45 protein-coding genes are annotated in these 57,671 nt (G+C 39.3%); 34 read left to right on the top strand and 11 right to left on the bottom strand.

Annotation, left to right across the window (positions count from 1 at the left end):
* The first annotated feature begins 818 nt into the window (after window positions 1–818).
* Complete coding sequence (locus D5R40_RS04100; protein WP_124154270.1) at window positions 819–1,826, top strand: RNA polymerase sigma factor, RpoD/SigA family; 1,008 nt, start codon at window positions 819–821, stop codon at window positions 1,824–1,826.
* A 249-nt stretch (window positions 1,827–2,075) separates the two neighbouring features.
* Complete coding sequence (locus D5R40_RS04095; protein WP_124145294.1) at window positions 2,076–2,534, top strand: hypothetical protein; 459 nt, start codon at window positions 2,076–2,078, stop codon at window positions 2,532–2,534.
* Between the two features lie 321 nt (window positions 2,535–2,855).
* On the opposite strand, the gene cobO is transcribed toward D5R40_RS04095, so the two are convergent.
* Window positions 2,856–3,464, bottom strand: coding sequence for a cob(I)yrinic acid a,c-diamide adenosyltransferase (cobO, locus tag D5R40_RS04090; protein WP_124145293.1), 609 nt, complete (start codon window positions 3,462–3,464; stop codon window positions 2,856–2,858).
* A gap of 617 nt (window positions 3,465–4,081) precedes the next feature.
* Here cobO and D5R40_RS41850 point away from each other — a divergent pair.
* Window positions 4,082–4,696 carry a transposase gene (locus D5R40_RS41850; RefSeq protein ID WP_124154269.1) on the top strand — a complete coding sequence of 205 codons (615 nt, stop codon included), beginning with the start codon at window positions 4,082–4,084 and terminating at the stop codon, window positions 4,694–4,696.
* Between the two features lie 58 nt (window positions 4,697–4,754).
* On the opposite strand, the gene D5R40_RS04075 is transcribed toward D5R40_RS41850, so the two are convergent.
* Window positions 4,755–5,123: a hypothetical protein gene (locus tag D5R40_RS04075; RefSeq protein WP_124145292.1), complete on the bottom strand. Its 369-nt coding sequence runs from the start codon at window positions 5,121–5,123 to the stop codon at window positions 4,755–4,757.
* Window positions 5,124–5,848: 725 nt separating this feature from the next.
* On the opposite strand from D5R40_RS04075, the gene D5R40_RS40750 reads away from it, so the two are divergent.
* Together D5R40_RS40750 and D5R40_RS40745 are read left to right on the top strand one after the other, a co-directional pair.
* Window positions 5,849–6,070 (top strand): transposase, encoded by a 222-nt coding sequence (locus D5R40_RS40750; protein ID WP_124145291.1) that lies wholly within the window; start codon window positions 5,849–5,851, stop codon window positions 6,068–6,070.
* A gap of 62 nt (window positions 6,071–6,132) precedes the next feature.
* On the top strand, window positions 6,133–6,360 hold the full coding sequence (locus D5R40_RS40745; RefSeq protein WP_124145290.1) for a transposase: 228 nt from the start codon (window positions 6,133–6,135) through the stop codon (window positions 6,358–6,360).
* On the opposite strand, the gene D5R40_RS04055 is transcribed toward D5R40_RS40745, so the two are convergent.
* From D5R40_RS04055 to D5R40_RS04040, 4 genes are all read right to left on the bottom strand, one after another.
* On the bottom strand, window positions 6,341–6,643 hold the full coding sequence (locus D5R40_RS04055) for a hypothetical protein (protein ID WP_124145289.1): 303 nt from the start codon (window positions 6,641–6,643) through the stop codon (window positions 6,341–6,343). The genes D5R40_RS40745 and D5R40_RS04055 overlap by 20 nt on opposite strands.
* Window positions 6,644–7,433: 790 nt before the next feature.
* A complete protein-coding gene (locus tag D5R40_RS04050; protein ID WP_124145288.1) occupies window positions 7,434–9,263 on the bottom strand; it encodes a vanadium-dependent haloperoxidase in 1,830 nt (609 codons plus the stop codon).
* Window positions 9,264–11,118: 1,855 nt separating this feature from the next.
* A complete protein-coding gene (locus D5R40_RS04045) occupies window positions 11,119–11,334 on the bottom strand; it encodes a hypothetical protein (RefSeq protein ID WP_124145287.1) in 216 nt (71 codons plus the stop codon).
* A 108-nt stretch (window positions 11,335–11,442) separates the two neighbouring features.
* Complete coding sequence (locus D5R40_RS04040) at window positions 11,443–12,840, bottom strand: AAA-like domain-containing protein (RefSeq protein ID WP_240038970.1); 1,398 nt, start codon at window positions 12,838–12,840, stop codon at window positions 11,443–11,445.
* 639 nt (window positions 12,841–13,479) lie between these two features.
* On the opposite strand from D5R40_RS04040, the gene D5R40_RS04035 reads away from it, so the two are divergent.
* The 4 genes from D5R40_RS04035 (at window position 13,480) to D5R40_RS04020 (ending at window position 16,878) form a co-directional block, all read left to right on the top strand.
* Window positions 13,480–14,196: a zinc metalloprotease gene (locus D5R40_RS04035; RefSeq protein WP_124154268.1), complete on the top strand. Its 717-nt coding sequence runs from the start codon at window positions 13,480–13,482 to the stop codon at window positions 14,194–14,196.
* Window positions 14,197–14,770: 574 nt separating this feature from the next.
* Window positions 14,771–14,995, top strand: coding sequence for a hypothetical protein (locus D5R40_RS04030; RefSeq protein ID WP_124154267.1), 225 nt, complete (start codon window positions 14,771–14,773; stop codon window positions 14,993–14,995).
* 121 nt (window positions 14,996–15,116) lie between these two features.
* Window positions 15,117–15,500 (top strand): PH domain-containing protein, encoded by a 384-nt coding sequence (locus tag D5R40_RS04025; RefSeq protein ID WP_124145285.1) that lies wholly within the window; start codon window positions 15,117–15,119, stop codon window positions 15,498–15,500.
* A gap of 748 nt (window positions 15,501–16,248) precedes the next feature.
* Window positions 16,249–16,878 carry a CatB-related O-acetyltransferase gene (locus tag D5R40_RS04020; protein ID WP_124145284.1) on the top strand — a complete coding sequence of 210 codons (630 nt, stop codon included), beginning with the start codon at window positions 16,249–16,251 and terminating at the stop codon, window positions 16,876–16,878.
* A 1,273-nt stretch (window positions 16,879–18,151) separates the two neighbouring features.
* Here D5R40_RS04020 and D5R40_RS04015 read toward each other — a convergent pair.
* A complete protein-coding gene (locus D5R40_RS04015; protein WP_124145283.1) occupies window positions 18,152–20,158 on the bottom strand; it encodes an ATP-binding protein in 2,007 nt (668 codons plus the stop codon).
* 1,190 nt (window positions 20,159–21,348) lie between these two features.
* Entirely contained in the window at window positions 21,349–22,383 is a 1,035-nt protein-coding gene (locus D5R40_RS04010) for a cyanophycinase (RefSeq protein WP_124145282.1), read from the bottom strand.
* Window positions 22,384–22,551: 168 nt separating this feature from the next.
* On the opposite strand from D5R40_RS04010, the gene phnC reads away from it, so the two are divergent.
* Together phnC and phnE are read left to right on the top strand one after the other, a co-directional pair.
* Entirely contained in the window at window positions 22,552–23,346 is a 795-nt protein-coding gene (gene phnC / locus D5R40_RS04005) for a phosphonate ABC transporter ATP-binding protein (protein ID WP_124145281.1), read from the top strand.
* Between the two features lie 369 nt (window positions 23,347–23,715).
* Entirely contained in the window at window positions 23,716–24,558 is an 843-nt protein-coding gene (gene phnE, locus D5R40_RS04000; RefSeq protein WP_205127384.1) for a phosphonate ABC transporter, permease protein PhnE, read from the top strand.
* Between the two features lie 219 nt (window positions 24,559–24,777).
* Here the strand turns inward: phnE and D5R40_RS03995 are convergent, their stop codons facing one another.
* A complete protein-coding gene (locus D5R40_RS03995) occupies window positions 24,778–25,044 on the bottom strand; it encodes a hypothetical protein (RefSeq protein WP_124145280.1) in 267 nt (88 codons plus the stop codon).
* Between the two features lie 243 nt (window positions 25,045–25,287).
* Here D5R40_RS03995 and D5R40_RS40740 point away from each other — a divergent pair, with 243 nt between their 5' ends.
* Window positions 25,288–25,413, top strand: a complete 126-nt coding sequence (locus D5R40_RS40740; protein WP_275670383.1) for a hypothetical protein — start codon at window positions 25,288–25,290, stop codon at window positions 25,411–25,413.
* Between the two features lie 344 nt (window positions 25,414–25,757).
* On the opposite strand, the gene D5R40_RS34545 is transcribed toward D5R40_RS40740, so the two are convergent.
* Window positions 25,758–25,898, bottom strand: coding sequence for a hypothetical protein (locus tag D5R40_RS34545; protein WP_161564557.1), 141 nt, complete (start codon window positions 25,896–25,898; stop codon window positions 25,758–25,760).
* Between the two features lie 496 nt (window positions 25,899–26,394).
* Here D5R40_RS34545 and D5R40_RS03990 point away from each other — a divergent pair, with 496 nt between their 5' ends.
* The 21 genes from D5R40_RS03990 to D5R40_RS03895 all read left to right on the top strand — a co-directional run bounded on the left by D5R40_RS03990 (window position 26,395) and on the right by D5R40_RS03895 (window position 54,893).
* On the top strand, window positions 26,395–27,261 hold the full coding sequence (locus D5R40_RS03990; RefSeq protein ID WP_124154266.1) for a Pvc16 family protein: 867 nt from the start codon (window positions 26,395–26,397) through the stop codon (window positions 27,259–27,261).
* Between the two features lie 52 nt (window positions 27,262–27,313).
* The gene (locus D5R40_RS03985) at window positions 27,314–28,573 is read left to right on the top strand and encodes a phage tail sheath family protein (protein ID WP_124154265.1); all 1,260 of its coding nucleotides are present in this window, start codon (window positions 27,314–27,316) and stop codon (window positions 28,571–28,573) included.
* Between the two features lie 35 nt (window positions 28,574–28,608).
* Window positions 28,609–29,034 carry a phage tail protein gene (locus D5R40_RS03980; protein ID WP_124154264.1) on the top strand — a complete coding sequence of 142 codons (426 nt, stop codon included), beginning with the start codon at window positions 28,609–28,611 and terminating at the stop codon, window positions 29,032–29,034.
* A gap of 406 nt (window positions 29,035–29,440) precedes the next feature.
* Window positions 29,441–29,830, top strand: a complete 390-nt coding sequence (locus D5R40_RS03975; RefSeq protein ID WP_339379410.1) for a phage tail assembly protein — start codon at window positions 29,441–29,443, stop codon at window positions 29,828–29,830.
* Window positions 29,815–30,003: a DUF6760 family protein gene (locus D5R40_RS41845; RefSeq protein ID WP_338043194.1), complete on the top strand. Its 189-nt coding sequence runs from the start codon at window positions 29,815–29,817 to the stop codon at window positions 30,001–30,003. Before D5R40_RS03975 ends, D5R40_RS41845 begins: the two co-directional genes overlap by 16 nt.
* A gap of 54 nt (window positions 30,004–30,057) precedes the next feature.
* Window positions 30,058–31,953: a hypothetical protein gene (locus D5R40_RS03965; RefSeq protein ID WP_124154263.1), complete on the top strand. Its 1,896-nt coding sequence runs from the start codon at window positions 30,058–30,060 to the stop codon at window positions 31,951–31,953.
* Complete coding sequence (locus D5R40_RS03960; protein ID WP_124154262.1) at window positions 31,947–32,654, top strand: CIS tube protein; 708 nt, start codon at window positions 31,947–31,949, stop codon at window positions 32,652–32,654. Before D5R40_RS03965 ends, D5R40_RS03960 begins: the two co-directional genes overlap by 7 nt.
* A 360-nt stretch (window positions 32,655–33,014) precedes the next feature.
* A complete protein-coding gene (locus D5R40_RS03955; RefSeq protein WP_124154261.1) occupies window positions 33,015–34,088 on the top strand; it encodes a phage late control D family protein in 1,074 nt (357 codons plus the stop codon).
* Window positions 34,085–34,732 carry a phage baseplate assembly protein V gene (locus tag D5R40_RS03950; protein WP_124154260.1) on the top strand — a complete coding sequence of 216 codons (648 nt, stop codon included), beginning with the start codon at window positions 34,085–34,087 and terminating at the stop codon, window positions 34,730–34,732. Before D5R40_RS03955 ends, D5R40_RS03950 begins: the two co-directional genes overlap by 4 nt.
* 126 nt (window positions 34,733–34,858) lie before the next feature.
* Window positions 34,859–35,257 carry a PAAR domain-containing protein gene (locus D5R40_RS03945; RefSeq protein ID WP_124154259.1) on the top strand — a complete coding sequence of 133 codons (399 nt, stop codon included), beginning with the start codon at window positions 34,859–34,861 and terminating at the stop codon, window positions 35,255–35,257.
* Window positions 35,258–35,270: 13 nt separating this feature from the next.
* Complete coding sequence (locus D5R40_RS03940; RefSeq protein WP_124154258.1) at window positions 35,271–35,672, top strand: gp25 family contractile injection system sheath assembly initiator; 402 nt, start codon at window positions 35,271–35,273, stop codon at window positions 35,670–35,672.
* Window positions 35,672–39,109 (top strand): putative baseplate assembly protein, encoded by a 3,438-nt coding sequence (locus tag D5R40_RS03935; RefSeq protein ID WP_124154257.1) that lies wholly within the window; start codon window positions 35,672–35,674, stop codon window positions 39,107–39,109. Before D5R40_RS03940 ends, D5R40_RS03935 begins: the two co-directional genes overlap by 1 nt.
* 16 nt (window positions 39,110–39,125) lie before the next feature.
* Entirely contained in the window at window positions 39,126–40,469 is a 1,344-nt protein-coding gene (locus tag D5R40_RS36975; protein WP_192901267.1) for a hypothetical protein, read from the top strand.
* A 230-nt stretch (window positions 40,470–40,699) separates the two neighbouring features.
* Window positions 40,700–41,389: a phage tail protein gene (locus D5R40_RS03925; protein WP_124145272.1), complete on the top strand. Its 690-nt coding sequence runs from the start codon at window positions 40,700–40,702 to the stop codon at window positions 41,387–41,389.
* Window positions 41,390–41,565: 176 nt separating this feature from the next.
* Window positions 41,566–43,392 (top strand): bactofilin family protein, encoded by a 1,827-nt coding sequence (locus D5R40_RS03920; RefSeq protein WP_124145271.1) that lies wholly within the window; start codon window positions 41,566–41,568, stop codon window positions 43,390–43,392.
* Window positions 43,393–43,586: 194 nt separating this feature from the next.
* The gene (locus tag D5R40_RS03915) at window positions 43,587–43,814 is read left to right on the top strand and encodes a hypothetical protein (protein WP_124145270.1); all 228 of its coding nucleotides are present in this window, start codon (window positions 43,587–43,589) and stop codon (window positions 43,812–43,814) included.
* A 14-nt stretch (window positions 43,815–43,828) separates the two neighbouring features.
* Entirely contained in the window at window positions 43,829–49,297 is a 5,469-nt protein-coding gene (locus tag D5R40_RS03910; protein WP_124154256.1) for an eCIS core domain-containing protein, read from the top strand.
* Window positions 49,298–49,299: 2 nt separating this feature from the next.
* Window positions 49,300–50,481 carry a type III secretion system chaperone family protein gene (locus D5R40_RS03905; RefSeq protein WP_124154255.1) on the top strand — a complete coding sequence of 394 codons (1,182 nt, stop codon included), beginning with the start codon at window positions 49,300–49,302 and terminating at the stop codon, window positions 50,479–50,481.
* A 55-nt stretch (window positions 50,482–50,536) separates the two neighbouring features.
* The gene (locus D5R40_RS39090) at window positions 50,537–51,928 is read left to right on the top strand and encodes a hypothetical protein (protein WP_240041540.1); all 1,392 of its coding nucleotides are present in this window, start codon (window positions 50,537–50,539) and stop codon (window positions 51,926–51,928) included.
* On the top strand, window positions 51,904–52,722 hold the full coding sequence (locus tag D5R40_RS39085) for an ATP-binding protein (protein WP_240041539.1): 819 nt from the start codon (window positions 51,904–51,906) through the stop codon (window positions 52,720–52,722). The genes D5R40_RS39090 and D5R40_RS39085 overlap by 25 nt, the downstream gene beginning before the upstream one ends.
* Before the next feature lie 500 nt (window positions 52,723–53,222).
* Window positions 53,223–54,893 (top strand): DUF3352 domain-containing protein, encoded by a 1,671-nt coding sequence (locus D5R40_RS03895; protein WP_124145267.1) that lies wholly within the window; start codon window positions 53,223–53,225, stop codon window positions 54,891–54,893.
* A gap of 890 nt (window positions 54,894–55,783) precedes the next feature.
* On the opposite strand, the gene D5R40_RS37340 is transcribed toward D5R40_RS03895, so the two are convergent.
* On the bottom strand, window positions 55,784–55,963 hold the full coding sequence (locus D5R40_RS37340) for a hypothetical protein (RefSeq protein ID WP_205127600.1): 180 nt from the start codon (window positions 55,961–55,963) through the stop codon (window positions 55,784–55,786).
* A 593-nt stretch (window positions 55,964–56,556) separates the two neighbouring features.
* Between D5R40_RS37340 and D5R40_RS03885 the strand changes: the two genes are divergently transcribed.
* Window positions 56,557–57,258, top strand: a complete 702-nt coding sequence (locus D5R40_RS03885; RefSeq protein ID WP_124145266.1) for a response regulator transcription factor — start codon at window positions 56,557–56,559, stop codon at window positions 57,256–57,258.
* Window positions 57,259–57,671 lie beyond the last annotated feature (413 nt).

The following is a 57,671-nucleotide window of genomic DNA, read 5'->3' as shown; positions in this document are numbered from 1 at the left end:
GGCGACCAAGAGAGGGAGTAGAAAAATGCTTTGGCCACTATAGTCTATCTATGTGAAAACCGCCATAACTCAATCAAAGCTAAGTTATCTTTTTTGATTGATGCAAAAATCAGCTTTTTGTGCTATAATGTAATACATAATTAGAGAATAATTATAGTTAAAAAATCTATAGTTTTTAGGTGGTATTTCTCAAGAGATGCTAATAAAAGGTACAAACAGACGAATTATGATTGCCTTTTGTCAAATGCGGAGAATAGTTCGGTTATCTCTATGTTCTGAGAGTTGCCTGTTAGGAGCTGGTTGAGCCATTATCGATGTATGAGAAATAACTTAAATAATAATATTACCAAAGTTTTGCGGAAATGGTTAAGGATAGATTGCAGTTAATCTAATCTACTAGTAGTTTTAAGGACAAATTAAAATTTCTACTTATTAAGATGAACATTTCGCCTTTAAATTTACTCTAGATTTGTATTACAAAGAAGAAAAGCGGACTCATACTGAGTTTACTTTAATAGAGGAAATAAAGTATAATTATTGTCAATGTAAATAATGTAAAAATAAAATTTCCCTTATAAGTCCATTCAGCGAATCGACCAAGAGAAAAGAGAATATTCCCGATCTCAAGCCTCCTGATTGTAGAGGTACTGAAGTCCGCAGCTCCGACCCAGGAAGCTAACTGATAACTGAAATGACCACTTGATGGCATATGTGTAGGGATGGGAAAGCCTATTCTCATGTAGTTGTATCTCAAATTCTTCCCATTGTAGGAACACACAATAACTACTGCGATATTTAAAATAAGGAGTTTATGAAAAATGTCAACACTAAATCAAGAAAAGAAGAAAACTCAAAAGACAAGCAAATCAAGTCCTCGCTCCTACTCCTCAATGGATACAGTTCGTACTTATCTACATGAGATTGGCCGTGTACCACTTCTGACTCGTGAGGAAGAAATTGTGTATGGCAAGAAAGTTAAGTACATGATGCAACTTTTGGAGTCAAAGGAAAAATTAGAGGAGAAGCTAGACAGAGCAGCAACTCAGGAAGAATGGGCAGAATTTTTACAGTTAAGTGAAGAAGCACTAAACCAAACAATAAAGCATGGTCGCCGTGCCAAGCAAAAAATGATTGAAGCTAACCTTCGCTTAGTAGTAGCGATCGCTAAAAAGTACCAAAAACGAAATATGGAATTCTTGGATCTTATTCAAGAAGGTACTTTAGGTTTAGAGCGAGGAGTCGAAAAATTTGACCCCATGCGAGGTTACAAATTTTCTACTTATGCTTACTGGTGGATACGTCAAGCAATTACCAGAGCGATCGCACAACAAGCTCGTACTATTCGCTTACCTATTCACATTACTGAAAAGCTCAACAAAATCAAAAGAGTTCAGAGAGAACTAATTCAAAGTTTGGGTCGTACCCCAACTCCTTCTGAAATTGCTGAAGCTTTAGACCTAGAACCTTCTCAAATTAGAGAATATCTCTTGATGGCCCGCCATCCCATATCGTTGGATTTACGAGTAGGAGATAATCAGGACACTGAACTGCAAGAACTTTTAGAGGACGAAGCATCTTCTCCAGATGACTATATTACTCGTGAGTTGTTGCGCCAAGACTTAAATACTCTACTAGGAGAATTGACCGATCAACAACGTCGTGTATTAATATTACGTTTTGGTCTTGAGGATGGTAGAGAAATGTCCTTGGCTAAAGTGGGAGAGAGACTACAACTTAGTCGCGAGCGAGTCCGTCAACTAGAACATCAAGCTCTGGCCCATTTGCGTCGTCGTCAAGCTAAGGTGCGGGAATATGTCGCTAGTTAGGTATTAAAATCTGCCTAAAATCGATCCCTCTATTGTCAATATCAAATTTTGATCGTTCCTTGTAGAGATAGTTATTTTTAATGATTATCTCTACAAGGATTTTTTTTGATTTATTATCTACCTTTAGTAACTATTGGAAGAAATAACTTTTGTTAACAGTTGAGAAATTAACACAAATTGTTAAAACAATAGATTTTTACCTTTTTCTACGGATATGATAATGGTGTAGATAACAATTAAGTAATATTCGTGATTTTTAGGTTAGTGGCGATCGCCACCTACTTAATATTGACCTATAGTACAGCAAATAGGCCAATAGTACAGTATAAAACTATTTCTCTTAAATTCAAGGAAGAAAGACCAAAGTTTTCCTCACAAACAAATGAAGATCGTACATTGCTCAGTGATGGAATTTACCTTTTTGGTCAGTCTTCTCAACCAGAGAAAATTCAGAATGAGTATTTTGTATTTCAGTTAGAAAATGGTAAGGTAATAGGCGCTCTTTATCTACCCCATTCAGCTTTTTATTGCTTTTATGGATTTTATAAGCAAAATAGCTTAGATGTAAAAGTTGTAGATAGTTATGATAATACTGCTTCTGACTACATAGTAGATTTAGAGAAATATTACCCCATAAATCAAGTTAGTGAGAATGATGCCAGGATATTAAATACTTGCCAAACTAACTATCAAAATTTGGCTTGGTAATACTTGTTGTTAAAACTCAAAGCTCAAAAGTTAGATTTTATGGACTTAAAACTTGGAAGCTATATTCAATAACTAATAATTAATAATTAATAATTAGTAATTACCTCTTTTTGAAAGGAAGAGGATTGACGTTTAAGGAAAATTTTTTCTTTTTTCTCCTTTATAAGAAGGAGAGGGTTTAAACCTTAATTATTTGGTAATAATTCAGCAATTATTCAGCAATTATTTCACATTATCGGGAACAAAACTAATTTATGCTGATTAAGATTTTAATCGAATCTAAAGTTTGCCATTTTAACTAATTCTTTGTTCCTACTAATATTAATACTCAATACCAGGTTGCGCCCTCACACCTTGCTCTCTAAAAGGATGCTTAATCATTTTCATTTCTGTAACTAAATCCGCCCTTTCAATTAATTCTGGAGGGGCACCCCTACCTGTAAGAATAACATGAGAATCTTCAGGTTTCTCTTCTAACCCAGTTAACAAATCTTCTAACTTTAAATAACCCAATTTCAAACTAACATTCACCTCATCAAGTAATACTAATTTAAACTCTGGGTTGCGGATATAAGACAAAGCCAAATTCCAAGCTTCATAAACTTTTTGAATATCGCGATCGCGGTCTTGAGTCTCCCAAGTAAACCCTTCACCTAAAGCATGAAAAGATATTTGTTCGCCCCATTTAGTAAACACTGCTTTTTCTGCGGGTTCCCAAGCACCTTTAATAAATTGAACTATTGCCACTCGATAACCATGACCCAAGGAGCGCATCACCATACCCAATGCTGCTGTAGTTTTGCCTTTACCGTTACCAGTATTGACAATAACTAAGCCTTTTTCCAGAGCAGCTTGAGATACTCGTTGTTCTTGTACTTCTTTGCGGCGCTGCATTTTCTGTTTGTATTGCTCAGGAGTTAGGGATGTCATTTCAGTTAACAGTTATCAGTTATCAGTGTACAAAATAGTTTTTTATCACAATTAGTATTAATTTGTCAATTTAGTAATTTTTCCTGATTTTGGTAGATAATTGTATGATAGACATCTCCAGAAAATAAACTTGCCCTTTATTTACTATAAACTAGAGTGTAATAACTCAAAAAATCATTTTCCGTGTTTTTCTCCTAAAAATATCTTCCCTGTTCCCTCCATACCTATTCCCTACTTTTACAAAAAGTCTATATCTTTTTCGGGTAGTAATGCATAGTAATGATCTAAGTGATTAAACTAGCATTATAGTGATCAACAAAATACCAAATTGCACCAATATGATTGTCGAGAGATTTTGAGAATGATCAAGTTTTACTTACTCAGCTGGAAACTCTTTGACGTCAAGTATGATTGAATCGTTCAATATAACTTGTATCACCAGTTTCTTGGCCAACCCCACGGTGACGCTTACTGGGTAATACTTGATTTACCGCCAACCTCCACAGTATTTTGGCGTGATCAACAGTGGAGGGAAGAAGGACTAATTGAGAAGATTAGGGATATCCTGTACGCTCAAATAGGTCAACAGGTAAAAAAAAGGCAAATGGACAACTTTAATGATCATTGATTCCCAAGCCGTGAAAAATACTTGTAATGACAGTTTAGAGTCCAAGGGGTGTTGTTTTGAATTAGCCACCAATGGAATTAAACGGCATCTAGCCGTCGATACTCTCGGTTTTCCTTCTTGCTCCGTCCTTACTCTGAGGTTTCCTCAGAGCGGGCGGTGCGCTTTTTTTGTCCATTGCACCAAAGCATCGGTCTGTGATCATGTCGGATTAATTGAGATGTTCTCAAATAATATCGACTACTTTAAATCCCAGCCAGTTAACATTCCGAAAATCACCATTCTACTGGATAATGGATATCATCCTCAAAAAATTATGGAGGAGTTGAAAAAAGTTGCTCCGGCAATTCTGACGAATATTCCCTTGAAACTGTCGCCTAAACCATTAAAAGCTCAAAAGAATCAACAAGGCAAAACAGGATTTGTACCCGTCACAGCTAGGTGGGTGATAGAAAGAACCAATTCCTGGATGGAAAGATGTAAAAGTTTAGTAAAAAATGTTGTTTGCGCAGCATTCGGCAGGAAAACAACTCTTGCTCATGGTGCCACCAAAATTAATGTTTGTTTTGTCAGGCTGATGTTGAAGAGATTAGTGGCGATCGCCTAATTTCTTCGAGAACCTAAATGGTTTCTATAAGGACTTTTTGGAAATATCATACCCTAATTTACCAACGCCAATATTTTTTACCATCAATGATGATATAACTCCTATCTTTCTCAATTTTGTACTTTGAGGCTATTTCGTCAATTTGTTGTTCGCTTTGAACTTCCGCCAAAGTTATCGTATTAAGAATCTCAGCCTTACTCAGGTAAAAGTTGAAATCTTGATTGTCGATTACCATATCCATAGCCCAAATTGTATCCCCATCAGGCTGCTGAACTTCCTGTAAAGCATCAAAGCCTATTTTTGAGAACTCCCGCATAAATTTGCCCAGGTGATAGTTTTGAATATTCAGGTTTTGTGTGGTTCCAGTTACTTTAACATCCACATCATCGGTAATTTTCTTACAGCACTTTTCATATGGGTGAACCACGTTAATTGTAAAATATAACTAAACACAAATATAGTTATCTAGAGCGATGTAGCTGTCGCACTTGCTCCGCCAACGCCAATCCTGAAAAATGGCCAGACCATATTCACGCTTATTTACGTCTTCGTGTGATTAGAGCCGATCAAAATCAAGAAGGTTCTCAACGTCAAATAGCGCAAAGATTTCAAGTTAGCTTGAGTTTTGTCCGTAATTTATGAAGGCATTATAGAACCACAGGAACTGTAAATCCAAAGCAACATGGAGGAGGACCAAAGATTAAAATTGATGGCAATTTTGATTCTTTAATGAGCGCAGCAAATCCAACAAAAACCGGATATTTTACTTTGTGAGTTATGGGAATATTTAGAAATTAGAACCGGAGTCAAAGTGAGTGTATCAACAATGTATCAAATTTTCAAAAAATTCAATATAAGTAGAAAAAAAAAGTCTTTATGCTTCAGAACAAGAGAGAGAAGATATTAAACAAAAACGCTATGAGTATGGAAAATGGCGCTGATTTAGTAGACATAAATAATTTGGTTTTTGTTGACGAATCAGGGGTTAATTTAGGGATGATATCATGTTCCCCTCCGGGGGAGCTACGAATTGCGGATAATCAGTTATAATAAACCTTCTGCCTTCTAACCTTGCTCTTTCCCTTCAGCATAGCTGCCCTCTGCCTTCTGCTTTTAGTCCACAGATATTATAAGTATTCAACCGAACATGATATGACTCGTCTTGATGGTCCAGCAAAAGTAGGAGAGAGAGTAGTTACCAATGCCCCTAGAAATCAAGGTAAGAATACAAGTGTTTTAGGAGCTTTAAGTCTAGATGGTCTAATTGCATCAATGACAGTAATTGGTAGTACAAATAGAAATGTATTTGAAACATATATAAAGCAGATTTTAGTACCTCAACTATGGCGCTTGGGCAATTGTACTGATGGATAATTTAAGTGTCCACAAAGGTTCTAGAATTCAAGAGTTAATTTCCGTATAGAGGAGCCAAGTTAATGTTCTTACCTGCATACTCACCAGATTTGTCACCCATTGAACTATGTTGGTCAAAATTTAAAGAGTTTCTCGGTTCTCGTCAAGCTCTTTCCTCAGGAACAATTAGATCGAGTTATCAGCGAAGCGTTGGCGGAGCAAGTGCGGCAGCTACATCGCTCAAATTACTGAAGATGATGCCATGGGGAATGTTTGAACATTGTGGTTTATTCATCTCAAAAGCGCTGTAATCAAATCCCCCAATTCCCCGGGTATATTGGCCACACTGGTATTGGGAAGCGGATCTGCCACAAGCACCTGCTGGGGTAACAGGTTCTCAGGAAGATGTTCTTGTTCAATATAATAAGCCCAACTCAGAGCAAACAACCCACCTAAAGAATGACCAAAGAGATAAGTATCCACCGGAACGTTAGCCAAATTAGCTTTTTGGTAGGCGGAGCTAACGCTTTTTAGTGCATTTTTCAGCCATTTCTCTTGGGAGTCAATCAAACATAAGCAGGCAGAGTAGCCCAAAATGCACCTTCCACAGTCAAGCGCGTATCTGGAAGGAGGTCAATATCAGGAACGCGATACATTGATTGGGTCTGCAATCTGACAGACTGCATTCAGAGCTGAAGCAACTGCACCCTCTTGCCAACCCGTTAGGTGAGAAAGCTAGTCCCCAACAATATAAAAATTTTGGTCGCCCTTAACCAGAGTGTTAAAGTGAATTTCTCTATTCTCAACTGTATTTCATTGTGCCCATCCACCTTTTTGGTGAGGTATATTTTGCCAGGCAATAGCCAGACCATGCTTCAACCCATCAGCAAACTCATCACCTCCCAGGTTTCTCGCTCCCTGACGAGCAAGTTCTCCAAGTTGCCCCAGTCTTTGGCAACAGCACTAAAATTGTAAGCTCCAGTAAGCACGCCTAACTCTGCGTGCTATTCCTCGGAAGGATACCAGACAGGCTTTGACATCCTCCCGACGCTGACCTGACGGTACAGCGCGGGATTCCCATCTAATAAAACAGACTGTCTTGATAGAGTGCGATCGCTGCCCTATCTTTAGCTGTGCCTTTTTCCAATAGGGTTCTAGGGCGTTGGTGATTTTGGCTATGACTGCGCATTAATGCCAATCACCTAACTATTAACTGAAAAGCATTTTCTATTTGGCCAAATTTAGGTTTCATAGCTTGGTTCATCAACGCCGGTTCTAGAATAATTATTGGAGATATCTAGCGGGTATGAGTGAGAGATTAATTCTCTCAAACCAAGCTCAGGATGCCGGCGAAGAGTAACCTTTGCATCTCTATACCCAACGTTTATCGCCGACCAATTCTCACAACGTCGCCATCAAAGGTTGGTACAGACAAGACAAAGGGATCTGTAGGAAAAGTCAATGCCTGTTCTTCAAGAATACCAATGGCAATTTCCTCGCCCATGCGAACGCTATCGTAATAGTCGGTGAAGTAGTGAACTCCTGCCATGTTTCGACCAATGGAAATATTGGCTGCTAGTTTATTCAGTTCACCTTCAAGAGTGAGAGCCTCAGAAATATTATTAATCGTTCTTTCTTTCAAGGCAGTCCGATTGCAACCATTAACTCGGAAAGCAACCAACTTATCGCCTTCCTCCATACGTTTGAACCTATATTCCTTACTACTATCCTTTACAAGCACTGTACTGGTGTCAAAAAATGCCTTGAGAATGGTTACACAAGCACCAGCAACGGTAGCGTGTCCTGCACCATAAGCAGGGTGCATGGGAGATCCTTCAGGAAATGCCATTGGTAGCAGATAACTACCTTCAGCTATTGCGGAAATATTTCCGAGAGTACTTGTGTTCAAACCGCAAGTTCCATTGCCTTCCAACTTATCTATGAACCCCTGAACGTTTTTTTTCAAGGCTTCTGGGAGCAAATCTCTATCTATGCTATTGCCAGAACGCAACAGCTCAATTCGTGCTGCTAGAGCCTCTGGTCGCAAGCGAATATGATTGTTAAACTTCTGGAAACGAACAGCCTTAAGTGCTCGTGTTGCCACCTCAGTCACCAAGGTCAAAATGTGGGGACCACCATAAAGAGCAAAACCATTAGCGTGACGGCGAGTTTTTGGATCTTGTGCTGCTACACCACCTCCAGAGAGATGATCGAAACTAGGATTGAAAGGAGTTCCCATTCCCAACAGAATCAGACAAGCATTGAGATAAGCTTCATAAAGAGCATCGTAGTGGACATAGGTTGCCAGATCACGAGGTGTATAAATAAAGCGACGTCCAGTATCATAGCTTTCTCGTTCCTGTCTAATACCCCGCTGAACTTCAACATACTTTGTCAAATCGGTCATATAGTTTGTTCCTGGCGTGGCTATGGGAACTTGTTGGTTGATTTCCAGAACACCATAGGCGATTTTTCCCTTAGTGACACCATTATCTCCGTTGACGCCTTTGTTACCAATCAGCAAAAATTGAGACAGGTAAGGTCCCACCTCTACCCCCGGAGAAGACCCACGAAATACTGTATTTTTGTCGAGACAGTTATTTCCATTGACTTTTCGAGGTCGTCCATTTTGGTCTTTGATGTAATCAAGGCAATTGAGGCGAGCAATTGATTTGTTGACCTTTTCATTGGTTGCATTGCACTCAAAATCATTAAGAGGACAATCGCGAAGAATGGCCAGTTCATATACCTCAGCCATCTCAAAAATCAGTTCCGGGTTCGTGTTACCAGTGGCATCTAACAATGGTGGTGCGGGAGGCATGGTGACTGCTTGAGCATCAGGTCCTTCTAAATCATGCACAACCCCTGCAGTTGGGGCTTCCCACTGTCTAAAACCATCAAGGAAATTCGGATTTTCCTCTTCTACAATGTTGCCATTAACAACCTTATATTTTGCACCATGACGAACTCTATCAGTAAAAGGATCGATGAAGCCATCATCGATCGCTCGGCGAAATTCTACAAAGTCTCTTGGATCTTGTAGCAATCCTGTGTTGGGGTTATGGATTAAACCTTTGGTAAAGGACATGAAATACCGATCGCCTGCGTAGCGCTCTTCGTCCCCATTAGCTTGATGGGTTGGATGTTGGCGGCTTCTTGCTAATTCAGCGGCCTCAATGCGAACGGAATAAGATTTTTGACGACGCTCGTTCATAAAATTCTCCTATTTTTGATTAATTTTAGGATTGTGTGCAAAACTGGGACGAGACTTGATAAGTTATCATCATAATTAAGTGGTATACTCGTCTATTATGTAGACGATGGAAAGCAAAATTTATGACTTTTTTGAGTTAGATACCCTTAATTTCTAGCTTGATCGAGTAAGGTAGTGATCGCTCCTCGTCTTACAATGGATGACTATTGCAATGCACCTGCACCTATTATATTTTACTCGATATAATTTTTTGGTACTTCTTTACAAAAAGAAACAAAAATTGCCCAACTTCTTACTTCTATTAAGTCGGCGTTGGCGGAGCAAGTGCGGCAGCTATATCGCTCCCCCACTAACCTTAGTTTTAAACATAAAGTAGGGATATTGCATACAACGTCCCTACTGTGAATGTCTGATTAATTTATGAATTGCATATCTATGATGCAATTGAGAAGTAAATAAATTATTTATGTTGGCTGCTCAAGAACTTTAAAATATTCTAGTTCAAACCCTTAAGTCGGCGTTGGCGGAGCAAGTGCGGCAGCTATATCGCTCTCCCACTAACCTTAGTATTAAACATAAAGTAGGGATATTACATACAACGTCCCTACTCTGAATGTCTTCTTAATTTATCAGGACTTACGCAAAGACACTATATATAATAGCGCATGGTAAATAGAGCGATTGCTGACGCCAAGCTCCGCTAACGCTGAAAAAAAATCAAGCGCGATCGCGTCAAGACAATTTCCATAGTTAAAACAAAGGTAAAAAACCTCTATCAAATCAAAATAGCCCTGAATTTTATTGTAGGCTTATTCAGCTCTTGGAGCAGGTAATCTGAGAGTAATTAATGTTTGACTTGAGCAATAGTTTTTCCTATTTTCACTGCTAATCTTTTGACAAAATTCCAGACTAACATTCCACAAGCAATATGATTTATTTGAATTTTTCTCAGACGACATTCACAGGTATTGGCTCCTGTGAATTGCTTAATTCCTCTCTGACATTCCTCAATTTTTCATCTCATTTTAACTTCAAATTAGACATCATCTTTACTGCATTTGCTGAGGTCATTAGTAGCAATATATTCTGTTGGTGTTGGTAGAAGCATTTACCCAGAATCCCTTGACTTTTTTACCCCTTTGAAACCCTTTCTTTTTAATGATTTTACCTGATTTTTTTCTGATTCATTCCAGTTTAATTCAGCAAGATTTTTCGATTTTCATACACCACCTGTGTCATCTACGTGCGCGATTTATTTTTAAGTGCCAATAATAATTTTTTCCTAAGTTATCTATCAATGCCATTCATCTTTGTCTTCCATACCAACTCTCCATTAATACAGTTTTCAATGGTTATTTCTTCTTATTTATCACATTAAATATCATTTTTTCAACATGATATATTTGAGTTTTGCTGTCATTATCTGGATCATAAATACGATCATCTATTATCCAAAATTATTCAGTTTGGGGGTGAAAATAGATATAGCAATGTGCCCTGGCATATTTACAAATTACAGGAGGTGTCCAATAGCTAAAAGTTTTATCTTATCAGCTTTTTATTCCCCCTTCCGGAGCTGTTGCCTATTGCCTGTTGCCTGCGCACAGCGCTATACAATTAACTCTCTCCCGCTCCTGTTGTGATGGGGTGATGAGAAGATGAGGTGATTTGGCGATCTAACTCCTAACAGATATCGTATTATTATTTTTTTATTATTTTCTTTGTGGGTTTAATACCCCACCGTCAACGGGGGTGTTCAAAATTACTTGGGGTGAGAATCCCCATGTAATTTTCCTCCTGTCTCCTGTCTCCTGTCTCCTGTCTCCTTCTTCAATATATTTTTTTATTATTTCCCTTATGGGTTTAATACCCCACCGTCTACACGGTGCTCAAAATTGTTTGGGGGAGCGTAGACGCGGAGCGGCCCTTCGTTGACTATCCCCATGCAATTTTCCCTCCTGACTCCTGACTCCTGACTCCTGACTCCTTCTTCAATATTTAGACTTGTACTTTCCAACTCCGAAGCTCGAAAATAGTCACTCAACTTCTGTTTAAGCTGTTTGCGCGCCAAAGATATCCGCTTGCAGACATTATCATACAGCGCTTTTCATATTGATGAACCACATCGTCACAATCAGGCACCCAGTAAGGAGGTTCCATGAAACGTCCCTACTGTGCTCTACCGAAATGAAAACGCCTGTAATGTTTGTTGGAAGTAGTCTCGGTACAACTGATGACTGATAACTGCTTTATTTCCATCTAACTTCACTAACCCCATACTGTTTAACTTGTAAGCATAGATAGGTTCTAGTAATATAGGTTCAGTGGTATGTATCGCTGTACTCAAAGCGATCGCTAATTCCGGCTCATCTTGCAATTTTGCTTGATGACGCTGCAAGTGACTCGAATAAATTCCCGTCGATGTAGGAGCCGTTTTTAATAGCTCCGTGAGTGTTACATCTCCCTGACTAAGATGATAAATAGCAAGATGTACTAAAGCAGGATGTCCTCCTGTCATAGCCATCAAAAGATTTGCTTGCTCTCCATCTGTCCAATTAAGTCTGTAACATTTAGCTAATTTTACCACTTCTTTCAAGGAAAAATTGTGTAGCTGGATTGGCAACCCTACATTGAAAGGTGACTGTTTCAGGTTTAGAGGCACATAAATTTCAGTTGAGTGAACTACTACTAAACGCAATTTCTGCCACAGGGGGAGTCTTTTGGCATCCTCATACCACGAACGTAACAAGGGAAAAAAGTCCTTTGCTATTTCCAGATGCTCAAAAATCTGGTTCACTTCATCCAAAGCTAGAAGTATGGGCGAATCAATTGAATCTAGTAAATAGTCCTGGAAGTAGAGAGAGCAGCTAATTTTACACCCAATGTCTTCATCCCAATAATCATCTAACCTTGATTCTATGTTTAGTTGGCGACTGATATTAACACAAAACCAGCGTAAAAACCTATTAATATTACTAAAAATATCTTGGTCTACCTGTTGTAAGTCCAAGTTAACAACGTGATAATCTAAAAAATGTTTTGCATAGTCCATAACACGCAGCAGCAGGGAGGTTTTGCCCATTTCTTGTGGCGCTTTTATCCTTACCAAAGCCCCCGGATTCTCAATTTCTGCATATACTTGCTTCTCAATATCAGATCGTTGTATATAAAATGGGGAATCTAGAGATATGCCTCCACTAGGAAATCTTGGTGACATCACTTGCCTAATATTAGTAGACAGTGTTGTAGCATTTTGGTTGGCAATGGTTTTTTTTGATGTTGCTTTTGAGGTAAAATATGTTTCAAGCTTTGCCCGACAATTTTTTTTGGTTACCTTCTGGCCTACAACATCAGAAATTCGTCTCAATAGCTGAGGAGCTATAACATTGCTCAGATAACCTGGACTATAACCAGCCTCTTGAGCTACTAGATTATAGGTTTTATAATTCCAGATGCCTTGGATAATTATCCTTTCTATATTATTTAGAGGAGGATAATCAATTTCGAGTAGCTTGCGGTTTATAGCTTTGAGAACAAAATTTAAGTTGATAGGGTATGAATTTTCCTCTTTCTCCATATATTAGCTATTATTAAGTATAAATATAAATAGTATTTTATGCAATCATATCCTTTTTTTTTTGGCAATAGAAAATAAATCATACCAATTTTATCAAATATTGCTACATTTATGGAAGAGTGGTGCGACCCCGCGTCGGCATCTGTAGAGGTATAGCGCTACGGGCAAGTTAGAAGTTATATCATGTCCGGATAAAAGCGTGATCAAAAAAAAATTCTCCTTCTCATCCTCTTCAGTCTGCAACTTAATCTTCTCCACAGGCTTAAATTCGCTTGAAACTCAAGCTACTGATACGGCTTTGTTGCATCGTGGTTATAACTAAATCTCAAACCGCTTCTGTTTCTCAGGAAGTTTTGAGCGTCTTCATAAAGACATCAGAAGTCTGATTTGAAGAGGTTGATGCTCCCACAGATGCAGAAGTTCGCATTGGTTTCCAACAAGGTGATGGGTCTTGGTCTTATCTGGGAACTGATGTGCTGAATATTCCTTTATATCATGTCCGGATAATTAGTTATAAAAAAACTTTCTCCTTCAACTCCAGTTGTTCTTCTTTCTTCCCTCTTTCCTCCTGACTCCTGACTCCTGACTCCTGACTCCTGAGGACTCCCTAGTTATTTATTTATCACTGTTTAACCGGACATGATATTAAACCAAAGAACTATGAATTTTGGTTGGCCTTTAGCTAATGATGGCTATGGTAAGGAAACTGCACTTCACGAAGTGGGACATACACTAGCATTACCACACGAGCATCAAAATCCTAAAGCAGGTATTCAGTGGAATGAAGATGCAGTCAGAGCTTCTTTAAGTGGACTTCCGAACAATTGGTCGTTAGAAACGATAGAATATAATATTTTGCGTAAAGTAGCAACAAATGAAGTTGCAGGGTCTGACTGGAACCCAAACTCAATTATGCACTATCAGTTTCAAGCAGAACTGATCAATAGTCCTGCTCCCTATAATCAGCAAGGAATTTTTCCAGAACCTGGTTTGTCACAAAAGGATAAGGATTGGATGCAAAAGTTTTATCCTGTGCTGGAATCAAACGATTACATTGAGCTTAAACCTTTTATTTCAGTGCCATTGGTTTTATCCCCTGGAGAACAGGTTAATTTTATTGTGAAGCCAAAAAATTCGCGAGATTACAAGTTTCAAACTTTTGGTGAAGCAGACACTGTAATGGTTTTGTTTGAGGAAGAGAATGGCGACCCAAGGTATTTGAATGGAGATGATGATAGTGGTACTGAATATAATGCTTTCATTACTCACAAATTGTTGAGAGGTCGTACTTATATTCTCAGAGTTCGTTTGTATTTTCCTGGTTTAAGTGGTGAAACTGCTGTAATGATGTGGTAGAAATGAAATAGTGTAGTATTGCGCGATCAATTTAACTTCTGTAGTAACTTAAGTTAGTTAGAAGCGATGGATCTACTTGAGTCAAAAAACTCTCATCAAAATAATGGCGACCGCTTCAGATCAAATCCGGTAGGATTGGTGTCATTAGACTTATAGTGTGGGAACCCACCCCTAATATCAAATTAAGAAATATTTGCTACAAATAGCTAGGATATTTCGTAAGGAGTCAACCCACCCGCGCTCCCCTCCCAGGAGGGTAACTCAGGAGGACTGAGTCACACGGGAATAGCTTCAATACCATTTTTCAGGTCGCAAATCATTCTTTTGTCTTGGTGCGCTACCAGGTGCGACTAGCGTCGTCGCGGGGTCGCACCGCTCTCTTGGTCGATGGTCGGTCAGCTCCGAGACCCGAAGAGTGCAGACCCGCTCCGAAGTACGCCATCCCACCCTACGGGAAGCTCCGAAGATCGACCACTTTGTCAAAGGACATATCCTGCATTTGTCTTTTTATTCCTGTTACTATTCGAACACATTCTTTTTTCACCCTTGGTATAACCCCTCCCAGGAGGGGAAGATGGGGAGATGGGGAGATCAAGAAAGATTTGGCAATGGCGCTGTGATGGAACATTTTTTTAGACCGAAACTGAGGGGATTTGATATCACTCCAGATTTTGTTAAGATAGAAAAGAAAAATGATATTCTGCTAATAGATATCTCCGAAAAAGAATGTAGGGACATTCCATGTAACGCCCCGACAAGGATTTCAGAAAAGGTTGATGTAATTTATGGAGATTTCTAATGATTTGATAGTTAATTACAGTATTAATAAGCTATCAGCTTTCAGCCTTGAGTATCAATCCTATAACTTAAGTTTACTGGTTTAAAGATGACTACTGAAAATTATTTAAAAGGAGTAAAATATGGGTTTAATTAGTGGTCTACTCGGAAATGCTGCCGAAGTTAATATTGATTCCAAAAAACTAGATAAGTTATTCAACGATATTTTAGTAGATGGAGAACAAATTGAAAAAGCTTACCAAATTATTCGCGATATGTTTGTGTTTACTAATAAGCGTTTAATTTTGGTAGATAAACAAGGAGTAACAGGACATAAAATTGAGTTTCTTTCTATTCCCTATTCAAAAATTACCAAGTTTTCTAAAGAAAGTGCAGGACATTTTGACTTAGATGCAGAGTTAAAGATTTGGGTAGGTAGTGAATCAGAACCAATTAGTCATGAATTTAATCGTTCCGTGAATATTAACGAAGTCTATTCTGTATTAAGTAAGTATGTTTTGAAGTAAATTCTTGAAGAAGGTGGTAGGTTTTTAGTTCAATTTTATAGCAGAAGGAAGAAGTAAGAAGGAAGAAGGCGTTTAGTGATCTAGGACAAAGGGTTGATTATTAATATTCTGTTGTTTTAGATATTCTATAGCAATCCTATTTTATTCGTGTCAAAAATCTTACTGCTTTTTAGGGAACACTTAACTGGGAACAGGGAACAGGTAAGAGTTTCAGTTTTTTTATTTACTTTTTGATTTGTCACGACCTATTTAGGATTGCTATATAATACCAATTTCATAAAATATTGCTACAGTCTCGACTTGAATACTTATACTTTGGTGGAAGGAAAGCAGAGGGCAGTTATGCTACTATGCTAAAGGATTTCTTTCAATTGAAACTTAATTCTATACACGCTCCGATGCTACCGGACATGATATCAAGAGCACTAATGGCAGTTACTATATTGGATATTCAAGCTCAATCAATTGTGGAAACCTCTCGTGATGGTAGAGTTTTCAAGCCAATTTAGGAGAATGGTGCTGGGAAAAATCGCCTTCTTACACCGCTCCACCCACTATCTTTGAAACATAGTGAAGATAATTAGTTTAGACAAGAGTCGCTCCACTTATGAACTACTCTTTTTTTCATACTATTTATCAAAAGTCACCATCAAAATAACAAAAGTTATTCAATACTTATACCATTTCAACAATTGCTATAAAAACTTTTATTGCTAAACTTTGAAGAAGATTATAACTATCAAAAAATATGAATAACGGTCCTGACCCTAACCTTAAATATCCAATACCTAATCAAACTCGATTAGTCTATTTAAAGAACATTATTAAAAATCCCAACATCATTGTCGGAGACTATACTTACTACGACGATTTTGAGAATCCAGAGAATTTTGAGCGTAATGTTCTCTATAATTTTGATTTTATTGAAGATCAATTAATTATTGGTAAATTCTGCTCTATTGCCTCTGATGTAAAGTTTATTATGAATGGAGGAAATCATCGTACTGACTGGTTGACAAATTATCCTTTTCCTGTGTTTGGAGAAGGTTGGGAAAAAGCAATGCCGGACTCGTGGCCAGACAAAGGAAATACTGTTATTAGTAACGATGTTTGGATTGGTTATGGAGCGATAATTATGCCTGGTATTCAAGTAGGAGATGGGGCAATTATAGCGACAAATTCTGTGGTGACAAAGAATGTTGAACCATACAGTATTGTTGGTGGAAATCCTGCTAAAGAAATTCGTAAAAGATTTGAGGAAGCTATTATTAAAGAATTGCTAGAGATTAAATGGTGGGATTGGGAAATTGAGAAAATTACTCGTAATTTACAGGCGATTTGTGGATCGGATATTAATGAATTGCGTGAGACTGTTTGAGTTTTATTTTGTAGCTATTTAAAAAGCCAAATATGTGAATAACTAAAAATTTTGGCGTTGGTAAAGCGCGTGTATAATATTAATCTTAATTACTTAGGAGTCAAGAGTCAGGAGAGAATAAAGAAGAAGAAAAAGGATTAGAAGGAGTAGAAAGAGAAAGTTTTTTGGTGGCGTAAAGGGAACGGAATTCTATAAAGCTCTTATCCGGACATGATATCATACCTCAAATTACCAACGCCAAAATTTTATATGATCAGCTTTTTATCCTCAGCGTAATATTTTATAGGTACTAGCGATCGCTTTTACTTATATTTATACTTTTATTAGTAGCGATCGCTCATAAAATTGATTGTCACTATGCTCCGAAAGTGCTAAGTCATATCAAATCCCCTCGGTTTCGGTCTAAAAAAATGTTCCATCACAGCGCCATTGCCAAATCTTTCTTGATCTCCCCATCTCCCCATCTTCCCCTCCTGGGAGGGGTTATACCAAGGGTGAAAAAAGAATGTGTTCGAATAGTAACAGGAATAAAAAGACAAATGCAGGATATGTCCTTTGACAAAGTGGTCGATCTTCGGAGCTTCCCGTAGGGTGGGATGGCGTACTTCGGAGCGGGTCTGCACTCTTCGGGTCTCGGAGCTGACCGACCATCGACCAAGAGAGCGGTGCGACCCCGCGACGACGCTAGTCGCACCTGGTAGCGCACCAAGACAAAAGAATGATTTGCGACCTGAAAAATGGTATTGAAGCTATTCCCATGTGACTCAGTCCTCCTGAGTTACCCTCCTGGGAGGGGCGGGGGTTGGTTGGGCACGCGGGTGGGTTGACTCCTCAGAAATATCCTAGCTATTTGTAGCAAATATTTATTATAGCGGTTTTCACAAAGGTAGACTACAAACAAAATATAAGTATGTTTGAAGTTTAATAATTACAGACCTAATAGCTGTATTCTATGTTAATGAAAACCGCTATAATTTGGTATTATATAAAATCCGGATAATTACTATATCCAAGTCATTGCGACTGGAACGGAGTGGAAGGAAGCAATCTCCACGCACCCCTGAGATTGCTTCCTATCGTCGCAATGACGACTATTCAACCGGATTCTATATTAGGGGTGGGTTCCCACACTATGAATCTAATTACAACAATGCTACCGGATTTGATATCATAGGTGGTATATGAAAAAAAGTTTACCTAATACCTAAAGACCTCAGAAATTGGATTTAAAACTCTACTTTGTTCAGGGGATCTAAAATCTTCTTTAATCAAGCTAGACTTCAAAAGTTCCGATCGCTTCTATGGCTATTTTTAATAACGAGTGATGTGAGTATCTTTTTAAAAGAATTAATAATGCTTCATCCAACTTAGCTTCCAAATCTTGATTTTGAATATCCACAATTATTTGATAGAGAAGTTCAAAAGTAATACGTTCATCTTTGATCAAAACAATATATTCGCCATTATCTGTATTTTTAAATTTATCTAATTCTGCGATACTTTTTTCACCACTAACTTGATACCCTCTAGCATCTCGATATAGATAAAACTTGAGGTGAGAATTTTTGGCTACTAATTCATTCCAGTTAGTCATCCGAGAAAAAAAGGCGTTACCTCCATCATATAAAAAACCTATAGCATAACCTTGAGTTTCTGTTTGAATAACCAGGTGGTCTGGAATTTTTTTAGGTCTATCAAAGGTCAGAAAATCTAACTTGAGAGATGGTTGAATTATTTTCAACGATTCAAAAATTTTCTCCAATTTTCCCCGGTCATCACTACTTGTAATAACTTGAGACTCACTATATTCTTCTTCTATTTGCTGATATTTTTGATTCAGGTAATCTCCGATAATTTTATTTGTATCAGTTTGAGTCTCCTGATGAATATATGTTTCACTATTTTGCTCAATTTTTGTTTCTAGATTCGATTCAATATTCAGTTTTTCAGCTATCTTCAGAACAACTTCTTTAATTTGTTTAATATCTGAGACCAAATTTTGTAAATTGGAATTATTCTGTAGTGCTATTTGACTATTTGTCTCAACTTTCAGATAATCGGGCAGGGGAATATTATGAATTTTATAATTATAGAAATCTGCAGCAGAATTAATAATTGAGCGTATAGAATTTTTACTTAATATCTTCTGAATTTCGTGTGGCGTGAAAAGTTGTTCAATCGTCATATTAATAGACTTAGATTTTTCATTAAGAATTGTTATTAGCTGTTCTTCAGATGGCTTATTTAAGAATACTTGACACTGAGAAATTCTATCGACAATAGAATCATCAAATTCTTGTTTAAACTGCTCCCATCGGTCTGGGAATAAATTTAGGATAATCAAGCTATTAGGAATATGAGTAAAAATTTCTTTAATTGCTTCTCCAAAACTGTGCAAAAGATTCTGATTATATTCCCTACCTAAACCTTCTAACTGGTCAAAGACAATAATTAAAGGTTCGTCTAAAAGTGATAAATAACCTAATACTTTTAACGCTTCTAAAGATACTTCTTCTCGATTGATGCTTTTATTCCAAGATGCTATTTTAACTTTATCTAATAATTTTTGAGGTACATCATTCATTGCCAACCATTCTCGAATTATGCGACGATAATCTATAGCTCTATATCCACAAAACTTGATAATTCCTTTGAATATTTCTGGTGCATATCCTGCCGTTGAATAATTTGTACTCCACCACATATAAGACCGATTTTCTATATGTTCCCAAAACTCTCGTTTAGCTTGAGTATCTGATGATAAAAAAGAGAGTAATTCCAGATTTCCATTTTTGACTAATTCTATAATTGTCTGGTCTTTTTTACTTTCTTTTTTTGGGTACAAATCTGGATTTTCTATAATAATTTCTTGAAAAATTTTGGCACAACTATTAGCAATCAAATATTCTAGTTGAGTATAGTTAATTTTTGGTATACATCTAATGAGCGATTCAAGTATACGACTATAAATATGATAAATAATAGCATCAGGATTATTCGGTTGACGGATAAATAAGAGTCGATTAGTTTTTAATCTGCTATTTGCCAGTCGCATCATCAGGTGAGTTTTGCCAAACCCTGGTTCCCCTACAACAACAACCCCTTTGCTTTGATGATTAATATCTTGTTTAATATCTTTGAGAGTAGATTGTATTCTGTGAAATTCTTTACTAAAAACATTATCCGCATCGCTATGTGTCTGAAAAGGATGATCGACTCGACTACTTCCAAATGGATTTTTTCTTTTTTGTAGTTGGACTTGAAGATGTAAATCGATCATAGGTACTTATAAGCAAAGTTTTAATAATATAGATTACTATACCTTATAATATTGATACCTAAAAGAAATTTTTTGGGCTAAACATAATGCGTCAGTTCTGATAATTTGACAATCAAAGAATGAATTAAGAACGGAAAATTTTGAGTTGCCTGAATTTTAGGCGTTGCTGAATTAGGGGATGAAATTTTTGGCAGAAGGTAAATCCCATTTTTTGTTTTTTATCAAAATAATTGGGTCCCATAACCCCGCCTTTTAAGGGGAAATATTTTTGTTTTTGCAGCGAAGCTCAAATCCTACTTCCCCTCCTGGGAGGGGGAGGGGCGAGGGGTGGGTTAACTTCTGACTTCTGTACGGGGGAATGGCTATTCGCCCCTACTGACTTCTGACTTCGTTAAACTTCCTGTGTTTGAGAGCCTAAAATTCATCCCGCACTCTATGCAACGCCATATATTTACTCATGTAGAAGCGATGTAGCTACCGCAGTTGCTCCGAATGGCGCTATATTCACAACCAAATTAAATCATCATCCTGTGAAGCTCCAAAAAACGGCAAGGTATTTCCCCCTTGCATCCCCAAAAAAATCGTGATAGTATTTTATTATTGGGGTTTACTCGCCCATACACATGACTTTTTATTCAACCCAAAAACAGCATTTCGTCACTGAATACATATAGAAGGGATACTCACACCATCAAAGCACTAGAAAAGTTATCATCCTGTGCAGCACTCCAAAAAGAAGTAGTGACACCGAAAAATTTTCACCTCATCAACACATCCATATATTTACTCATGTAGAAGCGATGTAGCTACCGCTAGGCTCCGCCAACGCTATATTAACTTTTCAATCCAATTATCATCCTGTGAAGCTCCAAAAAAAACGACAAGGTATTTCCCCTTGCATCCCCAAAAAAATCGTGGTAGTATTTTATTATTGGGTTTCACTTGCCCCTAAGCATGACTTTTTATTCAACCCAAGAACAGTATTTCGCCACAGAATACATATAGAACCCTCGATCATATTTTTGTCGGCGATTCAGTTTTTTTGCCAGGAGTCAGGAGTCAGGAGTCAGGAGGTAGAGGGAAGGTATAAGGGAAAAAGGTTGAAAAATACTTCCCATCTCCCCATCTCTTTTCCAGAAATTATCAATTGTTCCTCCCTACTCCCTACTGCCTACTCCCTACTCCCTCTTCTAATAAGGACTAGAATCAAGTTCTCCATTCTCGACACTAACTTGATAATCAGCAATTGATGGTCTATGATTCAAATCAAAAGTTTCACCATTTCCTTTTTTCCAGATTTTGAACCCACTAAAAGTTAATGGAATTTGAGGGTTACATTCCTCTGGTAAATGGTCTCCCAAGACAAAATAAACAAACCCATTTCCAACTACTTCAGCTAAACCACTTTTATCCACAATTAACGAAGTATCTTCATCAATACCAATACCTAAAGCAGTATCAGATATTCCATCTCTGAGCAAACGAGCAACAAATGTCATTAACCGACCCATGCGATCGCGCTCATAGAAGTGAGTATCAATAACAGTTCCCTGAAATTTTTGTCTGTAAAACAAACCTTCGTCAAGAGAAATATCTTCATAAGGGTCATTTAGTGCAGTTTTACTGGTGACTGTCTCAGAACAAGCATTAAAAACAAAATTACTTTGAATCATTGCACCAGCACTGGTTCCGCCAACTGCCCCACCTTTTGCAATAACAGAATTAACAGCTTTATCAACTTCCGTATTTCGATAATTCCGTAGGTATTGACACTGGTCGCCACCTGCAAAAAAAATTACTTCGGCATTCTCAATTGCGTCTACTATATTATGTTTTTGAGCATCTCTTCGATCAGAAATTATCAGAGTTTCCACTGAGTCTACCCCATCCATAGCTAGAATTGGTCGATTATAGGCATCGCTACCTGAGTCACGAATGACAATCACATCTACTTTCTCGCGACAAGAATTGCATCCTCGGACTTGATTAATCATCCACTGAATTGCAGAGTCTATATCAAGGCCACCACCACCAAAGTTATAAACTGGGCCACTGTACATTAAACTTAGATTAATAGAATTTTCTAAATAACTGTCGCTTTTTGCTTGGGTAGGAAAAATCAATGCAATGGTAATTATTAAGCAGAACATTACTATGACTTTGAGTAATTTTCTGGATAGGGAAGTTAGCAACAAAAACAAATAAGATAAAGAAATAAACTTCATAGATTTAGATAATTGTCTGACATAGTATTGTATAGCAATGCAAGCATTCAGCATTCAGCATTCAGCATTCAGCTGAATAGTTACAATAATTTTTTTTACTGAAAGATAACCTAAAATTAACCTACAAGCTCTAATATATATTAGTTTTGTTAATAATTTATAATATAAATGTCTAAATACAGCGCTATAGAAGTTAAGAATCTTGATAAAAAATTTAAAGGAAAACCTGCTTTGCAGCAAGTTAATATCTGTGTTGAAGCAGGAGAAATGGTAGGTTTAGTTGGTGCTTCTGGTTCGGGAAAATCTACTTTACTACGACTGATAAATGGTTTAGAGCATGGAGATCAAGGTACCATTTACATATTTGGTACAGCTTTACAAACAGATGGCATTTTTCACTCACATATTAGAAAATTACGTTGCCAAATAGGTTGTATTTTTCAGCAATTTAATTTGGTCAAGCGACTAACAGTAATAGACAACGTTTTAGTGGGAAACTTGGGGCAAATGTCTCTTGTAAATTCGGCACTACGTCTATTTACAAAAGAGCAAAAAATACAGGCACTTGCTGCATTGGAAAGAGTAGGAATTTTAGAACAAGCTTATAAAAAAGCTGCCCAACTTTCTGGAGGACAACAACAACGGGTAGCGATCGCTCGTTGTTTAGTACAGGGAGCTAAAATTATTCTAGCAGATGAACCCATAGCTTCTCTAGACCCGGAGTCTGCTCGGAAGATAATGGAATTATTATGCAAACTCAACCGAGAAAATAATATTACTATTGTTACTTCTCTACATCAAGTTCAAATGGTACGTCGGTATTTTGAACGTACTATTGCTCTGAGAGATGGAGAAGTTGTATTTGACGATCCAACAGTTAATCTGAGCGATCGTAAACTAGACGAACTTTATGGTGCAGCGGCAGAAGAATTAATATTGAAAGGTCATGGAGAATTAGTATAGTTAATTTATCAAATATTCAAGGGTGTGAAAATAAGTCAAAAGTAAGAATTAAGAATTAAGAAGTTAAAAGCCATGTGAAGTCAAAAGCAAGAATTAAGAATAAAGAATTAAGAATAAAGAATTAAGAAGTTAAAAGGGAGAAAGTTTTTGATCGCTAATTATCTGAACATGGTATTAAACCCAAAAGAAACAAAATTAGAACTTAATTTTCTGTGTAGAAATATATATAGCAATCCTAAATGAGTTGTGACAAATCAAAAAGTAGATAAAAAAACTGAAACTCCTACCTGTTCCCTGTTCCCTGTTCCCTGTTCCCTAAAAGCGGTAAGATTGTTATACACAAATAAAATAGGATTGCTATAAATAAAAATGAACAAAATAACTAATAATTTTAACCGTATTGATAAAACTATTATAGCTACTCCAGCAGTTATAGAAATGTTAGCCCAAGAAAAGAAACGAGTTACTAATACTCGCATAATGTTTGTATTGGGTGCTGCGACTGTTCTAGTTTTTTCTGCTCTACAAAGTGAAATAAATTTTTTAACTTTATTCCAAAAAAGCGGTAATATGGTTGAGTATATTCAGTCATATTTTCCCCCTGATTTTTCCGATTGGAAAATTTATTTAGAAGACACAATAATTACTATTTCAATGGGTCTTTGGGGAACTATTTTAGCCGCGATTTTCGCCGTTCCATTTTCGATTTTGGCATCAGAAAATATGAGTCCAATTTGGATTGTACAGCCTATACGTCGAATTTTAGACGCCATGCGGGCAATTAATGAAGTGGTATTTGCTCTAATATTTGTAGTAGCTGTTGGTTTAGGTCCCTTTGCTGGTGTTTTAGCTTTATTTGTACATACAGCAGGTACTTTAGGAAAACTTTTTTCTGAAGCAGTGGAGTCTATTGAACCTGGTCCCGTTGAGGGTATTCGTGCTACGGGTGCTAGTAAAATTCAAGAGATTATCTTTGGAGTAATTCCTCAAGTAATGCCTTTATGGACTTCCTTCGTCTTGTATCGTTTTGAATCAAATGTTCGTTCTGCCTCCGTGTTAGGAATAGTAGGTGCAGGTGGTATAGGAGTTTCTCTTTATCAAAGTTTTGGTTCGTTTTTGTATCAAAAAGTTTGTGCAATTTTAATTATTTTAATCTTGGCAACTTCAATAATTGATTTATTATCAGCAAAATTAAGAAATTGGTTAGTGTAGATAACGAGGGAGGAGTCGGGCCGTAGGGGCGATTCGCGAATCGCCCCTACAGGATTTTGGTTATGACAATATGGTTCATCAATTGGAAAAGCGCTGTAATTTGTTGGGTTTCGGGTTCCTCAACCCAACCTACGACTAGCCTGTGTTTGCAATTTTCCTCTTAATCCGTATATCCGTGGCATAATCCGTGTGAGCAACCCAACCTACGACTAGCTTGTTTTATTTTGAACCGATACCTCCATGAATTGTGACTCCGCTGCTGCCAGAAAGATCGATATCTATTTTATCTCCCCTATCTATATCACGCCCAGCAGTATTAGTCTTAATATTAACATCGCGCCCCGCTTGAATTTTCGCTTGCGCTTCTTGTCTAACTTCTTCCCAACCCCCTTCCGGTAAACCTTTACCCCCACGCAATAACGCTACGGGAAAATCTTCTGTTTGGGAAAATAAGTTAATTAAAATATAATAGTGGCTTTGTTGCATGAAAGTGCTAGAAGCATTATAAAACAAGGGTTAATCAAGAAAATCTATAAATGAGAAAGTGCTGCCCTGTAAGAGTTTCAGGATATTAGTGCAACAAAACCTATAACAGTCAAGAAAACTATAGAGCGATCGCGGTTTCTATTTATAGCTCGTCCCTTAAAAGTTAAAATTAATCAAACAGTTTCCGAACTTGAAAAGCATTTAGGTAAATCAATAACAGCTAGAGAACGAGAACGAATACAGATGATTTACTGGCTAAAAACCAGTCTAGTATCGACTCGCCCAGAACTGTCCAAGCTACTAGGTCGCCATGAATCAACTATTACACCTTGGATCACACTTGATCGGGGTTTGCACATTATGGAATGATTAGGCCAAAAATTAGTTTAGACTTTGAGTAAAAATCTCCAAAAAGAGGCAGTAGGCAGCTTTGCTGTAGGCAGTAGGGAACCCACCCCTCGCCCCTCCCAGGAGGGGGAGGGGAAATAATTGATAATTTATGTGTGAGAATTGATTTTATTTTGGATTTTTATCAGATGTCTATTTTAGCAATTGATTAATCCAAAATCCTGTTCATCAAAAATCTAAAATCATTTGTCACTGTGCAACGCCCTTGATCGAGTGGGAAAACTAGAAAAGCTGTTAGAAGTAAAAAATACACCATGGGAGCACCCACATTTAAGTTAAGATCCTAAGAGGTTGTTTGTAAAGAATTATGGGTAGTCCTGCATGGGTTTTGGTGAAGATATATATTTTTTAATTTCTCCCATACTCCCCATCCCCCCATCTCCCCATACTCCCCTCCTGGGAGGGGTTAGGGGTGGGTCCCCATCTCCCCACACTCTCTCTACCATTACTATGCACCACCACCGAATTATGAAGTGTTTTTACCCCTGGCAAATTGGGTATTTCAGCCTATAAATCTGGGATAAATAACCAAGTTGTTACAGTTTAAAGGTCAATCATTGTATATTAGACTTGTCGCTTTATAACTTAAAAATCCCCCAAAAACCTTGTTCTGTAAGGATTGTAGCTATTGGAGGGCAAAAATGCTGGGAATTATTGCTCTGTCTAGGTTAGAGTGATTTTTTCCCTTTATTTAGCGACAACTCTATTACAAAACTTTACAAACAGTCTCTAATATTTAAGTTAAGATGTTAATATTATACATATCAGGGTTAAAAACTAAAAAATTTATTCTATTCTTACAGTATTTGGGACTACTCATTAAAACTGTGAGTAAAAGTTAACCTCAAAACTACAAAAGATGTAGTTGGCAGAAAGCTTCTAGGCTATGAAAGTCACATTATGGTGCATGGCTGCTCATAAAGTCTAACGAGGTAAGTCAAAATGATTCGCGATCTGAGTCAAGTTTTGAGAAGGATTTTGGAAGATTCGAGACTATCGTCCAGGTTTCCAGAATTGGCGGAAGCCCAGATTTCCTTTGAGCGTCCGTCGGAAACTTTTAGTCCTGGGCAAACCACTGTTAATTTATTTCTGTACGACATTCGGGAACACCTAGAACTACGCAGTAATGAACCAAGTATCGAAATGCGAGGTGGACAGGCAATTATTCATAATCCACCAAAGCGCATAGCCTGTTCTTATTTGGTTACAGCTTGGCCTGTTGGCGGGGAAGAATTACCCCTGCAAGAACACCGATTACTTAGCCAAGTGCTGCAAGTATTCTCAGCGTATCCAACTATTCCAGAAATACCTTTTTTACAAAATACCGGACTGGCAGGGCAAGAACCACCCTTACCATTGGTAGCAGCTCAAGTCGATGGAGTGCAAAGTGTGGCTGAACTTTGGACGGCGTTAGGTAATCAATTACGTCCTTCAATCACAGTTACAGCAACTCTTTCTATTAAGGAACTGTTTGAGCCAGAACCAACCCCCATTGTCATTACTCAAGATTTACAATTAGGCCAGCAACTCTCACCATCCTCAGAACAACTTGTGCCAGGCACTGAACAAAGATTTTTCCGCATTGGTGGACAAGTTACAGATGTTAACAATCAACCTGTTGTGGGTGCAACAGTTATTTTGGTTGAGCGTAATCTTACTGCAGCCACTGATGGAAATGGACAGTACAGTATAGGAGCAATTCCTGCTGGTGCTTATACTTTGAGGGTGCAGTTAGAAGATTTATTACAGGAGGTTAATATTACTATTCCAGTAGAAAACACAACAAATAATTACAACCTACAACTATAAACAGTCCCACAACTATAAACACTAAATTCTGTTTAATCAAGGAGAAAACAGCATGCCACAATATCTCTCTCCCGGAGTCTATGTTGAAGAAGTTCCTCCCTCATCTCGACCTATTGCCGGAGTCGCTACCAGTATAGCTGGATTTATCGGGATTGTACCCCAAAGTATCCAACTTCCTGCCGAGCGTGTTGAAACTACTACAAATGGCACTACCACTATTACCTTCAAAGTAGAAGAAAAGACTCTTCCCGATGCCGGAATAGCTAAGTTAGTGACTAATTGGAGTCAGTTTGTTAGCACATTTGCTGACTTAGCTGGGGATAAGACTCTTGGGAATCTCACAGATGTAGATGAACCTAGTTTTGATACTGCTTCACTTAATAGCTGGAGTCTTTTTGCCCAAGCAGTTTACGGTTTCTTCAATAATGGTGGAACTAGGTGCTATGTCATCCGTATTGATAGTAATACAGAGTTAGCTGCTGCCCTCAATACTTTTGCCTCCATTGACGAAATTACCATGGTGGCTATTCCTGGCATCATTAGCCAAGCAGAACAAGAAGCTGTCATAGGACACTGTGAAAACCTCAAAGACCGATTTGCTATTCTTGATGGCCAACAAAATCCTGATCCTATTGACCGAGACAGTATTAAAGGTAATACCAGAGATAGTAACTATGCTGCTCTTTACTTCCCCTGGATCAAGGTTTTTGACCCTGCCAAACAAATTTTAGATCCATCAAGTAATGGTAGTATAATCCTGCCTCCTAGTGGACACTTGGCTGGGGTTTACTCACGAGTAGATGGAGAAAGGGGTGTCTTTAAAGCACCAGCTAATGAAGTCATTCGAGGTGCTTTAGATTTAGAATACAACCTCACGAAAGCAGACCAAGATGGTTTAAATCCTCTAGGAATTAATATCATTCGCTCTTTTAAAGGCAATATCAAAGTCTGGGGAGCGCGCACTCTAGGAGGCGAAGACAATGGAGAATATAAGTACATTAGCACCCGCCGCTATTTCAACTACTTACGGGAATCTATTGATGAGGGGACGCAGTTTGCTGTCTTTGAACCCAATAATCTAGCACTGTGGCAACGAATTAAACGAACAGTAGGGGACTTTCTGTTAAATGAATGGCGCAATGGGGCGTTGTTTGGGGAAACACCAGAGAAAGCTTTCTTCGTTAAATGTGACGCAGAAACTAATCCCAAAGAAGTCAGGGAGTTAGGACAAGTTGTAACCCTGATTGGGGTAGCAATTGTCAAGCCAGCGGAATTTGTGATCTTCCGCATCCAGCAAACGGCTGGCGAGTAGTAATCTGTTGAACCAACTAAAAAGGAGATTTAGTCATGGCAAGAGTTGATCCGTATAAAAACTATCGTTTCCTCGTGGAGATTGATGGAATTGTTCAGGCAGGCTTTTCAGAATGTAGTGGTTTTGGTTCTGAGGTAGAAATCGTTGAATATCGTGAAGGTGGAGACGATGCTACAGTGCGTAAACTACGAGGAAAAGCTAGTTATCCTGACATTTCTCTCAAATGGGGACTAAGTGATTCCCGTGAACTCTATGATTGGCACTTAGCTGCTGTCAATGGACAGATTGAACGTAAAAATGGTTCTATCATTCTGCTTGATGATACAGGACAAGAAAAAGTACGCTGGAACTTTTTCCAGGCTTGGGCTAGTAAGTATGAAGCACCTGGTTTAGATGCTAAGGGAAGTGATGTTGCGATTGATACCCTCACCGTGACTTGTGAACGTCTGGAGCGAGCTTAACGAAGTCAGAAGTCAACCCACCCCTAACCCCTCCTGGGAGGGGAAGTCAACCCACCCCTAATATAGAATCCGGTTGAATAGTTATTGTATAGTTGAGTGTAGGGGAGTAGGGGAGTGGGGGAGTAGGGGAGATTAAAGGCTTGAAGTAATTATAGAATTATCAACATATACTATATAAACGGATTCTATATAACCCCTCCTGGGAGGGGAAGTGATTTTGGTAACGGGGATTTGAGCCCCGCTCCAAAAATATTTCGCCGATCTTGGCGGGGTTTTAGACCCATACTTCCTGTTCCCTGTTCCCTGTTCCCTGTTATGAGTCTATAAAATCTGACTTTTGACTTTTGACTTTTGAATTCCGTGTCTATAAAATCTTACTTTTGACTTTTGAATTCCGTGAAACGGTATGATTATTCCTGAGCAAACAGCCATGTTACAAACTGAGTATGAGTTTACATTACCAGCAGGTTATGTGGACAAAGAAGGCACTTTACATAAGGAAGGGATAATGCGACTGGCAACTGCTGCCGATGAAATTATACCCCTGAAAGACCCTCGCGTACAATCTAACCCAGCCTATTTAATTGTCATTCTGCTATCTCGAGTTATAACCAGACTAGGTTCCGTAGAAGTGATTAATCCTAAAGTGATTGAAGGATTATTTGCTTCTGACTTATCCTATCTACAGGATTTGTACAATCGCATTAATGGCAATGGAACGCGATCGCTCCAGATTACCTGTCCTCACTGTGAAAATGATTTTGCTGTGGAGTTGGACCTATCGGGGGAATTTTAGGCTACCCCCTGGACCAACTCCATCAGGAGGTAGCCTATCTGGCATATCACTTCCATTGGCACTATGAATCAATCATGGTAATGGAACACAGGGAAAGGAGACGGTGGGTTGAGGAAGTTGCCCAGATCAATAGGCGTTTGAATGCCCAAACCGGGCAGATAGAGTTTACCTAAAGACTAAGAGAATTAGCGATCGCGATTCAACAGCTTACTATTGGTACTTTTAAGATGGAAGATTATCCTTTACACCCTTCTAATAATCCAAGTAGTTTAACCTTGGGCAAACGTATACAGCGACGAGTGGTTGAACCTGCTGGGGTAATTAATACCCAGCAGCTACATTGCCATTACCAAGCTACTCAAGGAATAGCTGGACGACTTGTACAAAGGTTAGGGTTACCGGAACAGGTAAAATTCCGCTATGGCTCTGGAGTTTTGCAACCTACATCAATAATTCAACGTCTGCAGCGACAGCGCACGGAATCAGCGGAGGTTCTTAATGAGCAATTTCCAGCAACTCCTGACGCTCACTCAGCAATGGGAGAAATGGTTCAACGTTCTATACCGCCTCAATCAAGGCAGTTTCAGAATAGTAGGGAGATTCAAGGGAGAAGCACTAATAAATTAGGCAGATATCACACAAATCCCCTGCAGCCATCTATAACCCAGAAAGCAACGGTAATGACAAAGCCAGTGGAAAAAAAACCACAATCTGACACTTCTGTTGTGAAGACAAGTAGGGGAGAAACAAACCGACCATTTCGGATTAGTCGCAAAGCAACTGTTTCAGAAGTTAATGTCAGCAATCTAGGAGCTAAGGTTGAAGCTGAACCTAACTTTAAACAGAATCAGGATTTGCCTCTTAACCAAGCTACTAACCAATTATCGACAAGTACGGTTCAAACAAAAGCAGATACTTCTGTTAATCCCAATAGTTTAGTAACTGCAACCCAGCCAAAAACTAATCTACCTCTGGTTAAAGGGATTATTCAAACTAAAGCAGAAGATTTTAACCTAACTTCAATCGTACCAAAGACTGATTCTGGAAAACGGCAAGTAGATACTCATTCAAATTCTCATCCTACAGTAACTGAAACTCAACTTCAAACCAGTAGAGCTTCCCTACCTGCTTCCCCTGAGACATCTGGTAATTTTCGGATTAGTCGCAAAGCAACTGTTTCAGAAGTTAATGCCAGTAATCTAGGAGCGAGGGTTGAAGCTGAACCTAACTTTAAACAGGAGCTGGATTTGCCTCTTCCCAAAGCTACTAACCAATTATCGGCAAGTACGGTTCAAAGGAAAGCAGATACTTCTGTTAATCCCAACAGTTTAGTAACTGCAACCCAGCCAAAAACTAATCTACCTCTGGTTAAAGGGATTATTCAAACTAAAGCAAATGAGGAGCTATCCACTGATAATTTTCGGATTAGTCGCAAAGCAACTGTTTCAGAAGTTAATGCCAGCAATCTAGGAGCTAGGGTTGAAGTTGAACCTAACTTTAAACAGAATCAGGATTTGCCTCTTACCCGAGCTACTAAATTATCGACAAGTACGGTTCAAAGGAAAGCGGATACTTCTGTTAATCCCAATAGTTTAGTAACTGGGACCCAGCCAAAAACTAATCTACCTCTAGTTAAAGGGATTATTCAAACTAAACCAGAAGATTTTAACCTAACTTCAATCGTACCAAAGACTGACCTTTCTCAATCTCGGCCTTTATCCTTACAGGGACAAAAATCAAACTTACCTTTACAACGATCGCCAGAACCATCGATCGCCAGTAACCCTAGTTCTGAGTTAAACATGGTTTGGCTCAAAAGCACCGATGCTTTACAAGCTAATGAGGGATTATCCACCAAAAATCCTTATAGTGAGAAAATTGCTCTACCTCTAGCAATAACTCCCATAAATACTCATGGTGTCCTCGCTCGTCAAACAACTAATACAGTAGATAATTCTACAGTTCAGTTGGCAATGGACGGAAATTCTACAACGCCAATGTCTGCTCCAGAAACAGCATCAGGGGCATCGGTAGATGTCGCCAAAGTTGCTGAACAAGTAAGTAGGATTCTGGGTCGTCAACTTGCAGTAGAAAGGGAACGTCGGGGGATTGGGAAATGGTAATAGGACAACAAAAATTAGCAAAATTGACAATTACTCCTTTAGAAAAGCAGGGGGAACAGTACAACAGGTTGCTGAAAAAGGCAATTTCAGTGCAATTTAATCCAGAAGCTTATTCTATCACTAAATCCGTCAACTGGGGACCACCGGAAAATTCCAGTGGACAAGGAACAAACACTCAAAGACAAGTTAATGCGCCCACTGTGGAATTTAAAGGCGGTGGCAGTCGTCAGCTCACTTTGGAATTATTTTTCGACGTGACTGAAGCAGTTAATGGGGAGGATGTGCGACAAGAAACTAATAAAATTGTAGCTCTAACTCGGATTGAGCGAGACGAAGCTCATCCGCGAGTTTGCGAAGTGGCCTGGGGTGAGGCTCCTGTAGGTTCTGATTTCCCCTTTATTGGCGTAATTACCAGTTTGACGCAAAATTTTACGCTTTTTAAAGGCAATGGAAAACCCCTGAGAGCAAATTTGAGCGTTAGTTTCTTAGAATTTCTAGCTCCGTTAGTAGACAAACGGCACACCGATCCTGAACTGACCACCCGTATTATCAAGCGTGGTGATACTTTAAGTAGTATAGCAGCCCAAGTTTACAGAAATCCTAAACTATGGCGGATTATTGCTGAAGCCAATCAGCTTGACGATCCACGCAATCTAGAAATGCAGATTGGTCGCACCTTAACTATTCCAAAACTGGGTTGATATCAAATCCGGTTGAATACTTGTTATATAGTTGGGATGGGGGGATAGGAAGATAGGGAGATAGGGAGATGGAAATATCTTTTATTTATCAATCTCCGGACTTCCCCTCCCAGGAGGGGTTAGCGGTGGGTTGATTCCTAACCAAGAAATAAGGTCTCAAGCCTCCCCTTGGCTGCGCCACGAGCTGTCGCTCTACAAGGGGATGAAAAAAAGTTGATTCAGTATTTCAAGCCTCGTACTTTAGTAGGAGGTACTGATAACTGATAACTGAAATGACTCCTTTGCGAAAAAAAACCGTACCGCATGCAAAGATATCAAATGGCTTCTATATAACCGGATTCTATATGAAGGAAATAATCTATGCCAGTTGCTAATCGCGAAAGCCCTCTTGTTCCTAATTTTGAGATTATTATCAACAGCTCACCTTTGCCTGTTGAAGCAAAATTGCACGTCCAACGCCTTACCGTTGACCATGATGTTAACTTACCTGGAATGTTTACACTGGAACTTACAGGTTCAGATAGCCAGGAAGAAGAAACTATCTGGATTGATGACGAAGAACTTTTTGCCATTGGCAATGTCGTTGAAGTTAAACTTGGCTATGGTAATGATTTAGAAACCCTAATTATTGGTGAAATTACAGGTATAGAACCAGAATTTGCCATCGATCGCCTACCTAGTTTAACTGTGCGGGGGTATAGCCGTCGTCATCGTCTCCAGCGAGGTCGCAAGACCAAAACCTTTGTCCAGCAAAAAGATAGTGAGATTGCTACCCAGATTGCTCAGGATGCCGGACTCACGGCTCAAGTTGAAGATAGCCAAGTGGTGCATGATTATATTTTACAAGGGTCGCAAACAGACATTGAGTTTTTGCAAGAGAGAGCAAAGCGGATTAACTATGAGGTAGTTGTTGAAGATAAAACTCTATTTTTCCGACCTGTAGGCAATGCTGAGAGCGAAATTTTAACTCTTAGCTTTGAGGATGATTTGATGGAATTTTATCCCCATCTGTCTTCTATGGGTCAAGTTAGTGAGTTAACAGTGCGAGGTTGGAATCCTAAAGAAAAGCAAGAAATTGTCGGAGAGGCAAGAGTAGGGGATGAGGTTTCAACTATGGGGGGACAAAATAGCGGTGCGGCTCTTGTTGAAGATGCTTTCGGTACAGCAGTTGCTACAGTCAGCGATCGCCCAGTGTTAACTCAAGCAGAAGCAGATCAATTTGCCAAAGCTCGCTTTAATAATCTCGCACTAGGATTAATTACTGGTGAAGGAGTTTGTTGGGGACGTACAGATTTACGCCCAGGCAAAGTAATCAAAATTGACGGGGTAGGGAAACGCTTTAGCGGTCAGTATTATGTTACTGCTACTGTGAATCGTTATCAAGCTCAATCTGGATATCGTACCCATTTTACAGTTCGGAGGAACGGAACATGAGGTTATTTGACCTATTGATGGATAATGAAGAAAGAGAAGCGATCGCCTCTCGTATTTATGGTGTTGTGGTTGGTGTAGTTACCAATAATGAAGACCCAGAAGGACTAGGGAGAGTCAAAGTAAAATTTCCCTGGTTGAGTGATGAAGATGAAAGCGACTGGGCGCGAATAGCTGCACCAATGGCAGGAAATGAAAGAGGGATTTATTTTTTGCCAGAAGTAGATGACGAAGTTTTAGTAGTTTTTGAACATGGGGATGTGCGTTTTCCTTATATTATCGGGTTTTTATGGAATGGTCAAGAACCTCCACCGACAACTAATGAAGATGGCCAAAATAACATCCGGCTCATCAAATCTCGTAGCGGTCATGTAATCCGTCTCAATGATGAGGAGGGTAAAGAAACTATTGAAATTGTTGATAAAACTGAAAAAAATAGCATTGTTTTTGATACTGCTAGCAATACGATTGCTATTAGCTCCGATGGAGACATAACTTTATCAGCAACACAAGGCAATATTAAGCTAGAAGCACAGAATATTGAAATTAAATCTACAGCAGACACCAAAATTGAATCTGACGCCGGAATGAATCTTGAAGCCAGCAGCACCATGAATCTTAAAGGTCAAACTATTAATCTCAATTAGTTATCTCTAGAAAATATGGAGTAGGGAGTAGGGAGTAGGGAACCCACCCCTAACCCCTCCCAGGAGGGGAATAATTGAGAATTTATGTAGGATAATTGATTTTAATTTTTATTTTTGGAGATGTCTATGGGACAACCAGCAGCAAAACAAGGCGACCAAATTATTGCAGTTGATACTCACATTGTCATGGTACCGTCGGCAGGACCACCAGTACCGACACCCTTACCTCATCCTTTTTCTGGTATGATCAACGACAACCTCAGCAGTGATGTCAATATTATGGGAATGCCAGCAGCAACTGTAGATAGCACTGCTGACAATACTCCATCTCATATTCCGACACCTCCGGGCACTAGCTTTCAAAATCCCCCGGCGAATAAAGGCACGGTCAAAATTGGTAGCCAAACTGTAAAGATCAACGGTAAATCAGCAGCCAGGAATGGAGATATTGCTGAAACTTGTAACGATCCGGTAGATGCACCAGTGGGTCAAGTGGTAGCAGTCAGTACAGTTTTTATTGGATGAAAGGAAGGGAATAATGTCTAAACCATTTTTAGGTGTAGGTGTAGGATTTCCAGTCAGTTTAGATACTGAGGGAGATTTCCAACTTGCTAAATATGAGGAGAGTGTACGCCAGTCAATCTTAATTATCCTTGGTACTGCCAAAGGTGAGCGAGTTATGCGCCCTGACTTTGGTTGTAGCATTTACGACTTAGTTTTTGAGCCTAACTCACCGTCCACTGCTGGCAAAGTATCCCAAGCTGTTCAGGAAGCGTTGCTGTTATTTGAACCTCGTATTGATGTCTTAGATGTGCGAGTCCAATCTCCATCAAATCAAGAGAGGGAGAAGATGCTGGTTACTATAGATTATCAAGTACGGGCAACTAATAACGTTTTTAACTTAGTTTATCCGTTTTATCTAGAAGGAGGTGGAAGTTAATGGGGAAACTAGCGCCCAAAATAGATGGACGCACCGCAGAGGATATTGCTGCTCAGGTGCAGGAACTTCTGGAACAATATACAGGAGAAAATAAACCAATTCAAGGAACTAGGGCAGCATTAGTTAATATATTTGCTCGTTTTTCCGAGATTATTATTGAAAGGCTAAATCAAGTTCCAGATAAAAATTTCTTAGCATTTTTGGATTTATTAGGAGCTTCTCGCTTACCACCCCAACCAGCACGAGTACCTCTGACATTTTTATTAGCTGCTGGAACGACGGTTGATGCAGTAGTACCAAAAAGGACGCAAGTTGCTGCACCCCCAGCAGAAGGCGAAAAAGACCCCGTAATTTTTGAAACGGAACGGGAATTAGTGGTAAGTGCAGCAAAATTAGAGTCTATTTTTGTGCGCGATCCACAACAAGACCTGTATACTGAGTCCAGTTCAATTCTTACTACTCCTGAATTACTGGGCGTTCCTATTTTTCGGGGAAATCAAGCTATTGAACACATTTTATATATTGGACATAGCAAACTTTTGGGATTTCCTAAAATTGAAAGTCTCAAGTTCAAGATTAATTTATCAAAAGCTCTTGGTGAAGGAGGGGAGATAAAATGGCAAATTTTGCAGGAAACTGAAGATGAAGCTAATTGGGAGGAAATTACACCGAGGAATGATGGGACTCAAGGTTTCACTCAAAGTGGAGAAAATCGCGAAATTGAATTTACCAATATTAATGCTGTTCCCTTAACTACAGTTAATTCAGTTACTAATCGTTGGCTACGTTGCCGTTTATTAACTCCTATTAGTCTTGCCGATGAATCTGCAACTGATATGGTATCTGCTAGTGAACTGCCAGAAATTGAGGATATTAAACTTGAGGCCAGAATTAGTTCTATTGACTTATTAATTGAAACTGCATTTACCAATCAATTACCAGTAGATGTAACTAAAGATTTCTTTCCTTTTGGTGAAAAACCAAAGTTTGGAGATACCTTTTATTTAGCAAATAATCAAGCTTTTTCTCAACAAAATGCTGACATTACTATTCAGATAAATTTAACTAATCCAGCATCAGAAGATAATGAAGAAGAATTTGTTAAACCCACAAAAGCCTCTAAAAATCTCAAACTAAAATGGGAATTTTGGAATGGTAAACAGTGGAAAGAATTAACAACTGCTGAAGAAGAAGCTGGATTTGAAGATACCACCCGGGCTTTTACTCAAAAAGGTCATGTAAAGTTTAACTTATTTGAAAAACCTTATCCAACAACTGTTAACGGAATCAAAGATTTTTGGATTCGTGTGAGAATTATTTCTGGTAACTATGGTAGAGAAGTTCGCTACCAGAACATTGCCACATCTGCGACAGAGCCATCACTAGCACGAGAATCTATTCGAGAGTCATCACTAGCACGAGAATCACAAGGATATCGATTTATTGAGGCAACTTTTGCTCCACCTTTGATTGACTCAATTACGGTTAACTATACATTAACAAAACAAGAAAAACCAGAAATTATTTTGACCTATAATGACACAGTTTATTCAGATAACCTAATTCAACGTATTGATAACCAGAATCAAGTTTTTCCCAAACCTTTAATTCCTTTTCAGAAAACAGAAACTGATAAACCAGCTTGCTATTTTGGCTTTACTTTACCCCCTGGCCGAACATATTTTCCCAATCGTACTATTAGCTTATTTAACAGTATGGCTGATGTGAAATATGGAGAAAAATTAGTGCCACTTTCCCCTACTAAAAGTCGAATAATTGGAGCAGCTAATTCAACAGTTACTCATAAGTTTTGGCTAACTAATAATACCTCTGAATCAGTGCAATTTGAATTGACTATTTTGGGAATGAATTGGGATACTAATGTGGAGGATTCATTAGAAGTAGAAGCTGATTCGGTACAGGAGGTAGAAGTAAGCGTAGAAATTCCAGATGAAGCTGAATTAGATAGTAGCGATCGCGGTTTTTTAGAAGTTAGGCAAGTTAATAATTCATCAATTATTTATAATGCAAGATTTGAGACTTTTGTAGGTCAAGAATTGCCGAAAAATGAGCAACTAAAACTATCTTGGCAATACTGGAATGGCAAAAAATGGGGAAACCTGATAGTAAGAGATGAAACAGAAAATTTTACCCGTCCGGGTTTAATTGAATTTCTCCCACCATCAGATTTTGCATTAAGAAAAGACTTTAATTTATCTCCCCGTTATTGGCTGAGAGTTCAATGGTTAAGTGGTGAATACGAAGTTGAACCTAGACTAAAACGAGTCTTACTTAACACCACAATGGCAGTCCAAACATTGACTATTCAAAAAGAAATTCTTGGCTCTAGTGATGGGAATGAAAATCAAAAGTTTCAAACAACTAAGCAACCAATTTTAGCAGGTCAACAACTCGAAGTTCGGGAACGAGAAATACCTTCTATTCAAGAACAGCAAAAAATTGTTTTTGAAGAAGGAGAAGATGCTATTACTTCTATCACTGACGCAACCGGAAGACCTAAAGAAATCTGGGTACGTTGGCATCAAGTCAAAGATTTTTATCAGTCAGAAGCACGCGATCGCCATTATGTACTTGACAACCTTACCGGAAAAATTACTTTCGGCGATGGGCGTAATGGATTAATTCCTCCCCCTGGTAGAGGCAATATCCGTATGAATCGCTATCAAACAGGCGGTGGAAAAGCCGGAAACAAAGCCGTTGGGTCGATTGTCCAACTCAAAACCACAGTCCCCTATGTGGACAAAGTAATTAACCATCAAGCAGCAGCAGGAGGTGCAGAGGCAGAAACCCTCAACTCCCTCATCGAACGCGCACCGAGGGAAATTCGTCATCGTCAGCGTGCTGTCACCCTAGAAGATTACGAAGACTTGGCCAAACTGGCTTCACCAGAAGTTATTAGAGCCAAGTGCATACCACTTACAAATTTAAAAGTCAACCCCCTAGATACCAGAGAATTATTGGGAGCAGTCAGCGTTATTATTGTACCCCGCTCAACTGAAGCTAAACCCTTGCCCAGTTTAGAGTTAATTAACCGTGTCCAAGACTACCTGGAAACTCATGCTTCACCAACAGTTAATATCTCGGTGGTAGGTCCTCTCTATGTCCGTGTCAGTATTACTGTAGAAATTGCTTTAATTTCTTTAGAAGGAGGCGGCCAGGTAGCACAAGCAGTGGAACAAAAATTAGCTAGTTTTCTGCATCCTCTAACTGGTGGTTTTGAGGGGATGGGTTGGGATTTTGGTCGCGAACCCTACAAATCTGATTTTTACCGACTTCTGGAGGGGATAGCTGGAGTCGATCATATTCGTAATTTGGAGGTGGATGAAATGGAAGAACTAACAGGTGCTAAACAGACAGGTCGCTTTTTAGTTTATTCCGGCAACCATGAGATTAGTTTAACATTTGTTGAATCTTGAGGAGGAATTAATTGTTATGCCAATAGAATTATCTAATCTTGATGACCGGACTTATGATGATTTAGTGCAAGAAGCGCTGAGTATGATTCCCACCTATGCACCAGAATGGACTAATCATAATCCTTCCGATCCAGGGATTACTCTAATTGAGCTGTTTGCCTATTTAACAGAAATGCTGCTTTATCGGCAAAATCGAGTTACAGATGATAATATGCGGATGTTTTTGAAATTGCTCAACGGACCTAGTTGGGAGCAGACTAGAGATTTACAAGAAGAAGTAGGATTGGCAGTTTTAGGAGTACGCCAGCGGTATCGTGCCGTCACCTGCCAGGATTTTGAAGAATTAGCAAAAGAAGCAGATTCTAGAATAGCTCGAACTCATTGCGTACCAAAGCGCAATTTGGAATTAGACCCCCTGAATCAGTATGGAGAAAGTCCCGGACATATTAGCATGATTATTGTTCCTGGTATAGCGATCGCTCCTCAGATTTTCTTCTTTGATGGAACTTATACAGACTACATCCTAACAACACAAGTCAATAATGAAACACCCTTAGAACTCAATAGCGCTCCCGAGCATTTTCTCTATTTGGGATTAACAACAACATTTCGCTCTGTTGAGTTCCGGTTTGGAACACCAGGCACAAATTACCAACTCAAAATTGAGTATTTTAATGGCTCGGAATGGGTAGAGATGACCTTTGAACTTCACTCTCTAACAGACCAAACATCCAATTGGAATGAAAATGGTTTAATTCAGTTTAATGTTCCTGATAACTGGGAACAAATTGATATAAATGGTACAACACGATATTGGTTAAGAGTTTCAACTGAGACCAACCCTAGTCAAGTTGCACAAGTATTACGAATTCAGATTCAACATAACTTGAAACAGGTTGTCAAAGACTATCTTGAACCCAGGCGTTTATTGACTACTGCTGTTCATGTTGTTGAAGCACGCTATGTCAAAATTCGCGTTCAGTTAACTGTGTTTCTGAACCAGGATGTAGCAGAAGCAGAGGTTCAATCAAAAGCCTTCAAAACTCTAGAAGATTTTTTCGATCCGTTAAGAGGAGGAACCGAAGGAAAAGGATGGCCTTTTGGTCGTAATGTTTATATCTCAGAAATTTATGAACTACTTGATGGCGTATCTGGAGTCGATTATGTCAAAAAAACTCAGGAGGTAGAAACACAACAGGAACTTGATGAAGTTCAGTTAATTGATGAATTGGTAAGTGGTGAACCTGAACGTCTCATCCGCAATGTTAACGAAGAACTCATTGGGATACAAATTAAGTCCCATGAACTGGTTGAAGCAGAGATTGATTTAATCACAGAATCACCGATAAAATCAGAGTAATACCAATTTCATAAAATATTGCTACAGTCATGGCACAGGGAATAGGGAATAGGGAATAGGGAATAGGGAAAGAAAAACAGAATAAAAAAAGAGAAAAAAAGGTTAAATTGTTAGAATTTATGGAATTTATATTTTTTTCTTGTAGGAAGAAATCATCAACTAAGATGTAACTACCTTTTTTGAATTTGGTATAAAATTCATTCCCATCTTGAAAAATAAGGAGACAGCTAATGTCATCTAAAGCCAGGCGATCGCCAAGTAAACTTCTAGATTATCTGCCCCTCATCCATCACACCGAGCCTTTTCTCGGTCAATTCTTGCTAGCATTTGAAAAGGTATTATTGGGTATTAAGGATGATATTAAATTTCCGCCTCTGAGCCAAGATATCAAGTTTCAACCTCAAGGTTTAGAAACAACTATTGCGGATATTGCCACACTTTTCGATCCCCAAGAGACACCCAAAGAGTTTTTGTCGTGGCTAGCTAGTTGGACAGCTTTAAGCCTACGGGCAGATCTAGCACCAGGGGTACAGCGTGACTTTGTAGCCAGCATCGTGCAACGCTATCGCTTTCGAGGAACTAAAGAAAACCTGATACAACTGCTGAAAATTTTTACTAAAGGCGAACCCATTATTAAAGAACCTGTTGTTTCAGCATTTCAGGTAGGCGTATCTTCAACTGTTGGTCAAAATACCTACGTTGGTGGTGGCCCAGCTCACTTCTTCGAGATTACCATAGCTCTACCACGAGCTTCTCCCAAAGAACAAGCAAGACAAGAGGCAATAGCTCGTGCCATTATTGAATTAGAAAAGCCTGCTCATACCTATTACAAACTTAATATTGAGTTTCCCAGTATGCGAATTGGTAAATATTCAACCGTAGGGATTAATACACTACTGGGAATTGTTTCTGAGACCTAGTGCAAAAAGGCAGAAGGCAGGATAGCTTTAGTTATCTAGGATAGCTTTAGTTATCTAGGATAGCAGAAGGCAGAAGGGAAGAAAGGTTATTGTACAAGCTTTTGAACCTTTTTTAACTGGTTAGTTATTTCCGCCATCCTGCACTAGCAACTGATTTTTTATTGGAGATAAAAATTATGACTGAAATTAAACGTTTGAACTATTTTACATCCCAATTTTTAGTAGAAAACGATTTTCGGGACGAACAAGCTTACCATCGCCGAATGCGCCATCTGCATAATCGCTCCCTGCATACTTGGGGTGTGGTAACAGGACTAGAAATTAATAAATCTGGAGATAAACAAGTCTCAGTTAATAATGGGATGGCTATTGATAGCGAAGGTAAGGAAATTGTTGTTCTAGAAGAGCAACCTGCTGATATAAAAACGGTAAGCTTATCTGAATTTGCAGCAGGAAGTACAGTTTATATTACACTTGCTGTTCAAGACTTCGAGGATGAGGCAGACAGCTACACATTGGGGAGTGAAATCAAATATACTCGTACTACTGAGCGTCCTCAACTTGAAACAAGCAGTACACAGCCTGCTGATGATGGTGCAGTGGTTCTCCTAGCTGAGGTTCAATTGGATGATAGTGGTAATGTTGATGTTGATACTATTGATAATTCCGTCCGCAGGTTAGCTAGTGTTCATATTCCACCGGGAGCAGAATTCTCAGGACCTTTGAATATTCAAGATGCTTTGAGTGTTGGTGGTAATGTTGACATTGGTGGCAACCTGACAGTTTCTGGAGATTTTGCAGTAACTGGAAATGTGAATACTCCCCTGAATGTTACTAACAATGTTAGCATTGGTGGAAACTTAACTGTTTCGGGCAATCTTGAAATAACTGGAGATGTGATTGCTCGTGATACAGAACATATTGAAGGTAATGTTTCCTTGGGTAATGATGATAACGATGAAGTTAGCATTAATGGGGTGTTGCGTTCCACCCACTCCTCTGGAATATTACAAATAGATGATGCTTTAAACGTTACAGGTCCGCTGACTGTAAGTGGAGGAAATTGGAATTTAACAACTACAGAAGGCGACTTGAAAATTGGCAACAATACCCATCGCTTAAAGATTGGAGTTGCTACAAGTGGAAATGGTGCTGGCGATGTTCGTATTTGTGCTCAAGGCGGAACCCACCGACTAATGCTTGGTAGCAATACGGCTGACGTGCTAACTGTTCAGAATGGCAATGTTGGTATCGGTACATTAAATCCTAGCGCCATATTAGAGGTGGCAGGTGCTTTAAAATTAGCAAAGACTGGAACTTTGCTCTTCCATAGTACCAATGAATCTGGTCCGCCTACAGGTGATGGTTTCCGACTCAGGTACGATGCCGATTTCTTTGAAAGTCCTCTAGATGCTTTAGTGATCGAAAAAACTGATGGTAATGGCCGTAACCCTGATGGAGGTATTGCTTTTGTTAATACAGGTAACGATGGAATTGAAGAAACTGCACTTGTTATTAGAGGATCTGGCAATGTTGGTATCGGTACAAAGAACCCAAGTGCTAAATTAGTTGTTACCGGAGGTGAAACTACTTTACAGCAAGAAAGCTGGCAAACTCCAACACTCCAAAATGGCTGGGTTAATTACGGTAGTGGTTACAACAGTGCTGGCTACTTTAAAGATAGCCTAGGTATAGTTCACCTTAAAGGTCTAGTCAGAAATGGCACAGCCAACACAATTTTTACATTGCCAGTAGGATATAGACCTGCTGCTCGAGAACTTCATAGTGTTGCAACTTATAATAATACTATTGGTAGGGTTGATATTTTTTCTAATGGAAGAGTACAAAGAATTAGTGGAAGTAGCGCTTGGGTTTCTTTAGATGGAATTACTTTTAGAGCAGGTTCATCGACTCGTGGCGATGGTATTATCAGAGATGTCATAGTTGGCGATACTATAAGAGATGTCATAGTTGGCGATACTATAAGAGATGTCATACAGTAGCTTAATATCATGTCCGGTTGAATAGTTTAAATAACGAGGGAGTAAACCCACCCCTCGCCCCTCCCCCGACCGTGGAGGGGAACAGGAGGAGCAAGTTTTTTGATCACTAATTATCCGGACAGTTGTGAGATCCGATTGCCTGCCTAACTCAGTTATAGCCTCAAGTTGTCTCATAAATCATTCCTGATTGCTATATGAAAGATAAAATAGAAAAACGCATTGCTAGTCTAAAAGCTGAATTTGAATCTGGAAAAAAAACGCTGTCTGATTTGGAGACCAAACAGACCAACCTCAGAGAGACTTTATTTCGGATAAGTGGTGCAATACAGATATTAGAAGAATTGCTAGCTGAATCTCAAACACCAGAAGAAAACGACGCTCAAAATCTTGAGGAAGATGCCACAAGTCCCCTAACTAATTGATTAAGGTGAACCTTATGGGTAATCAACGAACAACTCAAATCAAAACAACAGAAGCAAACAATCAGAGAAAGGCTTCAGTGGCTACTCAACCACCGTTGTCGATTAATAGCCCAGTTCACCCTATTCTGCAACTCCAACAACAACTGGGCAATCAGGCAGTTAATCGTCTGATTCAAACAAAAATGACAGTTGGCCAGCCTGGGGACACTTATGAACAAGAAGCTGATCAGGTCGCAGCTACTGTAATGCGTACCCCAGCACCACAAGTGCAGCGTCAAACGGAAGAGGAGGAGGTTCAAACTAAACCCATTACTCCCTTGGTTCAACGTCAAATGGAAGAAGAGGAGGAAGTTCAAACCAAGGCCATTACTCCCTTGGCTCAACGTCAAATGGAAGAAGAGGAGGAGGTTCAAACTAAACCCATTACTCCCTTGGTTCAACGTCAAATGGAAGAAGAGGAGGAAGTTCAAACCAAGGCCATTACTCCCTTGGCTCAACGTCAAATGGAAGAAGAGGAGGAGGTTCAAACCAAGGCCATTACTCCCTTGGCTCAACGTCAAATGGAAGAAGAGGAGGAGGTTCAAACTAAACCCATTACTCCCTTGGTTCAACGTCAAATGGAAGAAGAGGAGGAGGTTCAAGCCAAGCCCATTACTCCCCTGGTTCAACGTCAAATGGAAGAAGAAGAGGAGGTTCAGGCCAAGCCCATTACTCCTTTAGTTCAACGTCAAATGGAAGAGGAAGAGGAGGTTCAGGCCAAGCCCATTACTCCTTTAGTTCAACGTCAAATGGAAGAAGAGGAAGAAAACGAAAAAGTCCAAATGCTCCAACGACAAACTGACGAAGAGGAGGAAAAGGTTCAAACCAAAGCTGCCCCTGGTCAAACCCCTAACGTATCTGCCAATCTAGAAGCTCGCATCCAGTCCGCTAGAGGGAGTGGTCAACCCCTGTCAGACTCAACCCGTGCCTTTATGGAACCGCGCTTTGGCTATGACTTCAGCAACGTGCGGGTGCATACAGACGACCGAGCGGCCAGTGCCGCCCGCGATCTCAACGCCCAAGCATTTACCGTCGGTCAGGATATCTTCTTTGGCAGCGGTCGCTACGCCCCTGAGTCCACCGTAGGAAAGCGGTTGTTTGCCCATGAATTAGTCCACACTCTCCAGCAACAACCTAAGTCGCCTTCTGCCTTTGTTGCAGAGCCATCTGACCCTGAGCAAGCACCAACTGCGCTAGAACCTTCCTTGCCACCCCTAAGTTCTGAGGAGGCAGGTGGTAATAAGTCTCTAGACACTAAAACTGAGCCTGAACCCAAAACAGATGGGGGTAAAAATGATGTTGCTTCTCAAGAGAGTGTAGAAACAAAAGTTGAGGACACCGAACCATCTCTCAAATCAACGGCAGAGGAATCGGAATCAGACGTTGCACTTGAGTTAGAAAAACCTTCTGCCATTGGAGAGGAAGAGGTTGCAGAGGTTAGCTCTCTTTCTCTCGAAGGAGCATCCGACCAGGCACTGAGCAAGTTTATGGAGTCCAGTCCATCCGAAATCGCAGCAACCCAACCCAACCTCGGTACTCAGCTTGACAGCAACCTGAAACAGGAGCAGCAAGCTGAGGTTGAAAATGCTCCTACCTTAGTTGCTAAGACAAGCGGCACAGTGGAGGAAGGGGTGAAAGCTCCTGAACAGATTTCGGCAGGGGGGGCAGAAATCAGTGATGGAGTAACTCAGACAGATCCGGGTGAATTGAAAGCCAGTCCTCCAGAAAATTTAGGGACACTCCCTAACAATAAAGAAAAGGAAAAACTGGTAGATCGACAAGATGACAATTCTTTCCTAGGCTGGTTTCGCAACAATCTCAAGAGTTTTCTCACCAGTATCTCTACTAATGCAGGAGTAAACACCAGTGCTGGAGAGCGCGAAAATGTGGAACTTAAGGGCGAAGCAGATCCCCAACGCATGGCTAATCAGCAGAGTGATGCGGAATCTCAGCTCAAAGCCCAACGAGACATGACGGCGAATACCTTTAAGCAGCACCCAGGACAACAGAATATTCAACCGAAGGAGGTGAATGAAGAGAAAACAGCTCAACTGAGTTCAGAAGCTTTTGTCTCTATTGAAACACCTGCTGATACTGGGGCAATGGATTATGTCAATGCGCCTTTGCCACCGGATGTCCGTAACCATGCAGATAAATTGTTGAAACCTACCCTAGATGCTAACCTGGCAGAGGCAAAAACCCAGACTCAGGATGCCGTCAAAACGCGGGATAAGGATAAAGCTGCGAAAATTAATCAGGCTAAGTTAGACGCTGTCGCCGTTAATCAGAAAGCTGACAAGGATCAACGAGATATTGTCGTAGCCAATCGCCAGGAAGTAGCCCAGCAGCAGCAAGAGGGCATTGATGATTCCTACGATCAGGTCAATGAATTTATAACTGAAGCCGATCGGGAACAGGTTGCCAACCGCAAGGAGATTGGCGATCGGGTGGAGAAGTCGGAAGGAGAAGCTGATAAGGAACTGGAAAAGGGTGAGGAGAAGGCAGAAAAAGAGAAAGAAGCGAGTGAGAAAAAAGCAGCGGATAAGAAGAAGGAACTAGAAAAGTCTCAGGAAAAGGATAGTTGGTGGGATCGAGCCGTTAGTGCGGTTAAAAGTGCGGTTAAGGCGATTACGAGTGCCATTGATGATATTTTTACAGCCCTGCGTGATGCGGTCAAAACCATTATCGAGAAAGCTAAGAATGCAGCAATAGCACTCATCAATAAGGCTCGTAACTGGGTGATTGACAAGCTGAATAAATTCCGAGATTGGGCTAAAAATCAGGTTAATAAGTACCTCAAAGACCGTTTCCCAAATCTGGCCAAGCGGATTAATGACGGCATTGATAGCGTAGTCGATACGGCGATCGAGGGAGTAAATGTGGTGGCAGATGCAGCCATAGCTGGAGTGGAAGCCGTTGCTGATGGTTTAGCTGCTGGACTGGATAAGATTCTTTCAGTCTACCAAACTGCTTTGAAGGCAGCAGTACAGATTGCTGGTGCAGTAATTACTGGCGACTTTGCTGAAGCTCTAAAAGTTGCTCTTCAGGCTGCCTGTGATATTGCTGGAATTGACTCTAAACCTATCTTTGACTTTATCGATCGCGCCGCAGGTCAAGTCATGGCCATCCTGAAAGATCCTAAGACATTCTTCAATAATGTAATGGAGGCGATCGGCGGCGGGGTTAGTAATTTTACCAAGAATATTCAACAACATCTGATTAAAGGACTGATTGGTTGGCTGACGGGGGCACTGTCAGAAGTGAATCTGTCCCTACCGGAAACTTTTGATGCCAAAGGAATTCTATCTCTGGTGATGCAGATTTTGGGATTAACCTATGAAAATATCAAGGCCAAGGTGATCAAGAAATTCCCGCCCGCTGCCCAGGTAATTGATGGAGTAGAAAAGGGAATAGAAATTGTTCAGAAACTGGTCAATGAAGGGCCAGCAGCTTTATGGGAAGAGGTCAAACAGAGTTTCTCCAATCTCAAAGAAACTGTGATATCTGGGATTCAGGATTTTGTGATTAAGACCGTTGCCAAAGAAGGTATTGCCTGGTTGTTGGGTTTGTTGACTCCTGCGGGAGCGATCGCTAAGTTGCTGAAACTGATATTTGATTTTGTCATGTTCCTGGTAGAACGTTTCCAGCAAATTAAAGATTTTGTTATGTCGGTTTACAACTCCATTACAGCCATTGCCTCTGGTAATCTTTCCCAGGCAAAACAAGCCGTTGAAGATGCCTTGAGTCGGAGTTTGCCTGTTGTGATTAGTTTGCTGGCATCCCTTGCTGGTTTAGGTGGTATTGGTAAGACGGTGAAAAATATTATCGGTAAAGTTGCGAAACCTGTCAACAAGATTGTTGATAGCTTGGTTGAGAGGATGGTCAAGTTTGCTAAGAAGCTGCTGAAGAAAGGGAAAGCTGCTGTGGGTAGGGTAGTTCAATGGTGGAATCATAAAAAAGAATTTAAAGCTAAAGATGGTAGTAAGCATCAACTTTTCTTGAAAGGAAGAAAAGGAAAATTGATGGTTGCCAGTGATAGTCCTCAAGCAATTGAAGCTGCTATTAAGGAAAAAGAAGAAATACCCAATTTGCCTCAGCAACAGAAACAAGCATTAATTGATGCAGGGGAAAAAGTTAAGGAACTGAAAGATTTTGTTAGTAAGCATTATTTGAAAGTATCTACCAATAAAGACACTCAAAGTATTTCTTCCAAAATTGGAGTTTTATTGAACAAGCTTGCTCCCCTCTTAGTTAAGGCAGGAATTGGTAAAGCTGATGAGAAGGACTTACCTCTAACAAAAGTCACTTACACGATGAGTGGAGGTAAGGCTCATCAAGTATTGGCAGAACCATTAACTGCCAAGTCTGGTAATACAACTGGACAAGGCACTAGCTCAATGTCGTCTGAGGAATCACCCTTGGGCTGGGATAAGATTCAAGTTCTACATCATCAACTTCCAAAACTTAAAACTTTCTCAAAAACTCAACAGAAATTTATTGAAGTCACTCCAAAACCTTATGTACAAGCTCACGTTCTTAGCCATCGTCTGCATGGACCTGCAACCAAATGGAATTTAGTTCCTTTACTTTCTGTGCTAAACACGGGACCTCTAGCAACTATTGAACATACGACAGACGACCTTATTAAAGGAAAAAGTGTCAAAAATGAGAAGAAAGTCCTTCGCTATGAAGTTAATGTTACTTATGGACATGGTACAGGAAAACTTGAAGGGGGCATCATAGGAATGTTGAAAGAACACTATCCCTCAAAAATAGAAGTCCATGTAAAAGAGAAGAACGGAGATAGCTATAATGAGTTATCTGATGTTAAGTCAAGAAATAAAATCAAAGACCGAAATTCAGAACTACAGAATATAAAGTTGCCAACGGTCAAAGTTTTAGGACCACCACAGCTTGCGGCCTCTATAATTAAAACTATTCAGTCAGTTATATTGCAAGAAGCTGGAAGAGAAGACAAAGGTAAAAGTAGAGTATATTCTAATCTAGGCACTCTATTAGGTGCTTTTAAGTTTATACCAAATACAAAAAAATATGTAGACAGTGGACTTTTAGATATTGATAGAGTTGGTAAGATTAGAAATGCAATAGAAACTTTCTATTACAGAAATATAAAAGACAAAAAATCGGGCAGTACAGGTATTGAAAATAGAAAACTAAAAACTGCTGAACCATTACAACAGGCAGTTAATAAAATCAAACAGCAACAACCTGGTTCTGAGATTACTAATCAAATGCTGACAGATAAAACCCTTGAAATTATAAAGTCTGATATTCGCTATAAATGGCGCTTTTCACCTGGTCATCTTAAGGCTAAAGGCGAAATTGATAAAAAGGGCAAACCTGATGCAAAAAAAGCAATTCCAAAAGTAAAAAAAGCTATTTCTAATAGTATCAGCTACTTACGTAAGAATAATAAAATTTGAATATGGAAAACTATCAGGTCAACCATCATTTAACTTTTTGTGAGGATACATATCCTCCTCTAACCGCTCGTGTCATTAATATCGCTCTTACAACCCAAGAAGACCCCCTCAATGAATGTCGTTTGACTTTACAAGTGAGCCCTGCTTCTTACGAACAAATAGACGCCCACGCCTTTTTTAACCTCAACCCTGAATTTCGTGCTCCCTTCTCCAACGGTAATTTCCAGCCTGATGACGATATTCAACTGGAAATCACCCTACAGCCAGATTTGTTTCCCCAGCTTTTGGAGTACGCGACCACGGCTGAATCTGTCGCAACCTATCTTATCAGCCTCAGTCAAAAGTCCCTTTCTTCTGTCTCCCCATCTGAAATTGAACCAACCTCCCCGAGCTACTCTGAACGATTCCTCAATTCTAAAAACTGGTTTGCCCTCAGCGTCAAACAAATACACCAAGATGATGAAACAGGCTATACCACCTTCTGGCATTACGTCAATCCAGCCATCCTTAATCATCCTGAAACTGCTAGCGAACAGCTTGCCGAAGGCATAATCAACTTTGTCACAAACTTAACTACTGCCAAACTTAATGCCACAACCCAAGATGCTACTGATGAAGTTCTTAAGGGAGTTAGTACCCTCTTTGAAGGCTTCGACACTTGGCTCGATAACGCCTTTTCTCAGGATAACGATAACGACACTGACGATTTTGCTTGTGAAGAATCCATCCTGGCAACCATCATTGCCTACTTCACTAAAGACGATTGGACTTTCACCAAACTCCAAGGACAATCTGTTTTACAAATGGCCTACCAGGGCAAAAACGGTCTCTGGAACTGTTATGCTCAAGCTAGAGAAACTGAAGAACAATTTGTTTTTTATTCGATCTACCCTGAATTGGTCTCCGAAGAAAAACGATTGGCCATAGCAGAACTACTCACCCGCCTCAACTATGGTTTAATCATCGGCAATTTCGAGATGGACTTTAACGATGGTGAAATTCGCTACAAAACCAGCATTGCTGTTGAAGGCAACATCCTGACCCATCAAGTCATCAAACGATTGGTTTATGCCAACGTTACGATCATGGATTACTACTTACCGGGTATCCGGGCAGTGATGGATGAGAACATCTTACCAGAGGAGGCGATCGCCCTCATCGAAAGCGACCGCAGGATCTTGTAGTGCGATACATCCAAACCGATGAATTCTCTGAACTACACATATTAAAATACAAAAAATGTTCAACTACCTGCTCTCAGCATTACAAAAGCTAGATAAATTACTAGAGCAAGCAGTAATAAAAGCACAAGCTTTCTACGGTTCAGAAGCTGCTAATGACCCTTATCGAGGTCTTCGTATCGATCCCGATGAGGTCAACCAACTCCTAGAACGTCAACCAGGAATACCTTTATTTGCAGTAGATACTGAATCTACTAAAATTAATAGTATACCATTAAACTGGTTAAAACAAACTTTCGATTTATCTGCATTTGATTTGGACTTGATGATCATTGCTCTAGCTCCAGAAATTGATTTGCGTTACGATCGCCTGTACGCTTATCTTCAAGATGATGTGACTCGCAAGCGACCTAGTGTTGATTTAGCCCTAAATTTACTATGTCCCTCTCCTGAAGCAAAACTGTTGCAACGAGTCCATTTTGCTCCTGATGCACCCTTAATCAAACACGGCTTACTTCACTTAATTCCTGACCCTCATCAGGTTAAGCCACCAATATTATCCTATTATCTAAAACTCGATGACCAAGTTATCCATTTTCTGTTAAACCAAAAGGGACTTGAACCGCGTTTAGGATTATGGTGTCAATTATTAACTCATCCTGCTGTTGAGGAAAAATTCCCCATTCGGGATGAAATTAAGCGGATACTTCCTAAACTAATCATCCAAACTCAAAATACACATCAACCTTTACTTATCTATTTCTCTGGTTCGCACCCTGCTGAGAAACGTCGTGGAGCGATCGCTCTGGCAGCTCAACTTAACAGGCAGTTATTGATTGCCGACTTATCTCAAGCTTTAGCAATTAAGGAAGACTTTGACCAATTGCTCAAATTATTGTTCCGTGAAGCTTGTTTTCACAATGCTATCCTCTATCTGGAAAGTTTAGATGCACTACAGACCAAAGAGCAGCATTTGTTATATAAAAGCTTACTTGATAGACTAGCTGAGGTAAAAGATGTGGTAATTTTATCGGGAGTACAGTCGTGGGTAGCAACTTTCGAGACTAAAGGTATGATTACTGTGCCTTTTCCTCTGCCTGATTTTTCCCAACGGCGTATCCACTGGCAAGCAAATTTGGAATCAAAAGGAATTATACTTAGCGATCGCCAACTGGATACCCTTGCTAATCGTTTTCGTTTGAGTTCAGAGCAAATAGCTGGTGCAGTTACAAGTGCGTGTAATCATGCTTTGTGGGTTGCTGCTTCAGAATTTGAGGAATTGCCATTAAACAATACAATTAAACCTAGTCTAAACGATCTATTAGTAGCAGCTCGCGAGCAATCTGGTAATAATTTAACTGAATTAGCTCGCAAAGTTAACTCTAAGTATAATTGGCAAGACATTATCTTACCAACCGATCAACTTTGCGAGCTAATTCAGTTAAATTAGCTCGCAAAGTTAACTCTAAGTATAATTGGCAAGACATTATCTTACCAACCGATCAACTTGCTCAACTCCAAGAAATTTGCAATCAAGCCAAATATCGTCATATTGTTTATGATAAGTGGGGTTTTCACCGCAAACTATCAATTGGTAAAGGTTTAAATGTACTATTTTCTGGTCCACCGGGTACAGGCAAAACAATGGCTGCGGAAGTTATAGCTAGTGAACTACAACTTGAGTTATACAAAATTGATTTATCCCAGGTTGTCAGTAAATACATTGGCGAGACAGAGAAAAATCTGAACCGCATTTTTCTAGCTGCGGAAACAGCTAATGCCATCCTGCTGTTTGACGAAGCAGATGCTTTGTTTGGCAAGCGTTCTGAAGTTCGAGATTCCCACGATCGCTACGCCAATATTGAAATTGGCTATCTATTGCAGAAAATGGAAGAATATGAAGGTATATCAATTCTGACGACAAATCTGCGTCAAAATTTGGATGAAGCATTCGTGCGTAGGTTAGCGTTTACGGTTCACTTTCCCTCACCAGATGAAGCAAGTCGTCGGCAGATTTGGGAAGGAATTTGGACTGAGGAAATCCCCTTGTCACCAGATATAGATTTTGATTTTTTGGCAAGGCAGTTTAAATTGAGTGGTGGGAATATTAAAAATATTGCCTTAGCTGCTGCGTTCCTCGCTGCTGAAGCTGACAGTGCAGTAATGATGGAACATCTTTTACAAGGAATTAGGCGTGAGTATCAGAAAATGGGTAAGGTATGGGATAATGTCCTCACAGGGTGATAAGCGTTAAATTACAATAAACAACTATCATAGAAGTCAAAAGTCATAATTCAAAAGTCAGAAGTCAGGAGGTTCAGTTAGAGAATAGGGAAAAAGGTTGAAATTTGCTCCCATCTCCTCTACTCCCTATCTTGAATAATTATATCGGGACTTACGCACTGACAATAGATATAGGGTTTTGTGCGTTACACTACCGCTTTTTCCTATGGTCATACTCCGCAAACATGTCGTGGAGCGTTAACGGAGTTATGCGACAGCAAAACACACCCTACTGGGCCTATATCGGAACTTACGCGCTGACAATAGATATAGGGTTTTGCTCAGTTAAGATACCGCTAACACACCCTACCAATAGCGTTTATGGATAAGTCTTGATATAATTTTGAATTTATAGCAAATTATTTTTGTATATATCTATAATACCATTTGAATAAATATTTTGATACAAATATTATTACCTCTTGCCAACTCCTATTCCTTACTTCCTATTTTAATTAAAAATGAAAAAACAAGATAAAACCTTACCCTTAACCTTACTAGGGGCAACCGTATTAATGATTATTGGTAGTGTCGCTGGCTACATTATAGTAGCTTCCAAAGAAACAGCAGATAATTTGCCAGTAGGTGCTGAAGTTGTGCCCAAAGATGCAATGATGACTATTTCTGTCTCTAGTAACCCCAGTCAATGGGAAAGACTGCAACAGTTTGGCACACCAGAATCTCAAACTGCTTTTAAAAATCTATTGGGGCAACTGCGCGATCGCTTTCTCACGACTTATGGTTATAACTATCAACGAGATATTCAACCTTGGGTAGGAGAGGAAATAATGATTGCTTTATTGCGCAAGCAAACTCTAGAACCAGCTAACTCTACTGCTCCCGACTCTCCTCCTCCACCTCCAGCTCAACAAGCAACTGTGGTGGTCTTGCCGATCGCCGATCCAGTTAAGGCCAAACAAGTTTTAGACCGACCACGCTCTCTTCAAAAAGGTCAATTAGTTAAACGTACTTATAGAGGTATTGAAATCACAGAAACGGAAGGAGTGCCCAAGCAAGATATTTCTGCTGCAGCATTGGGGAATCAGTATTTAGTAATTACTGACTCCCAGACTTCAATAAATCAGGCGATCGATATTTATAAAGGAGACGAGTCTCTGGCAAAAGTTCCTGGTTATACAGAAGCGATCAAGAAACTGGAAACTCCTTCACCCTTTGGTTTGGTATATGTGAATATTCCTGTTGCTGCTGCTTATAGTTCTAGTAAATCTATTACTCCTGTTTCTGAGGAAAATCTCAAACAACTTGAGGATAACCAAGGAGTGGCAGCTAGCATCAATTTAGTTCCTGAAGGTATAAATTTAAAAGCTATTTCTTGGCTAAAACCTAATAGTCAGAAAAAGTTTACCGTAGAAAACAAAGCTATGGAAATGTTAAATCGAATTCCGGGAAATGCTTTGATGATGATATCTGGCAGTAATTTACAGAAAATGTGGTCTGATTATGTCAAAAATGCAGCAGCTAACCCAGTAGCTCCGATTAACCCAGAAACATTGCGTCAAGCTGTTAAGAATACAACTGGTATGAATTTAGAAGAAGATTTTCTCAACTGGATGGCAGGAGAATATTCTTTGTCTTTGCTGCCTATCCCTAAAAGTAAGGATGAGTTAAATAAATTTGCTGCGGGGTTTGTCTTTATGATCAAAACAAGCGATCGCCGTGCTGCGGAGGAGTCACTGAAAAAGTTGGATGAGGCCATGAAAAACCAAGAATTTGAGGTAGGTGAAGCTGTTGCCAGTGGAGAAGCTGTTGTTAAGTGGACTTCACCATTTGGTGGTTTTACCGTAATTCGTGGTTGGTTGAATGGGAATGTGGCATTTTTTACATTAGGAGGTTCTGTAGAGAATCAAATTTTACCCGCGCCAACAACTTCTATGGCTGAAAGTGCGGTATTACAAAAAAGTTTACCACCAGAGTCAGAATCTTTTAACGGTAATTTTTTCCTTGATATTAGTAAAAGTTTCAATCCTCAAAATCTTTCTATTCCGCAACTACCTCCAAATCAAAAAGTTTGGATAGATGGTATGGAATCTATTGGAGTGACGTCTATTGTAAGTAATAATCGTACAACTAATTATGATATTTTTGTCAAATTGAAAAAACAGGAGTTTTAGAAGTCAAGAGTCAAAAGTAATCTGTGACATAGAATCTTGCTACAGGCGTAGGTTGGGTTGAAGAATGAAACCCAACATACAGCAGATTCCAGCTATAGTTTAGCCTTTTTCCCATTGCTAGAGAACTTAGTTTTATGTCGGTTTAAATATTGCAACTGAGAGAGTTTAGCTTCTAACTTTCTATAAGATTTAGCACCAGGAAATACCTCACCAGTTGAGAGTGTCGCTAGTGATTTTATATCATGTCCGGTTAAACAGTGATAAATAAATAACTACGGAGGAGTCAGGATTCAGGAGTCAGGAGTCAGGAGGAAAGAGGTAATAAAGAAGAACAACTGGAGTCGAAGGAGAAAGTTTTTTTATAACTAATTATCCGGACATGATATGATATTATCTGGTAAAAGTTCATAAGTTTTAATCCATCCAATTCGGGGCAATTTTATATGATTAAAACCTACCGATATTGACACATCTAGAGTGTTTGCGTAGCATTCGGTAGGAAAACCATCATCCCTACCTTTTTTCTTAAATATAGGCACTCCCGACACTTTGTTAAAGCAACGTTTCCAAGCTGATGATAAATACCTTAAAGCATATTGAGGTGCTGTTTTAGATACTTAATCATACCAACAGTTGTTAGGTTTAACCATTGCTACTAATAGTTTATGCAAATCAATCGCAGTAGGAGATTTCAGCTTACTCTCAGGATTATTGGAATTGTGATTAAGGATGTTTCTAGTCAACCATAATCCCCAATTCCAAGCGTGACGTTAGCGTTTGCGGTAGCATTCCGATAGGAAAGCTTTGCGCCAGCAAACTACACAGCGCGTGTTTAGCTAGTCAGGTTTTTTGTCGGTTATCATTTTCTTTGTGGGTTTAATACCCCACCGTCAACGGGGGTGTTCACGCATTACTTGGGGGAGCGAATCCCCATGTAATTTTCCTCCTGTCTCCTGTCTCCTGTCTCCTTCTTCAATTGGGCACAGTTCAGTTTTGAATCCTAGTAGCATGATTATCAATGTTTCTGACAATATGTTATGATATGAAGCACTAAGGAGATTGTTGGTCATTGGAGCTATATTTTTCCGTTGACTTTCTCCAAGTAGTACTGCTAAGTAATAACGAAACCCTTTTTTTTGACCCTGAATTTTCCATAAATCCTCGAATTTTTGACACCACTTTTCAAACCATGGTGGTCAGGCAGACAAGGTTGTTTCTTTGATCAGCTAGCCTTTTGAGGTAAAAACAAGATTATATAATAACTTGAGACTATTTTACTTCATTTTTTTTCAAAAGTCCAGGTACTAGATAATCATAGATTATGTCAAGCTGTTATTTACCCCAAGGAGGGGGTTGCTGCGATCGCGACTTTCATCCAACAAAGCTCTAACATAATATAAATGATGTGCCATATTATAAATCTGAAAAATTACATTTTTTAGACTTATTAGACATCTCCTCCAAAAGAGGCAGTAGGCAGCTTTGCTGTAGGGAACCCACCCCTCGCCCCTCCCCCTCCCAGGAGGGGAAAGAATTGATATATCTAGTGTGATAATTGATTTGATTTTTTATGATAGGAGATGTCTATTAGGTTAGTTTGCGATAATTGTCGTAGGAGTTAAACTGGTAATGTACCTGTGGAAAAATTAGGAGCGTTGTTAATATGGCATCTCATAAAATTCTTGTAGTTGATGATGACCAGGCAATCAGAATTTTAGTTCATCGTTTTTTAACTAACCAAGAATATCAAGTAGAGTCCGCAGAAGATGGTAAAACAGCTTTAATTTTATTTAAAGAATTTCAACCAGACTTAGTTGTTTTAGATATAAATCTACCAGATACTACTGGTTTTCAGCTTTGTCAGGAAATGCAGAGTTACAATGATGTGTTGGTACTGATGTTGAGCAGTCTATGTGATGAAGTAGCTAAAGTCCGAGCTTTTCAGTTAGGTGCTGATGATTATCTCACAAAACCATTTAGTTTAGTAGAACTGAATGCTCGTCTTAAAGCAATATTGAAACGTCAAAGGTTACTTTCTCCGATAAAATTAGAACGGCTTGTATTTGGGGATTTAGTAATAAATAATGTTGAAAAAGAAGTAAGATTTCAGCATAAAATTGTTTCTCTAACTAATCTACAATTTAATTTATTATTTTGTATGGCTAATCAACCAGGATATGTTTGGAGTCGCTCTGAATTGTGCGATAAAGTATTTAAGGGTGAAGATAGTCATTGGTTTGGCAGCGCAAAAGTTTGTGATGTGCATATTAGTCAGATTCGCAAGAAAATAAAAAGTTGTGGTTGTGATTTTGAATATATAAAAACTATTATTAAAGTTGGCTATAAGTTTGAAGCACCAGTATAAAGATGATTTTATACAGGAGTAACTAAATTCTTTATATTCTGCTTCCTTGTTAATATTCCATATCATAATTCTTAATGATTTTCATTAAAAAGGACTTTAATTATAATAAGCTGTTTTGCATCTCAACTATACATCCAATTTTTGTCAAAGGAAACAGGGAACAGCGGTGCGACCCCGCGGGGTGCGATAGACGCAAGCAGTCGGAACCCGGCGAGGTCTCCTCGCCATGGGAATGCCGACCAAGAGAGGGAATGCGCACTCCTGTGAGGGAATATAAAATCTATAATGATTTTTCGCTTACCTAACTTACAACCTACCGCTGCTTCATAAAACTGATACAAAGCGTCACATCGATGCGACAAATTGATGTTTACTTCCTGCTTCTGCTGAGGCCGTCGGCGGTTACTCATCCA

It is taken from the genome of Okeania hirsuta, from assembly GCF_003838195.1.
Lineage (GTDB): Bacteria > Cyanobacteriota > Cyanobacteriia > Cyanobacteriales > Microcoleaceae > Okeania > Okeania hirsuta.
The sequence above is the reverse complement of the archived record's forward strand: the minus strand, read 5'-3'. Positions and strand labels throughout refer to the sequence as shown.

Coding starts and splice junctions, on each gene's coding strand:
- D5R40_RS04100 (WP_124154270.1), top strand. CDS start 819: ATGTCAACACTAAATCAAGAAAAGAAGAAAACTCAAAAGACAAGCAAA.
- cobO (WP_124145293.1), bottom strand. CDS start 3,464: ATGACATCCCTAACTCCTGAGCAATACAAACAGAAAATGCAGCGCCGC.
- D5R40_RS41850 (WP_124154269.1), top strand. CDS start 4,082: ATGATCATTGATTCCCAAGCCGTGAAAAATACTTGTAATGACAGTTTA.
- D5R40_RS40750 (WP_124145291.1), top strand. CDS start 5,849: ATGACTCGTCTTGATGGTCCAGCAAAAGTAGGAGAGAGAGTAGTTACC.
- D5R40_RS40745 (WP_124145290.1), top strand. CDS start 6,133: ATGTTCTTACCTGCATACTCACCAGATTTGTCACCCATTGAACTATGT.
- D5R40_RS04050 (WP_124145288.1), bottom strand. CDS start 9,263: ATGAACGAGCGTCGTCAAAAATCTTATTCCGTTCGCATTGAGGCCGCT.
- D5R40_RS04040 (WP_240038970.1), bottom strand. CDS start 12,840: ATGGAGAAAGAGGAAAATTCATACCCTATCAACTTAAATTTTGTTCTC.
- D5R40_RS04035 (WP_124154268.1), top strand. CDS start 13,480: ATGATATTAAACCAAAGAACTATGAATTTTGGTTGGCCTTTAGCTAAT.
- D5R40_RS04030 (WP_124154267.1), top strand. CDS start 14,771: ATGGGGAGATGGGGAGATCAAGAAAGATTTGGCAATGGCGCTGTGATG.
- D5R40_RS04025 (WP_124145285.1), top strand. CDS start 15,117: ATGGGTTTAATTAGTGGTCTACTCGGAAATGCTGCCGAAGTTAATATT.
- D5R40_RS04020 (WP_124145284.1), top strand. CDS start 16,249: ATGAATAACGGTCCTGACCCTAACCTTAAATATCCAATACCTAATCAA.
- D5R40_RS04015 (WP_124145283.1), bottom strand. CDS start 20,158: ATGATCGATTTACATCTTCAAGTCCAACTACAAAAAAGAAAAAATCCA.
- D5R40_RS04010 (WP_124145282.1), bottom strand. CDS start 22,383: ATGAAGTTTATTTCTTTATCTTATTTGTTTTTGTTGCTAACTTCCCTA.
- phnC (WP_124145281.1), top strand. CDS start 22,552: ATGTCTAAATACAGCGCTATAGAAGTTAAGAATCTTGATAAAAAATTT.
- phnE (WP_205127384.1), top strand. CDS start 23,716: ATGAACAAAATAACTAATAATTTTAACCGTATTGATAAAACTATTATA.
- D5R40_RS03995 (WP_124145280.1), bottom strand. CDS start 25,044: ATGCAACAAAGCCACTATTATATTTTAATTAACTTATTTTCCCAAACA.
- D5R40_RS40740 (WP_275670383.1), top strand. CDS start 25,288: ATGATTTACTGGCTAAAAACCAGTCTAGTATCGACTCGCCCAGAACTG.
- D5R40_RS34545 (WP_161564557.1), bottom strand. CDS start 25,898: ATGGTAGAGAGAGTGTGGGGAGATGGGGACCCACCCCTAACCCCTCCC.
- D5R40_RS03990 (WP_124154266.1), top strand. CDS start 26,395: ATGATTCGCGATCTGAGTCAAGTTTTGAGAAGGATTTTGGAAGATTCG.
- D5R40_RS03985 (WP_124154265.1), top strand. CDS start 27,314: ATGCCACAATATCTCTCTCCCGGAGTCTATGTTGAAGAAGTTCCTCCC.
- D5R40_RS03980 (WP_124154264.1), top strand. CDS start 28,609: ATGGCAAGAGTTGATCCGTATAAAAACTATCGTTTCCTCGTGGAGATT.
- D5R40_RS03975 (WP_339379410.1), top strand. CDS start 29,441: ATGATTATTCCTGAGCAAACAGCCATGTTACAAACTGAGTATGAGTTT.
- D5R40_RS03965 (WP_124154263.1), top strand. CDS start 30,058: ATGGAAGATTATCCTTTACACCCTTCTAATAATCCAAGTAGTTTAACC.
- D5R40_RS03960 (WP_124154262.1), top strand. CDS start 31,947: ATGGTAATAGGACAACAAAAATTAGCAAAATTGACAATTACTCCTTTA.
- D5R40_RS03955 (WP_124154261.1), top strand. CDS start 33,015: ATGCCAGTTGCTAATCGCGAAAGCCCTCTTGTTCCTAATTTTGAGATT.
- D5R40_RS03950 (WP_124154260.1), top strand. CDS start 34,085: ATGAGGTTATTTGACCTATTGATGGATAATGAAGAAAGAGAAGCGATC.
- D5R40_RS03945 (WP_124154259.1), top strand. CDS start 34,859: ATGGGACAACCAGCAGCAAAACAAGGCGACCAAATTATTGCAGTTGAT.
- D5R40_RS03940 (WP_124154258.1), top strand. CDS start 35,271: ATGTCTAAACCATTTTTAGGTGTAGGTGTAGGATTTCCAGTCAGTTTA.
- D5R40_RS03935 (WP_124154257.1), top strand. CDS start 35,672: ATGGGGAAACTAGCGCCCAAAATAGATGGACGCACCGCAGAGGATATT.
- D5R40_RS36975 (WP_192901267.1), top strand. CDS start 39,126: ATGCCAATAGAATTATCTAATCTTGATGACCGGACTTATGATGATTTA.
- D5R40_RS03925 (WP_124145272.1), top strand. CDS start 40,700: ATGTCATCTAAAGCCAGGCGATCGCCAAGTAAACTTCTAGATTATCTG.
- D5R40_RS03920 (WP_124145271.1), top strand. CDS start 41,566: ATGACTGAAATTAAACGTTTGAACTATTTTACATCCCAATTTTTAGTA.
- D5R40_RS03915 (WP_124145270.1), top strand. CDS start 43,587: ATGAAAGATAAAATAGAAAAACGCATTGCTAGTCTAAAAGCTGAATTT.
- D5R40_RS03910 (WP_124154256.1), top strand. CDS start 43,829: ATGGGTAATCAACGAACAACTCAAATCAAAACAACAGAAGCAAACAAT.
- D5R40_RS03905 (WP_124154255.1), top strand. CDS start 49,300: ATGGAAAACTATCAGGTCAACCATCATTTAACTTTTTGTGAGGATACA.
- D5R40_RS39090 (WP_240041540.1), top strand. CDS start 50,537: ATGTTCAACTACCTGCTCTCAGCATTACAAAAGCTAGATAAATTACTA.
- D5R40_RS03895 (WP_124145267.1), top strand. CDS start 53,223: ATGAAAAAACAAGATAAAACCTTACCCTTAACCTTACTAGGGGCAACC.
- D5R40_RS37340 (WP_205127600.1), bottom strand. CDS start 55,963: ATGACCAACAATCTCCTTAGTGCTTCATATCATAACATATTGTCAGAA.
- D5R40_RS03885 (WP_124145266.1), top strand. CDS start 56,557: ATGGCATCTCATAAAATTCTTGTAGTTGATGATGACCAGGCAATCAGA.